General features: G+C 67.0%; 45 protein-coding genes (1 of these 45 cut by a window edge). 18 read left to right on the top strand and 27 right to left on the bottom strand.

Annotated elements, in window-relative coordinates; genetic code table 11:
* Positions 1-106: 106 nt before the first annotated feature.
* From AACH06_RS23675 to AACH06_RS23625, 11 genes are all read right to left on the bottom strand, one after another.
* A complete protein-coding gene (locus tag AACH06_RS23675; RefSeq protein WP_341428256.1) occupies positions 107-748 on the bottom strand; it encodes a hypothetical protein in 642 nt (213 codons plus the stop codon).
* Between the two features lie 19 nt (positions 749-767).
* Positions 768-2,828 (bottom strand): eCIS core domain-containing protein, encoded by a 2,061-nt coding sequence (locus AACH06_RS23670; RefSeq protein ID WP_341428255.1) that lies wholly within the window; start codon positions 2,826-2,828, stop codon positions 768-770.
* Between the two features lie 52 nt (positions 2,829-2,880).
* Complete coding sequence (locus AACH06_RS23665) at positions 2,881-4,290, bottom strand: eCIS core domain-containing protein (protein WP_341428254.1); 1,410 nt, start codon at positions 4,288-4,290, stop codon at positions 2,881-2,883.
* The gene (locus AACH06_RS23660; protein WP_341428253.1) at positions 4,290-6,746 is read right to left on the bottom strand and encodes an eCIS core domain-containing protein; all 2,457 of its coding nucleotides are present in this window, start codon (positions 6,744-6,746) and stop codon (positions 4,290-4,292) included. Before AACH06_RS23660 ends, AACH06_RS23665 begins: the two co-directional genes overlap by 1 nt.
* Positions 6,743-7,084, bottom strand: coding sequence for a hypothetical protein (locus tag AACH06_RS23655; RefSeq protein WP_341428252.1), 342 nt, complete (start codon positions 7,082-7,084; stop codon positions 6,743-6,745). Before AACH06_RS23655 ends, AACH06_RS23660 begins: the two co-directional genes overlap by 4 nt.
* Positions 7,081-9,240, bottom strand: coding sequence for an ATP-binding protein (locus tag AACH06_RS23650; protein ID WP_341428251.1), 2,160 nt, complete (start codon positions 9,238-9,240; stop codon positions 7,081-7,083). The genes AACH06_RS23655 and AACH06_RS23650 overlap by 4 nt, the downstream gene beginning before the upstream one ends.
* 10 nt (positions 9,241-9,250) lie before the next feature.
* Positions 9,251-10,567, bottom strand: coding sequence for a Pvc16 family protein (locus AACH06_RS23645; RefSeq protein ID WP_341428250.1), 1,317 nt, complete (start codon positions 10,565-10,567; stop codon positions 9,251-9,253).
* Positions 10,564-11,454, bottom strand: coding sequence for a hypothetical protein (locus tag AACH06_RS23640; protein ID WP_341428249.1), 891 nt, complete (start codon positions 11,452-11,454; stop codon positions 10,564-10,566). The genes AACH06_RS23645 and AACH06_RS23640 overlap by 4 nt, the downstream gene beginning before the upstream one ends.
* Positions 11,455-11,521: 67 nt before the next feature.
* Positions 11,522-12,265, bottom strand: a complete 744-nt coding sequence (locus tag AACH06_RS23635) for a T4 family baseplate hub assembly chaperone (RefSeq protein ID WP_341428248.1) — start codon at positions 12,263-12,265, stop codon at positions 11,522-11,524.
* 31 nt (positions 12,266-12,296) lie between these two features.
* On the bottom strand, positions 12,297-12,821 hold the full coding sequence (locus AACH06_RS23630) for a phage tail protein (RefSeq protein ID WP_341428247.1): 525 nt from the start codon (positions 12,819-12,821) through the stop codon (positions 12,297-12,299).
* A gap of 35 nt (positions 12,822-12,856) precedes the next feature.
* The gene (locus tag AACH06_RS23625; RefSeq protein ID WP_341428246.1) at positions 12,857-14,446 is read right to left on the bottom strand and encodes a phage tail sheath family protein; all 1,590 of its coding nucleotides are present in this window, start codon (positions 14,444-14,446) and stop codon (positions 12,857-12,859) included.
* A 373-nt stretch (positions 14,447-14,819) separates the two neighbouring features.
* Here AACH06_RS23625 and AACH06_RS23620 point away from each other — a divergent pair, with 373 nt between their 5' ends.
* The 6 genes from AACH06_RS23620 to AACH06_RS23595 all read left to right on the top strand — a co-directional run bounded on the left by AACH06_RS23620 (position 14,820) and on the right by AACH06_RS23595 (position 21,834).
* Entirely contained in the window at positions 14,820-16,472 is a 1,653-nt protein-coding gene (locus AACH06_RS23620) for a 3-(methylthio)propionyl-CoA ligase (protein WP_341428245.1), read from the top strand.
* 144 nt (positions 16,473-16,616) lie between these two features.
* Entirely contained in the window at positions 16,617-17,846 is a 1,230-nt protein-coding gene (locus AACH06_RS23615) for a branched-chain amino acid ABC transporter substrate-binding protein (RefSeq protein WP_341428244.1), read from the top strand.
* 169 nt (positions 17,847-18,015) lie between these two features.
* Positions 18,016-18,969 (top strand): branched-chain amino acid ABC transporter permease, encoded by a 954-nt coding sequence (locus tag AACH06_RS23610; protein WP_341428243.1) that lies wholly within the window; start codon positions 18,016-18,018, stop codon positions 18,967-18,969.
* Between the two features lie 62 nt (positions 18,970-19,031).
* Positions 19,032-20,333, top strand: coding sequence for a branched-chain amino acid ABC transporter permease (locus AACH06_RS23605; protein ID WP_341428242.1), 1,302 nt, complete (start codon positions 19,032-19,034; stop codon positions 20,331-20,333).
* The gene (locus tag AACH06_RS23600) at positions 20,330-21,130 is read left to right on the top strand and encodes an ABC transporter ATP-binding protein (RefSeq protein ID WP_341428241.1); all 801 of its coding nucleotides are present in this window, start codon (positions 20,330-20,332) and stop codon (positions 21,128-21,130) included. Before AACH06_RS23605 ends, AACH06_RS23600 begins: the two co-directional genes overlap by 4 nt.
* The gene (locus tag AACH06_RS23595; RefSeq protein ID WP_423222077.1) at positions 21,130-21,834 is read left to right on the top strand and encodes an ABC transporter ATP-binding protein; all 705 of its coding nucleotides are present in this window, start codon (positions 21,130-21,132) and stop codon (positions 21,832-21,834) included. The genes AACH06_RS23600 and AACH06_RS23595 overlap by 1 nt, the downstream gene beginning before the upstream one ends.
* Before the next feature lie 26 nt (positions 21,835-21,860).
* Here AACH06_RS23595 and AACH06_RS23590 read toward each other — a convergent pair whose 3' ends face one another.
* The 4 genes from AACH06_RS23590 to AACH06_RS23575 are packed head-to-tail and all read right to left on the bottom strand — an operon-like array spanning position 21,861 to position 27,732.
* Positions 21,861-22,739: a M15 family metallopeptidase gene (locus tag AACH06_RS23590; RefSeq protein ID WP_341428240.1), complete on the bottom strand. Its 879-nt coding sequence runs from the start codon at positions 22,737-22,739 to the stop codon at positions 21,861-21,863.
* Complete coding sequence (locus tag AACH06_RS23585; RefSeq protein ID WP_341428239.1) at positions 22,723-24,525, bottom strand: peptidoglycan-binding domain-containing protein; 1,803 nt, start codon at positions 24,523-24,525, stop codon at positions 22,723-22,725. Before AACH06_RS23585 ends, AACH06_RS23590 begins: the two co-directional genes overlap by 17 nt.
* 7 nt (positions 24,526-24,532) lie before the next feature.
* Positions 24,533-25,996: a cell wall hydrolase gene (locus tag AACH06_RS23580; RefSeq protein WP_341428238.1), complete on the bottom strand. Its 1,464-nt coding sequence runs from the start codon at positions 25,994-25,996 to the stop codon at positions 24,533-24,535.
* Positions 25,996-27,732: a hypothetical protein gene (locus AACH06_RS23575; RefSeq protein WP_341428237.1), complete on the bottom strand. Its 1,737-nt coding sequence runs from the start codon at positions 27,730-27,732 to the stop codon at positions 25,996-25,998. The genes AACH06_RS23580 and AACH06_RS23575 overlap by 1 nt, the downstream gene beginning before the upstream one ends.
* Positions 27,733-27,872: 140 nt before the next feature.
* Here AACH06_RS23575 and AACH06_RS23570 point away from each other — a divergent pair, with 140 nt between their 5' ends.
* On the top strand, positions 27,873-28,028 hold the full coding sequence (locus AACH06_RS23570) for a hypothetical protein (RefSeq protein ID WP_341428236.1): 156 nt from the start codon (positions 27,873-27,875) through the stop codon (positions 28,026-28,028).
* 98 nt (positions 28,029-28,126) lie between these two features.
* On the opposite strand, the gene AACH06_RS23565 is transcribed toward AACH06_RS23570, so the two are convergent.
* The 4 genes from AACH06_RS23565 to AACH06_RS23550 all read right to left on the bottom strand — a co-directional run bounded on the left by AACH06_RS23565 (position 28,127) and on the right by AACH06_RS23550 (position 30,352).
* Positions 28,127-28,609, bottom strand: a complete 483-nt coding sequence (locus AACH06_RS23565; RefSeq protein ID WP_341428235.1) for a hypothetical protein — start codon at positions 28,607-28,609, stop codon at positions 28,127-28,129.
* Between the two features lie 74 nt (positions 28,610-28,683).
* Positions 28,684-29,208, bottom strand: a complete 525-nt coding sequence (locus AACH06_RS23560; protein WP_341428234.1) for a M23 family metallopeptidase — start codon at positions 29,206-29,208, stop codon at positions 28,684-28,686.
* Between the two features lie 60 nt (positions 29,209-29,268).
* Complete coding sequence (locus AACH06_RS23555; protein WP_341428233.1) at positions 29,269-29,886, bottom strand: DUF3885 domain-containing protein; 618 nt, start codon at positions 29,884-29,886, stop codon at positions 29,269-29,271.
* 103 nt (positions 29,887-29,989) lie between these two features.
* Complete coding sequence (locus tag AACH06_RS23550) at positions 29,990-30,352, bottom strand: hypothetical protein (protein ID WP_341428232.1); 363 nt, start codon at positions 30,350-30,352, stop codon at positions 29,990-29,992.
* A gap of 302 nt (positions 30,353-30,654) precedes the next feature.
* Between AACH06_RS23550 and AACH06_RS23545 the strand changes: the two genes are divergently transcribed.
* Positions 30,655-34,596, top strand: coding sequence for a DUF4365 domain-containing protein (locus tag AACH06_RS23545; protein ID WP_341428231.1), 3,942 nt, complete (start codon positions 30,655-30,657; stop codon positions 34,594-34,596).
* Positions 34,597-34,921: 325 nt separating this feature from the next.
* Here the strand turns inward: AACH06_RS23545 and AACH06_RS23540 are convergent, their stop codons facing one another.
* Positions 34,922-36,079: a choice-of-anchor tandem repeat GloVer-containing protein gene (locus tag AACH06_RS23540; protein WP_341428230.1), complete on the bottom strand. Its 1,158-nt coding sequence runs from the start codon at positions 36,077-36,079 to the stop codon at positions 34,922-34,924.
* Between the two features lie 153 nt (positions 36,080-36,232).
* Positions 36,233-37,057 (bottom strand): NYN domain-containing protein, encoded by an 825-nt coding sequence (locus AACH06_RS23535; protein ID WP_341428229.1) that lies wholly within the window; start codon positions 37,055-37,057, stop codon positions 36,233-36,235.
* Between the two features lie 385 nt (positions 37,058-37,442).
* On the opposite strand from AACH06_RS23535, the gene AACH06_RS23530 reads away from it, so the two are divergent.
* The gene (locus AACH06_RS23530; protein WP_341428228.1) at positions 37,443-38,618 is read left to right on the top strand and encodes a hypothetical protein; all 1,176 of its coding nucleotides are present in this window, start codon (positions 37,443-37,445) and stop codon (positions 38,616-38,618) included.
* Positions 38,619-38,692: 74 nt separating this feature from the next.
* Here the strand turns inward: AACH06_RS23530 and AACH06_RS23525 are convergent, their stop codons facing one another.
* Positions 38,693-39,907, bottom strand: coding sequence for a PIN domain-containing protein (locus AACH06_RS23525; protein WP_341428227.1), 1,215 nt, complete (start codon positions 39,905-39,907; stop codon positions 38,693-38,695).
* A gap of 66 nt (positions 39,908-39,973) precedes the next feature.
* Here AACH06_RS23525 and AACH06_RS23520 point away from each other — a divergent pair, with 66 nt between their 5' ends.
* The 5 genes from AACH06_RS23520 (at position 39,974) to AACH06_RS23500 (ending at position 42,938) form a co-directional block, all read left to right on the top strand.
* A complete protein-coding gene (locus AACH06_RS23520; RefSeq protein ID WP_341428226.1) occupies positions 39,974-40,237 on the top strand; it encodes a helix-turn-helix domain-containing protein in 264 nt (87 codons plus the stop codon).
* 203 nt (positions 40,238-40,440) lie between these two features.
* Positions 40,441-40,803 carry a nuclear transport factor 2 family protein gene (locus AACH06_RS23515; RefSeq protein WP_341428225.1) on the top strand — a complete coding sequence of 121 codons (363 nt, stop codon included), beginning with the start codon at positions 40,441-40,443 and terminating at the stop codon, positions 40,801-40,803.
* 79 nt (positions 40,804-40,882) lie between these two features.
* Entirely contained in the window at positions 40,883-41,803 is a 921-nt protein-coding gene (locus AACH06_RS23510) for a helix-turn-helix domain-containing protein (RefSeq protein WP_341428224.1), read from the top strand.
* Positions 41,791-42,354, top strand: coding sequence for a dihydrofolate reductase family protein (locus AACH06_RS23505; protein ID WP_341428223.1), 564 nt, complete (start codon positions 41,791-41,793; stop codon positions 42,352-42,354). Before AACH06_RS23510 ends, AACH06_RS23505 begins: the two co-directional genes overlap by 13 nt.
* A 74-nt stretch (positions 42,355-42,428) precedes the next feature.
* Positions 42,429-42,938 (top strand): YdeI/OmpD-associated family protein, encoded by a 510-nt coding sequence (locus AACH06_RS23500; protein WP_341428222.1) that lies wholly within the window; start codon positions 42,429-42,431, stop codon positions 42,936-42,938.
* On the opposite strand, the gene AACH06_RS23495 is transcribed toward AACH06_RS23500, so the two are convergent.
* The 4 genes from AACH06_RS23495 to AACH06_RS23480 all read right to left on the bottom strand — a co-directional run bounded on the left by AACH06_RS23495 (position 42,920) and on the right by AACH06_RS23480 (position 47,566).
* Positions 42,920-43,759, bottom strand: coding sequence for a PA4780 family RIO1-like protein kinase (locus AACH06_RS23495; RefSeq protein ID WP_341428221.1), 840 nt, complete (start codon positions 43,757-43,759; stop codon positions 42,920-42,922). The two genes, AACH06_RS23500 and AACH06_RS23495, sit on opposite strands and share 19 nt — an antisense overlap.
* A 10-nt stretch (positions 43,760-43,769) precedes the next feature.
* Positions 43,770-44,099: a hypothetical protein gene (locus tag AACH06_RS23490; protein ID WP_341428220.1), complete on the bottom strand. Its 330-nt coding sequence runs from the start codon at positions 44,097-44,099 to the stop codon at positions 43,770-43,772.
* Positions 44,100-44,239: 140 nt separating this feature from the next.
* Positions 44,240-46,564: an ankyrin repeat domain-containing protein gene (locus AACH06_RS23485; protein WP_341428219.1), complete on the bottom strand. Its 2,325-nt coding sequence runs from the start codon at positions 46,562-46,564 to the stop codon at positions 44,240-44,242.
* 120 nt (positions 46,565-46,684) lie between these two features.
* Positions 46,685-47,566, bottom strand: a complete 882-nt coding sequence (locus AACH06_RS23480; RefSeq protein ID WP_341428218.1) for an aldo/keto reductase family oxidoreductase — start codon at positions 47,564-47,566, stop codon at positions 46,685-46,687.
* 144 nt (positions 47,567-47,710) lie between these two features.
* Here AACH06_RS23480 and AACH06_RS23475 point away from each other — a divergent pair, with 144 nt between their 5' ends.
* Positions 47,711-48,619, top strand: coding sequence for a LysR family transcriptional regulator (locus tag AACH06_RS23475; protein ID WP_341428217.1), 909 nt, complete (start codon positions 47,711-47,713; stop codon positions 48,617-48,619).
* 108 nt (positions 48,620-48,727) lie between these two features.
* On the opposite strand, the gene arsA is transcribed toward AACH06_RS23475, so the two are convergent.
* Positions 48,728-50,743 carry an arsenical pump-driving ATPase gene (gene arsA, locus AACH06_RS23470; protein WP_341428216.1) on the bottom strand — a complete coding sequence of 672 codons (2,016 nt, stop codon included), beginning with the start codon at positions 50,741-50,743 and terminating at the stop codon, positions 48,728-48,730.
* A gap of 304 nt (positions 50,744-51,047) precedes the next feature.
* Between arsA and AACH06_RS23465 the strand changes: the two genes are divergently transcribed.
* The 3 genes in view from AACH06_RS23465 to AACH06_RS23455 are tightly spaced (at most 42 nt apart) and all read left to right on the top strand, a layout consistent with a single transcriptional unit that may run on beyond the window.
* Positions 51,048-52,325, top strand: a complete 1,278-nt coding sequence (locus tag AACH06_RS23465; RefSeq protein ID WP_341428215.1) for an efflux RND transporter periplasmic adaptor subunit — start codon at positions 51,048-51,050, stop codon at positions 52,323-52,325.
* Between the two features lie 42 nt (positions 52,326-52,367).
* Complete coding sequence (locus AACH06_RS23460) at positions 52,368-53,099, top strand: ABC transporter ATP-binding protein (RefSeq protein WP_341428260.1); 732 nt, start codon at positions 52,368-52,370, stop codon at positions 53,097-53,099.
* Between the two features lie 2 nt (positions 53,100-53,101).
* Positions 53,102-53,922, top strand: partial view of a TolC family outer membrane protein gene (locus tag AACH06_RS23455; RefSeq protein ID WP_341428214.1) — the 5' portion only. Its footprint extends 460 nt past the window's final position; the window shows 821 of its 1,281 coding nt (coding positions 1-821); the start codon lies at positions 53,102-53,104; its stop codon lies off the right edge, out of view.

The following is a 53,922-nucleotide window of genomic DNA, read 5'->3' as shown; positions in this document are numbered from 1 at the left end:
GGCGCGCCGCGGCGTTGCGACCCTTGCCCAGGCGTACAGCCTGGGCTGCGCGCCGCGCCTTGCTGCGCGCCCTGCCAAACACCGGCGAACATCCGATTTCTCCGTTTCACTGGACTAGGCTCGCGAAGCTGCCGCTCGGCGCGCGTGCGGCGAGCTGTTCCTTGCCTTGCAGGTAGGTCATGAAGAGGTTGCCGCCCTTCACATCGAAGCCCAGGTCGTCCACGCTGAGCACGCGCATGCCGAGGTTCACCTTGGCGCGCATCGGGTTCAGGTGGGCGTCGAAGGCCTCTTCGGTGATCGACAGCTCGGTGATGCGCACCGGCACGATGCGTTTGGCGCCGAACACGAACAGCGGCAGCGGCGAAGTCGCGGGCGCGATCTCCAGCGAGCCGGAGCGCGCTTCGCTGTTGACCGAGTTGAGATGGCCGCTGGTGGGGTAGACGATGGTTTCCAGCGCGGCCAGCTGGGGGTGCAACCCGGCATCGTTGGTCTGCCCGTCGTTGGCCTCCATCGCATCGGTGGCATCGATCTCGGCCTCGACCTTGATCGTCTCGACCGGCGGCCCCTTCAGCCGCAGTGCCTCGACATGGTCGCCACTCTCGGCCCCGGCCCCCTTGATCTGAAGGCTGCGGGTGAGGGTGTCGGGGTTGTACTGCAGGGCGATGATGCGCAACACCGCCCCGGTGCTCGGGTCGACCAGCACCAGGCCGCCACGGACCAGACGGGGGGAGCGGGGGAAGCTGGACATGGAGATCGCCTTCGATTCGTCAAGCGTTGGTGTAGATCGTCGAGCACTCGGTGTCGGTGAAAGTCTCGCCTTGGGGTGGGCCTCCTGCCGGCCCCATCGTTCGACGCAAGTCGCCAGGATGGTTGCCGCTGTTGAGCAGCACATGGCCGGCTTCGTGAGCCAGCGTTCTGCCGTTGGAGTTGTTGGTGATCTTCAGCATGTTGCGAATGACGGATGCGCCGCCGGTCGCGCAGTAGGGCGGGTAGGACTCGGCGCGCGCGTGGCTTCCGATGTCCTGCACATAGAAGGCGCGCAAGCGGCTTGCAAGGCCGAATCGAGCCGTCGCTCCGGTCATCAGTTGTCGCTCATCGGCGCTCGCGGAACCGCAGGTTCCAGTGGCCGCCACCCTGTCGGCGCCTATCCAGGCGGCCGTCTCGGCTGCCGTCGCCGTATGGTTGCCAGCATGGACGAGGCGCACGTTGCATTGCGCGTAGATTCCGTTCGCCACTGCGACATCCGACGAAGGGTCCCGGCTGGAACCGTCGAGCTTGACCGTGTCGATGGAGACGGTCTTCTCGGCGCGGCTTCTCATCGCGGTGGGCCCTGCCGATGCGGCAACGCCTGCCACTCGGGTCAGCATCAGGTTGGCCCGTGTGAGGCTGGCCTGCTGCGCAGCGCTCGGTGCTGCGGGCGCGGCAGCCAAGGCCGTGCGAATGATGGCCAGGATCCCGGCCCCGCTGGTCTGTGCCGCGAGAAGATCGATCTCGCGGTTCACCAAGTTGTCCATGAACGCCAGTGCGACGTCGAAGCCCGAAGCCGCCAGCTGACCGAAGACTTCCCGGATGAACGGCAGCTCGGCGGTGGCATTGGTCACCGCTCTGGCGCCGAGCGCAATGCCTCGACCGAGCGCGTCGGGGGTTGAACTGAGGAATGCGGTGGCATCTGCCGCCACCGTTGCGGCGCTCGGTACGCCGGTGGCCGTGGCGCGTTGGTCGAGCAGAGGTTCCCACGCCGCATCAAATGCAGATGCGAGGGCGCGAATGTTCAATGGATGGAGGATGCCCGTGTTGGTGGCCTCGTCGAGGCGAACCGGAAGTGGAAACCGCAAGCCGGCACGCCATCGTGTCATGGACGGTACGGGCAGGTATGTCTGGTTGTAGACGAGCAGACCTCTCGCCAGCTCGTCTGCGGTGATGATGTCCAGCGGCAACGGGGACGCTGCGCCCGGGGGGGTGAATGGGGTGGCCGTGATCCAGAGCGGCAGCAGTTCGACAGCCATGGTCCTGAGCGTCAGGTTCTCTCCGACGATCACCTTCAATTGCGGCCCCCCGGAACTCAGAAGACCCCCTCTGACTTCCGGCGGACCGACCGCGGTGTCTCGAACGGTGTCCGGTATGAACTGCAAGCCCGAGCGAGGAACGTGGCCCAGCTCTCGAGTCAGGTCTGCTGCGTCGGGCGCCCCTGCGCTGGCGCGAGACAAGCGAGGCTCACCCGCGCGATGGCGAACTGCGATGTCTGGCGTCGGTGATCTGGTGATCGCGGCGGCATTGCGATCAGCCTCGCGTTCGAGCGCGTCTTCTTGCGCGCCGAGTTCGAAGCGCTGGGTCTGGCGTCCCATCGATCGCTGCTGCACGACGTGAGTCAATTCGTGCGCGAGCAGACCGCGTCCGGATTCGGAGTGCGGCGCGTACCGACCACTGTCGAAGACCACATGGGTGCCGACGGTGTAGGCGAGCGCGTTGACGGCCCGGGCAGACTTCGAGGCGGCGGCGCCGGAGTGGATCCGTACACCGCTGAAGTCCTCTCCAAAGTGACGCTCCATGCGATGACGGGTCTGCTCGTCCAGAGGTCGACCGCCGTTGCCAAGCGTCTCCTCGATCAGGGATCTCGCGTCGTCGGTCAGTCGATTGCCGTGCGTGGCTTTGCGCTGTATTGCCCTCTTCTTGCAAGGTTCGCACTCGCCACCCGTGGCATGGTTGCCGCAGGCGCACTTGCACTGGAGCCTCATGGGGCCGCTGCTTGCGACGGTCGTATCCGCCGAGGCTGCGAGACGCTGATTCATGTCGGTTCCGTCGAGAATGATGTGCAGGCGACTCGCCATCGACGCTGCAGCCGCATCGACGCTGAGTGAGGGGCAGGGCGCCGCGCTGAGTTCATGGCCTTGGCTGCCCTTTTTCCTGGATGGCGGCCTCGGTCGCCTTTTCGATGGCGTCCAATGCAGCGGGGTCCTTGATACCTTGGGCCTCTGCGGCTGCTCTTGCGCCTTTGGCAATGCCGGACTTCACGCCACTGCGCGCTGCGTCCTTGATCTTGTCTCGGGCTTCCTTCGGCAGGAATCCGCCCACCGCATCGATCACGGGATCGATGATCTTCTTTCCGATCACGTCAAGAGGCGACGAAGGCTCACTGCCCTTGGGCACCGGCGGGATCGGCTTGAAGTAGTCCGGCTGCGGCGGCCGGAACGGCGGCCGTGGCCCGTTGTCGAAAATGTCGGGAATCCTTGGCGGGAACAGATTGATCGGCGGCTTCTCCGGCGGGCTGAATTCATCCTGCCGGCCCGATGCGCCGGGGGGCTTCAACGACGGCGGGTGCGACAGCAGCGGCGGCAGGCTGGACTTCTTCGGATGGAATCGCACCTCCACGCGCCGGTTCTTCGCGTTGGGCGTTTCGTCCTTGGTCTTCACGGCCTGCGGTGGCCCTTCGCCTTTGCTGTCCGTGGTGATGATGGCTTCGGAGAGCCCCAAGTCGATCAACGCCTGCTTGACCGCCGCGGCCCGTGCCTCGCCGATCGCGACGTTTTTGGGCTCGGCGTCCACGGTGTCGGCGTGGCCGGTGACCGTGATCGTGGACAGGGGGTACTGGTCGAGCAAGGTCCGGATGTTGGCGGCGGTCGATGCCAACTGCTTGAGGTGATCCGGCTTGAGCGCCGACTTCCCGGTATCGAAGCCATCCAGCGTCGTTGAGCCAACCGCCGCTGCAAGGAAGGGCGAGGCGTTGTCGAGCAGGCCTTGGCTGCCGGTCAGCGGTGGCATGGGTTTGAAGTCCAGCCCTTCCTCGCCCGAGGGCTGACGCTGCAGCGCTGCGCCTGGTGTGCGGATGGCGGGCACCTTCGCCCCGGCGGCGATCGCCTCTGCGGCGGAGTCTGCTTCTCGCTCGCTGGCATCTCCGGGTTGGCTGACGGAGGCGCCAGCCGCCTGAGGTTGCGCGACGTGCGCCAGCTCGTGTGCAAGCAGCTTGCGTCCCCGTGAGGTTTGGGGAGCATAGTGGCCCGCCGCGAAGACCACATCCTGTCCCGCCGTGAATGCGAGGGCGTCCAGGTCGCGCGCCGAGGCCGCTGCATGTCCGTCGGTGTGGACGCGAACGGCGCTGAAGTCCCGGCCAAAGCGCGGTTCCATGTCGGCCCGCGTTGCGGCGTCCAGGGGGCTTCCAGGCGAATTCAAGGTGTCCTTCACCAGAGGGGGCAGGCTTTGCGCATCGCTGCCCGCACTTCGCTGGACATTCGCCGGTCGAAGCGCGGTGGTCGGCGTGGTGTCGAAGCGCCGTGAAGCGTTGCGGTCCTTCATCAGATCCCCGGCAGTGCTGCCCGCAGTACCTTGCGGATGGTGTCGATCAGGCCGTTGCGCTTGCTGTCGCTCGCGCCCGGCGCCAGGCGTGGTGTGTGCAAGTGGATGGTGGGTACTTTCGATCCTGAGCTGCTGATGAGCAGGCTGTTGCGATAGAAGACCTCGTTGGAGAGGAAGCCGCCCCCGGAGCCTTCGACAGACTGGCCGGCATCCTTCGGCGGGCCGGAGTCGGTGGTTCGAGGTTGCGTGGCTCCGCTTGGCAGGTCATCCACGGTGGTCTCTTCTCGAATGGCCCCTTTTCGTCCGAGCGCGCCGCGCATGCCGGCCAGCGTTTTCGTCGGCACATTGGTGGGGAGAAACTCAGGCCCAGCAGCCAAACCGGGCGGTTCCACCGGTTTCGTGGGCGACCCGCCGCTCACCTGCCCGAGGTTGTCCTGGAACACATCGGTGGAACGTCGGCGGCCTGCGAACTCCTCCAGTTCGAACTTCGAGCTGCCCTGGCTGATGCTCATCACCAGGTGCGGTGGCTGTGCACCGCTCAGATGGGGTCGCAGGACGTTCTCCACCACGCCGTCGTTGAAGTCCGCGTAGCGAACGGGATAGACCACGCTTTGCACCTGCCCGCTCACGCTGCCTTCCGTGAGCGTTTCACCATCGAGGGCCAAGGCGGCGGCACCCGACAGATTGCTTTGCTTGATGTCGCCGCCGCTGGTGAAGCCGAAGGGATCGAAGCCGCTGACCAGGATGCGCTTTTGGTCGGCGGCGGAGGTGAAGGTCGCGTCCGTCATCCCGCGCGAGGTTTGCTCGAGCAGTTGCAGCAGCGTCGCTTGCAGGCGCCGCAGGGCATCGGCGTCGGTGGCCCAGAAGGGGTTCCAGTCCCGCAGCGTTGAACTCAACATCAGCCGCGTCCAATAGATCTGCCGGTCGTCGCTGCCCGCGCCGCCGGATCGCGCGGCCGCGGTGGCGTCTTTCCAGAGCTTGTCGCCGAACTTCTTCACCACCTTCTCGGCGGCCTTGGCGTTGTAGGCGCCCTTCAACGCCTTGCCGAATTCGGCGGCGGTCGTTGCTGCCGTGGCGTCGAGGAAGCCGTCGGCTTGGGCCTCCGGCAGCTTCGCTTCTTCTTTCGTGCGCGCCGGCACGCAACGGGGAATCTTGTCGACCACCGGCGTGCCCTTGGCAATGTCGGCGATGTCGGTGTCGAGACCCGCGTCGTTCACGCCGCGGGCAGACTTGAGCGCATCGCGCTCCTCGCGGATCTGGCGCCGTGCTTCGTCCTGCTTGGCCTTGATCTCCTGCTTGTTCAGCTTGCGCTTCGACCGAGCCTGGATGGCTTCACCGTCGGGGGGCTTGCTGCCGGCAGTCTCGAAGTCGCCCGCCCATTCGGCCTGGAGCGTCTTGTCCGAACACTTGGGTTTCGCCAGACCTTCCACCACGACTTGGGTGACGCCGGCGACCGCCCCATTGAAGATCTTCTCGGCGGTGGCACTGTGAAGCCGCACGCAGCCGTGCGACAGTGGCTCTCCGGTCACCGGGGAGTACTCGTGCAGCGCCACCGATTTGGCGTCGTGAAACTGCGTCCAGAAGGGGATCGGGCCACTTCCAATCTTCTTGGTCACCGTGAACGTGCCCACGGGCGTGCAGTTGTTGCCCACCTGGGTTGAACGTGCGGCCGAACACGTGCCGCCGGAGGCAGCGCCGGCGGTGTCGTCGAAGCAGCAATGGCCCTTGCCGGTAGAGCACTTGTCTTCGAAGGTGCTCCCGTCGGTGCGTGTCGCGATCACGCGCTGAGGTGACTCTTGCTTGACGCGCACCTCCTTGATGCGGGCCGTGCTGCCGGCGCCACCGGCGGGCTGGCGTCGCAAGGTGGAGGCCTGGCCACCACCCTGCTGCAGCACGTGGCTCAGTTCGTGGGCCAGCAGCCGCTGCCCGGTGGGCGAATCCGGCTGCAAGCGGCCCGCACCGAACACGATGTGAGAACCGACGGTGTAGGCCGCTGCGTTGACCGCGCGCGCCGAAGCGTGGGCGTGGGCATCGTCGTGCACGCGGACATGGCTGAAATCGCTGCCGAAGCGCGGCTCCATGAACCGCCGGGTGGCCGCGTCCAGTGCCCGCCCGGGGCCAGCCAGCACATCGTCGACGATGGCCGGTGCAGTGTCGGCGTCTTTGGCGTTCGAGCCGGCCGACGGCAATGCCGCACGGCTCAACCGAAGCGGTGTGGCGGTGGCCGGATCAGCGCCTCGGCCGCGCCGCATCACTTCATCGGCCGCATGGTCGGCTTCGGCTTCCAGCGGGTCGTTGACGCTCCCGATCGACAGGGCCTGTCGCTGCAGCCGCTTGCGCTTGCACGACTCGCAATCGCCGCCCCCGCTGTGCGTGCCACAGGCGCATTGACGCTGCAAGAAGGCGCCTGGCTTCGCGCCGCGTGCTGCCGGCTGCTGAGCCGTCTGGAGCTTCACGGCTTCAGGCCTCCCCACAAGGCGGCGGCCAGTCGATGGCCCAGTTGCTCCGGCGTCACGCCCGCTTCGAGCCGCAGCTCCGGCAACTGCAACCGGTCGATCGCTTGCGGCTGCAGCTGTTGAAGGTCTACGTTGCCATCTGTGATCAAGCGGTGCAGCGCCTGGCTGAGGGCCCGCTCGACGCGCGCCCCGTCGGCCGGAGCAAGCGGGACCCCTTGCAGCACGACGCGATCAATCTGCATCGACAGCGGCCGCCCGCTGGCCGCTGCCGGTGCTGCCGTCGGCGCAGCCAGGGCTGGGGACATGGCCGGGGCGGGATGGTCGGCAGCGCGGTTCATCTGAATTCCGCCTCATTGACCGGCTTGTCGAGCTTGCGCAGCTCGGCCCGCAGGCTGGACAGCAGCACGGGCATCGTCAGCGGTACGTTGCGTTGCGCGGCGGTGAAGGCGGCGTTCAGTGCCACGCTGGTCACGTTGCCGCCGGAGAGGTTGAAGCGCGCGAGGCGGTCGAAGTCGAGCTCGTCGTGGGGCACGTCGGGCAGCACGGCATGGCGCCACAGTTGGCGGCGTTCGTTCACGCCGGGGTACTGGAAGTTGACGACGAAGCGCAGGCGGCGCAGGAAGGCGGTGTCGAGTGCGCTGCGCATGTTGGTGGCGAGGATGGCCAGGCCCGAAAACGACTCCATGCGCTGCAGCAGGTAGTTGATCTCGATGTTGGCGTAGCGGTCGTGGCTGTCTTTGACCTCGCTGCGCTTGCCGAAGAGCGCATCGGCTTCGTCGAAGAAGAGGATGGCGCCGCCGGTCTCGGCCGCGTCGAAGAGGCGCCGCAGGTTCTTTTCGGTCTCGCCGATGTACTTGCTGACCACCGCAGACAGATCGATGCGGTACAGCGCCAGATCCAGTTCATTGGCGATCACCTCGGCGGCCATCGTCTTGCCGGTGCCGCTTTCGCCGCAGAACAGCGCGCTGATGCCGAGGCCGCGGTTCATCTTTCGGCCGTAGCCCCAGTCCTGGTAGACGCGGTAGCGGTGGCGAACCTGCGCGGCGATCTGTCGCAGCAGCTGGGTGGCCTCGTCGCCAAGCACGATGTCGTCCCAGGTGGCGCGCGCATCGATGCGCTGGGCCAGCAGGTTCAGCCGTGGCAGGGCCGCCTGCTTGCAGGCCTTCCACACCCGTTCGGGCAGGGCTGCCTGGGTGGTGTCGGCCGGGCCCTCTTCATCGATGGGCGTGCGGGCGTTTGCCAGCGCAAGGGCCTGGGCGATTTCGCGGGTGTTGAGCTGGTACTGGCTCGCCAGCCGGTCGGCCGTGTCGCGCGCTTCGCTGGGCGCCAAGGCGGGTTGCAGTGCCCGCATCCACGCTTCGTGCTGCTCGGAGGGCGTGGGCTTGTCGACTTCAACCATCAGCGTCTCGGGGGCGCGCAGGGCGGCGGGTTCGCGCAGCGCGAGGAACACCAGCCCCAGATCGCGCGATACGAACGAGCGCAGCAGGCTGCCCGCTTCGCCGTGCGAGGGGTCGAGATCCTCGGCCTCGAGGTAGAGCGCCAACGGCAGCATGGCCCGCTCGCGCTGCCACAGGCGGGCCAGTTGCTCGATCTCGGCGCGCGTGCCGGGCAGCGATTCGGCGGGCAGCCGGTAGAGGTAGCAGCCCAGCTCGGCGCAGACGGCACGCGCCGTCTCGGTCTTGCTGTGCCCGTCCAGGCCCAGCAGCATGACCAGCGCAGGGGCCTGCGTGCCGAGGGCGCGCAGCTGCTGCAACAGGTCGTGCACGACCGCCTGCTGTGAGGCGGACAGTTGCGGCGCCGCGCCGACGTCGACCGCGTTCATCAGCGAGGCCAGCCGCTCGTCGATGTCGTTCAGGCCCTTGATGAAGTGGACGATGCGCTCGTCGGCGCGCAGCGCGGCCACGGTGAGGGGCGTGGCGCCGGGCTGGTTGATGTCGAGCAGGCGGGCGTAGCGCAGCGGCCGGTGCGGCGACAAGGCGTCCCAACTGGGCTCGTCGAACAGGCGCAGCGCGAGCGAGAAGTTGGGCAGGCCGTGGCCACCGCCAGCGCCGGCCTGGGCCCGGGTGATCAGCGACCCCACATCGGGGTCGAGCTCGCAGGCCGCGCACAGCAGCAGGATGTCGGCTTCAAAGTCGCTCAGCCCCATGCGGCGGGCGAGCAGCACAAGCGCCGGGGGTGGCTCGCAACTGGCCGCGTCCGCCCGCTCGGCGGCCGCGGCGGCCAACTCGGCGGGGCTGACGGCCGGCGCGATCGGCTCGGCCGGCACCGGCGTGGGCGCGAACGATGGCAGCGCTGCAGGCGCGTCGTTGCGGCTGAACCAGGCGCGGGTGGGGGGCGGGGCCTTCACCGCAGGTGCCGGGGCGACCGCGGGCAGCGGCACCGCATCGGCGGCGGGGCGGGCCGGCTCGGCGGCCGCCATCAGCTTCAGCCTCAACCAGCGCAGCGAGGCTGCCAGGTAGCGGTTGTTGTCGTCGAGCCAGGTTTGAATGCTCATGGCCAGGCCCTCACGACAGTTGCACGCTTTGTGCGGCGTCGAAGGAGAACACGGGCGGCGAACCCGCGGCCAGCACCGGCAGGCTGTCGACACCATCCACACGCAACCGCAGCAGGTAGTTGCCCGCTGGCAGGGCAGGCACCTCGAACTCGATCGTGCTCGGCAGCGTGGTGTCGGCCGGGGTATCGATGCTGCTCGGCACCAGCTCGGTGTCGCCGAAGATCAGCCGCACGCCGGCTTCCTGTCGCGGCTGCAGCCGGGGTGCACAGGTGATCGTCAGCGTGAACGCGGCGCCCGCGTCTGAAGCCAGCGGCGAAGCGGTGATGCGTGGGGCGATCACGGCGGCCACGCTGTTGCTGCGCCAGATCGGGCGGCCTGGCTCGTCGGCCTGGATCGAGACGCTGTACAGGCCTACACCCCAGGCTGCCACGGCCCCGGGCGCCGAATCGGCGGGCAGGCTGGCGCTGCGCTCGGTGCCCGATCCGCCCGCATCCAGGGCCAAGGTCTGGGTGAGCCCCAGGCGATCGTTGGTGAAGACCGCGCTCAGGGTGCCTGCACGGGCCAGGCCGGTGCCGATGAAGCGCAGATCGTCGCCCAGGCGCAAGGCCGGCAGCAGCGGCAGGCTGGCGTGGCGCACGGCCTGAAGCAGGGTGGGCGGTGCCGCCATCGCTTCGGGGCCCCGATCGCCCGCGCCGCGTTGCAACACCGGCGGGGCCGCGCGGGCGCCGCCTTCGGCCTGGATCAACACCACCGACACCAGGTAGGCCATCGACGGGCGGTAGCGCGATTGCATCGCCGTCCACAGCTTCGAGAGTTCGTCGGCGCTGGGGTAGACGGGGGTGATCTTGATGAGCTCGACCTGGTCGGCCAGGTCTTCTGCCGACAAGGTGCCGAAGCGTCCCGGGACGATGGTGCCATCCACCGGCGACGGCGTGCCAAGCACGGTGCGCAGCTGCTCGCGCGAGATCACGGGGGTTTCGTGCAGCAGCTGCATCGCGTAGCCCAGCAGCACCTCGGCGTTCAGATCCTGGCTGCCGTAGGCGCTGATGAGGTAGTGCAGGTCCAGCGCGAGCGGCGGGTTCGTCAGCCGCTGGCCCCGTCCGTCCCGCGAGGGCAGGGCCACGTTGCGCCAGCCCAGGTTGGGCGTCATCTGGTACAGAAAGACGTTGAGCTGGTTCGCTTCGGTGTTGCCGGTCGTGATGCGGTCGGGCGGCTGCGCAGTGACCGAGAAGCTGCCGATCGACGACAGGTCGTGGTTCAGCAGGCCCTCGTTCAGCAGGTCTTTGAGGGTGGCGGTCACGGCGGCGATGGCCAGGGCGGTGCTCATCCTCGGCCTCCGTGCCGTTCACGCAGGTATTGATCCAGGCTCAGCCGCGGCGCGGCGCGGCGGCTCGGGGCCGGTGGGGCGGGCGCGGTCACGGCGCGCACTTCGATGCGGCCGATCGTCACCTGCACCGGCGCGGGCGCCTCGCGCGGTGTGGCAGCCTGGGCCGCCGTGGACGGCGACTGCCGCGCAGCGCGGGCCATGGCACGGGCTGGCTGCGCGGGCTCGGGCCGGCGGAGGGGCGGCATCGGCGGGGCTTGCAGCAAGGGCGTGCGCGGGGCGCGCACGCTGGACGTGGGCTGCCCCTGGGGCGCCGGTGCCGCATCTCGTTGGGGCCGCGGCGCAAACGCGTGATCGGCGTTCCCGCCTTGCCGGGCAGGGACAGCCGCGGCGGCGGGAGCGGCGCTCTCGGCCTGCGCCCTCGCCAGCGGCGGTGGCGATAGTGGTGGCGAGGCCAGCATGGGGGCCGATGCATTCCCGTGCCGGCTGTCGTGTACCGGGCGCGCAGGCGGGGCGTGCGGCGTGGCGGGCGTGGCTGGAGTCGATCGTGCCAGCGTGGCATCCACCCTCAGCGTTTCGCGCGGCGAAGGTGGCTCTGGTCGAGCGTGCCGATCTGGGCCCTGCGGGGGCCGCTGGCCCTGGTGGCCGAGTGAATGGCGGGCTTCTCGGGCCGCAGGCTGATCAGCGATGGGGGCGAACGTGGTGGGCCCCGATTCGGAGGGGGCCGCCCAGGTTCGCGGAGCCGCCGGCATCGTGGAGGAATCGATCTCGTCCATGGCTGGGCCCGGCGCTGGACGCGGCGACTCGAAGCGCGACGGTTGGCGGCGCTGCAGCACGTCGTCGCCTGGGCGCGCACGCTCGATCAGCCGGGCCAGGTGGTGGGCTCTCATACAGCCCCCTTGGCGCTGCGCGCCGTCCCCCCGAGGGGGAGTTCGTCCTTGAGGCGGCTCTGCGGGCTCATGACTGCACCAGCGCGATGTAGTGCCCGCGGCGCGCCGCGCTCAGGCCGAGGATCTGAGACTCGCTCCAGCCGTAGGCCGAGGCCAGCAGGTGCACTTCGCCCAGCGTGCGTTGGGCCCAGTCGTCCAGCTCGTCCCACAGGTAGGCGCCGATGTCGAAACGGCGCTCGAAGCCGTGGCCGCAGGCGGGGCAGGTGAGGGCGATGGTCGTGTCGGCGCCGGGGTCAAGCTGCGCCATCTCCAGCTGCAACCGGTCGACCACGGCAGGGGGCAACTCGCTCGCGGCTGTCGGCGAGCCGTGGTGCCGCGCCTGCAGCACGCAGCGCTCCAGCAGCTGCCGGGTGGCAGCCTCGACCGTGTCGAGTTCGGCGACCGCGATCAGGTCGTCGCTCGCGGGCAGTCGAAAGTCCAGCTCAAAGCCATCGAGCTGCAGCGAAGCGCCGCCGTGGCCCGCCTCGCCGGCGGGCGTCTGGAGGTCGGCGGTCGCGAACTGCGTCTGCAGGGTCTCCTGGCAAGCCGGGCAGGCGGCGATCGTGTCCAGCTCCTGTCCAAACAGCATCTCCTGCAACCGGAAGAGCCAGGCATCGCGCGTTCCGAGGGGCAACTGCCCCCAGTCGGCGCCATGGCCCTCGTCGGCTTCGGGCCACGCCATGCGCAGCAGCGCCAGCGAGCGGCGAAGCGGGTGCTCGGCCCGGGCGTGTTCCCAGGTCTGCAGCACGGCGTGTGCAGTGAGCGTGCTCATCTGGACTCATCGGCGCGGCACTGCTCGGCCATCAGGCCGGGTCGGTGAAGCTGATCTCCGACGGCTCGGGCGTCTCGACATCGCGCACCCAGCCTTCGTTCTCCAGCTTCAGGTGCTGGATGGCGATGGCGTTCGCGTTGGCGTCGAGATCCGGCAACGCCTGGAACTCGGAGACCCAGGCGCGGAACACCTTGTAGGCGATCGCGAGCTGGCCGGTCTCGTTGTAGACCTCGATGATCACGTCCTTGCGGAAGTCCTTCAGCGAGCTTTCTGCGCCCAGGCCGGCACCGAAGTTCCAGACCTTGTTCGCCCACTGCTCGAACTCCTTGTCGTGTGTCACGCCGCGTTCGAGCGTGATGGCCTCGAATTCGGTGCGGCCGGGCGACTTGCGGCTGCTGCTCGGGTCGCCGCCGTCGCGGTGCTTGACGACTTCGGTGGTGCGCCTGAGCGCGCTCACCTTGCTGATGCCGGCGACGTACTTGCCATCCCACTTCACCCTGAACTTGAAGTTCTTGTAGGGGTCGAAGCGCTGGGCGTTGACGGTGAACTGGGCCATGGTCGGCTCTCCTGGAGGATGGGTGGGTCGAGGCCTTAGACGTCGATCTGGCCGGCCATCTGCTGCAGCTTGATGATCACGAACTCGGCCGGCTTCAGCGGCGCGAAGCCGACGACGACGTTGACGATGCCGAGGTTGATGTCGTTCTGCGTCGTCGTCTCCTTGTCGCACTTGACGAAGTAGGCGTCGCGCGGTGATGCGCCCTGGAAGGCGCCCTGGCGGAACAGGTTGTGCATGAACGCGCCGGCGTTCAGCCGGATCTGCGCCCACAGCGGCTCGTCGTTGGGCTCGAACACCACCCACTGCAGCCCGCGGTACAGGCTCTCTTCGATGTACAGGGCGGTGCGCCGGACGGGGATGTACTTGTATTCATCGGCCAGCAGGTCGGCGCCGCGCATCGTGCGCGAGCCCCAGGCCACGGTGCCGATGATCGGGAAGGTGCGCAGGCAGTTGACGCCGATCGGGTTCAGCTGCCCGTTTTCTTCGTTGGTGAGGCTCACCGCCAGGCCTTGCGCGCCCGAGACGGCCGCATCCACGCCGGCTGGCGCCTTCCAGATGCCGCGGTTGGTGTCGGTACGGGCGATCAGGCCGGCGATGGCGCCGCTCGGCGCGAAGGTGTCGAGCTGGCCGTCGCGGCGGGGATCAGGCTGGCGCACTCGTGGGAAGAACAGCGCGGCATTGCGGGCGCGCTCGCCGCTGAGCCCCAGTTCATCCAGCTTGCTGGTGACGACATTCGCCGAGTTCCATGCGGCCGGCGGATCGACGATGAGCATCGCGCGGCGCTGCACGCAGAAGTCCAGCGCGCTGCTGTACACCGCCGATGCGGTGTCGCCTTCGCGGGTGTCCGGCGGGATGCACATCAGGTTGAACAGGTCGGTCTTCTTCAGCGCATACAGGCCGGTCTTGTTCGCTTCGCTGCCCTGGTAGGCGGCGGTGTCCAGCGGCTCGCTGTCGCTGGCCTTGCCCGCATCGGCCACGGGTGCGGAGGCCGCGTCGTCCGTCCAGATGGTCTTGCCCGCGCCCGGCTCGGCGTGCTTGGGCGGCACCGAGGTGCCCGGCAGCGTGGTGCTGTCGGCCACGCGCAGCAGCGCCGATTCGTTCAGCAGCACCCGGTCTACCCGGCGTGGGCTTTCCTTGACCGTCAGGTTGACGAAGGTCTCGGTGGCGCCATCGGAGCCGCGGCGCACGGTGAGGTTAAAGAGGTCTGTATTGGCCAGGCCGTAGCGGGTGGCCACGTCTTCCGAGACCTTGTCGTCGATGCGCACCCGCAGCGCATTGCCCCAGCTGCCGCGCGATGCGGCCACCAGATCGAGGTTGGTCAGCGATATCTTCGCCGCCTCGTTGACGCCTTCGCCCGTCTTCTTCTTGTAGATCCGCACGATCACCGCCTTGGCGCCGCCGTTCTGGAAGAAGTCGCGTATCGCGTAGCTCAGTGGGTAGTTCGGGTCGAGGCCGCCGAACTGGCGCTCAAAGTCGCCGAAGGTGTTGATCAGGGTGGGTTCGTCGGTGCCCATCGCGGTGCGACCGACGAACGCGGTGATCGAGGTCGCGACACCGGTGATGGTTCGCACGCCACTGGGCAACTCCTCGACATAGACCCCGGGGAACGAGACTGCGACTGGCATGTTGGGCTCCTCGCGCTGGTACGCCGTGCCGATGAACAGCCGCGCCTGGAAGCGCCTCGGGTCGAGTCCGCATGGCCCTTCTCGCGACACGAGAATGGGGCCGAGTCACGTCCGTCGTCCCTCGAGGGGGTGGTACAGCTCAGGCCACCAGCGCGGGTTGATTTCGAGTCGCCACTGTCTGCGCCCCGCGAGCGCTCCGGCATCCCCAAGGCTGAGGATGTGGGCGCGCCAAGCTAGGGGTGGGGTTGGGGGGGGCAGGGTGGCCGAGCCGATGCCCCTGGCGGCGGGTAAAGAATGGCGATCAGGGCTTCACCCGTCCGGAAAGCCCCTTGCGCCTGCCTATGATCGAGGTCACCCCACAGGAGACATATCCATGCCCGCTCTCGCCGGCCAGATGATGGCCATGCCGCTGTTGATCTCATCCCTGATCCGCCACGCCGCGCGTCACTCAGGCGACACCGAGATCGTCTCGAAGCGGGTCGAAGGCGATGTGCACCGCACCAACTGGGGCGAGGTCGAGGCCCGCTCGCGGCGGGTGGCGCAGGCGCTGGCCCGCCTGGGCTGCCAACCGGGCGACCGGGTGGCCACGCTGGCCTGGAACGGCTATCGCCACCTCGAGCTGTACTACGGCGCCTCGGGCTCGGGGCTGGTGCTGCACACCATCAACCCGCGCCTGTTCCCCGAGCAGATCGCCTGGATCGCCAACGACGCGGCCGACAGCGTGCTGTGCTTTGATCTCACCTTCCTGCCCTTGGTCGAGAAGCTGGCCGCCGAGTTGAAAACCGTCAAGCATCTGGTGCTGATGACCGATCGGGCCCACATGCCGGCCAGCAGCGCCTTGCCGCAGCTGCTGTGCTACGAAGAGCTGGTGGGCGCCGAGAACGGCGAATACGCCTGGCCGCCGCTCGATGAGAACAGCGCCTCCAGCATCTGCTACACCTCGGGCACCACCGGGCACCCCAAAGGGGCGGTGTACAGCCATCGCTCCACGGTGCTGCACGCTTTCGGCTCGGCCCTGCCCGACGCGATGGACTGCTGCGCCCGCGACGTGATCCTGCCGGTGGTGCCGATGTTCCACGTCAATGCCTGGGGCTTGCCGTATTCGGGCGCGCTGGTCGGCGCCAAGCTGGTCTTCCCGGGCCCGCACCTGGATGGCAAGTCGCTCTTCGAGCTGTTCGAGGCCGAAAAGGTCACTTTCTCGGCGGGCGTCCCCACCGTCTGGCTCGGCCTGCTCACCTACATGAAGACCAACGGGCTGAAGTTCAGCACCTTCAAGCGCACCGTGATCGGCGGCTCGGCCTGCCCGCCGGCGATGATGAAGACGCTGCAGGACGACTTCGGTGTCGAGGTCATCCACGCCTGGGGCATGACCGAGCTGAGCCCGCTGGGCACGCTCTCCAAGCTCACGTCGAAGCAGGAAGCCCTGCCCAAAGAGGCGCAGCAGCGCCTGCTGGAGAAGCAAGGCCGGGTCATCTTCGGCATCGACATGGCCATCATCGACGACGACGGCCGCTCGTTGCCGTGGGACGGCCAGTCGGCCGGCAACCTGGTGGTGCGCGGCGGCTGGGTGATCGACAGCTATTTCGGCCATGCAGGCGAATCGCCGCTGGTCACGGTTGACGGTGATCCGGGCTGGTTCCCGACCGGCGATGTCGCCACGATCGACGCCGATGGCTTCATGCAGATCACCGATCGCAGCAAGGATGTCATCAAGTCGGGCGGCGAGTGGATCAGCTCGATCGACCTGGAGAACATCGCCATGGCCCACCCGGCGGTGCACGAAGCCGCGGCGATCGCCTGCAAGCACCCCAAGTGGGACGAGCGGCCACTGCTGGTGGTGGTGGCCAAGCCGGGCGCCACCGTCAGCCGTGACGAGCTGCTGGGCTTCTTCGAAGGCAAGATCGCCAAGTGGCAGATCCCGGACGGCGTGGCCTTCGTCGCCGAGATCCCGCACACCGCCACCGGCAAGGTGCAGAAGCTCAAGCTGCGCGATCAATTCAAGGGCTATCAGCTGCCTGGCACCTGATCGTCGGCGCCTCGCGCCTGGTGGCCGCCGCACCATGCGCACTGCAATGTCTCCGGTGCGACAGCGCGTTCGGGGAACTCCGGAATCTTTTTCCGACTTTCGCCGCTACCGTGCGGCATGCAGGACATCAACTCGGAGGCAACGATGGTGAATCGGCGTTCTTGGTCTCTGGCGGTGGGAGCGGCCTTGCTGTGGCAAGCCGGCTTGGCGTGTGCACAGGCGGGCGAGACGGTGAAGATCGCCTTCATCGACCCCCAGTCCGGCCCGTTTGCCAACATCGGTCAGAACATCCTGCGCACCTTCCAGCTGGCGGCTGAACGCACCAGCGCGAAATCCGGCGTGAAGTTCGAGGTGGTGGCCTTCGACAACAAGGCCTCGCCGCAGGAAAGCCTGAACGTGTTGAAGGCTGCGATCGACCAGGGCTTTCGCTACGTGGCGCAGGGCAACGGCTCGGGCGCGGCGGCGGCCATCCTCGATGCGGTGAACAAGCACAACGAGCGCAACCCGGGCAAGGAGGTGGTGTTCCTGAACTATGCCGCCGTCGACCCGGACCTGACCAACAGCAAGTGCAGCTTCTGGCACTTCCGCTTCGATGCAGACACCTCCATGAAGATGGAGGCGATGGTCACGGCGATGTCCGAAGACCCGACGGTGAAGAAGGTCTACATCATCGGGCAGAACTACGCGCATGGCCAGCAGGTGTCGCGTTATGCCAAAGAGATCATCGCGCGCAAGACGCCGGCCATCCAGGTGGTGGGCGACGAACTTCACCCGCTGGGCCAGGTGAAGGATTTCGCGCCCTACATCGCCAAGATCAAGCAAAGCGGCGCCGATACCGTGATCACCGGCAACTGGGGCCAGGATCTGGCGCTGCTGATCAAGGCCGCGAAGGACTCGGGGCTCGAAGCCAAGTGGTACACCTACTACGCTGGCGCTCAGGGCACGCCCACCGCCATCGGCAATGCGCTGACGGGCAAGATCACCACCATGTACGGCTCGTACTCGAACCTGCCCGGTGAATACAGCCAGTTCCGCGATGCCTTCCAGGCCAAGTACAAGCAGGACTTCTCCACCTCCACCGTGCTGCACCTGTTCGCAACGCTGCAGGGCGGCATCGCGAAGGCCAAATCGACCGACCCGGTCAAGGTGGCCCAGGCGATGGAGGGGCTCACGGTCCGCTCTTACGCCGGTGATGTGACGATGCGCGCGTCTGACCACCAATTGCAGCAATCGCTGTTCTTCGCCACCTGGCAGAAGGTGGATGCGAAGCAGAACTACAACGTCGAGGAGACGGGCAACACCTTCGCGTTGACGAAGATGTACCCCGCCTATGTCTCGGCCACGCCCACGTCCTGCCAGATGAAGAGGCCCTGAATGGGCCGCCCGGTGGCGCATGGCCGCCACCGCCCGCTGCGCGGGTGCACGGCCGCTTCCGGGTGGCCGTGCGCTGCCCATGCGGGGCCACCCTGGGTGCGCCGCCGCCACCCATCTTCATCACCCTTGTAGCAGCCGCCGCGGCCCGCAGCGGCGCAGTTCAAGCCCCATGACCCTCGAGGCGTTTGTCATTTCGCTGCTCAACGGCATCAGCTATGGGCTGCTGCTGTTCATGCTCAGCTCGGGCCTGACGCTGATCTTCAGCATGATGGGCGTGCTGAACTTCGCCCACGCCAGCTTCTACATGCTGGGTGCCTACCTGGGCTACACGATCTCGGGCTATGTCGGCTTCTGGCCGGCCCTGATCCTGGCGCCCTTGGCGGTGGGGGCGATGGGCGCCCTGTTCGAACGCTTTGCGCTGCGGCGCGTTCACAAGTTCGGCCACGTGCCCGAGTTGCTGATCACCTTCGGCCTGTCGTACGTGGTGCTTGAACTGGTGCAGCTGGTGTGGGGTCGCGCCGCCGTGCCCTACGCCCTTCCGCCAGGGCTGGATGGCCCTCTGTTCACCCTGTTCCAGACCCAGTTCCCACGCTCGCGCGGCTTCATCATGCTGGTGGCCCTGCTGATGCTGCTGGGCCTGTGGCTGGTGCTCACGCGCACCCGCGTCGGCCTGGTCATCCAGGCGGCGCTGACCCACCCGGACATGGTGGAGGCGCTGGGCCACAACGTGCCGCGTGTCTTCATGATGGTCTTCGGTGGCGGTGCCGCACTCGCAGGGCTGGCCGGCGTGATCGGCGGCAACACCTATGTGACCGAGCCGGGCATGGCGGCGGCCGTGGGCGCCATCGTCTTCGTGGTGGTGGTGGTCGGCGGCATGGGCTCGCTGGCGGGCGCCTTCCTCGCTTCGCTGCTGATCGGGGTGATGGTCAATTTCGCGGTGGCGCTCGACCACTCGGCGATGAGCCTGCTGGCCGCGCTGGGTGTGAAGATCAGCCCGCAGGCCTATGGCCAGTCGCTGCTTCAGCTGAAGATCTCTCAGGTGGCACCCATCCTGCCGTTCCTGCTGCTGGTGCTGATGCTCGTCTTCAGGCCACGGGGCCTGCTGGGAACGCGAGAGGACTGACCGTCGATGCACGTGGAACGACGAACCCATTTCACCCGGGTGGCCATTTGATGAGCGCCGTGATGTCACCTGCAGGCCGCCGCTACCACTGGAAGCCACTCAACGTGGGCCGCTGGGTCGTGTGGGGCGGCTTCGCGCTGATCTTGCTGGTGGCGCCGAAGATCTTCACCAGCGGCACGTCGCTGACGATGCTGTCCCAGATGGGCTATCTGGTGATCGTCTGCCTCAGCTACAACCTGTTGCTGGGCCAGGGGGGCATGCTCAGCTTCGGGCATGCGGTGTACACCGGTCTGGGCGCCTTCTTCGCCATCCATGCGATGAACCTGGCCTCGCAAGGGGCGCTGCCCATCCCGCTGCCGTTCATCCCGCTGGTGGGTGGGCTGGCGGGGCTGGCGGTGGCGGCCCTGCTGGGCTACCCCTCGACCAAAAAGGCCGGCACACCGTTCGCGATGATCACGCTGGGCGTGGGTGAGCTGGTGTTCGCCATGTCGCTGATGTTCCCTGAATTCTTCGGCGGCGAAGGCGGCGTCAGCACCAACCGGGTCTACGACACACGGCTTTTCGGCTGGAGCTTCGGCCCGGCGCTGCAGGTGTACTACCTGATCGCCTTCTATTGCTTCGTTTGCACCGCGGCGATGTACGCCTTCACCCGCACGCCACTGGGCCGCATGCTCAATGCGGTGCGCGACAACCCCGAACGCGTGGCCTTCATCGGGTATGACACCCAGCGCGTGCGCTACCTCGCCTTCATGATCGCCGGCTTCTTCGCCGGCATCGGCGGTGCCTTCAACGCGATCAACTTCGAGATCGTCACCGCTGAAACCGTGAGTGCGGTGCGCTCGGGTGGCTACCTGCTGTTCACCTTCCTCGGCGGCGCCACCTTCTTCTTCGGCCCCATCATCGGCGCGGTGCTGCTGGTGCTGTCATCGGTCTTGTTGTCGGAGATGACGCTGGCGTGGCAGCTCTACCTGGGCTTTGTCTTCCTGTTCATGGTGATGTACGCGCCGGGCGGCGTGGCCAGCCTGATCATGATGAACCTGCGGGTGGCGGCCTTCGGCAAGCTGGGCCGCCTGTGGACGGCGTATCTGGGCCTGGGCGGTGCCGGTGCGGTGGTGTTCCTCGCGGTGGCGTGCGTGGTAGAGATCGTCTACCACCTGCAGCTCGATTCTTCGGGCGAGAGTGGTGTGCGCTTCCTGGGGACGACCGTGGACGTGCACAGCGCTGACACCTGGGTGGGCCTCGCGCTGGTGGCTGGCACCGCGCTCGGCCTGTTCGAGCTGGCGCGCCGCCGGTTTCTGCGTGAGTGGGACGACACCCAGGCCGAGATCGAGAGAGAGATCAAGCGACGGGAGGCCCAGGCATGACGCCCCACGCCACGAACGCCACCAGCGCCGCGGCGGTAGAGCTGCGGGCGGTGACCAAGTCGTTCGGCCGCACCGAGATCATCCGCGGGGTCAGCCTGGCGGTGAAGGCCGGCGAGCGGGTGGCCATCATCGGCCCGAACGGCGCCGGCAAGTCGACGCTGTTCAACCTCATCAGCGGCCGCTTCGGCCCCACCAGCGGCGACATCCTGCTGCATGGGCGGCCGATCGGCGGCCTGAAGCCCTATGAGATCAACCGGGCGGGCCTGAGCCGCAGCTTCCAGGTGAGCAACCTCTTCGGCCGCCTGAGCGTGTTCGAGAACATCCGTTGCGCGCTGCTGTGGGCGATGGGCCACCGCTATGAATTCTGGAAGTTCCTGTCGAACCTGCGGGACGTGAACGATCGCACCGAGCAGGTGCTCGAACAGATCCACCTGCATCGCAAGCGCGACCACCTCGCGATGAACCTCACCTATGCCGAGCAGCGAGCGCTGGAGGTGGGCATCACCATCGCCGGCGGCAGCAGCGTGATCCTGCTGGACGAGCCCACCGCCGGCATGAGCAAGAGCGAAACCAGCCGCTTCGTGCAGCTCATCCGCGAGGTGACCGAGGGCAAGACGCTGCTGACGGTGGAGCACGACATGGGCGTGGTCTTCGGCCTGGCCGACCGCATCGCGGTGCTCGTCTACGGTGAGTTGCTGGCGTTCGACACCCCCGAGGCGGTGCGGGCCAACCCGCGCGTTCAAGAGGCGTATCTGGGCTCGGTGCTGGCCGATGCCCAGGCGGCGGAGGCGCACTGATGGCCGGGCTGCTTCAGCTGCAAGACCTGCACGCCTACTACGGCAAGAGCCATGTGCTGCACGGCGTGAGTTTGAGTGTCGGCGAGGGCGAGATCGTCAGCCTGCTGGGCCGCAACGGATCGGGCCGCTCGACCACCGTGAAGGCCATCATGGGCCTGGTGGATGCCACCGGCTCGGTGCGCTGGCGCGACCAAGAGCTCATCGGACGCGAGGCGTTCGAGATCGCCCACCTGGGCATCGGCTACGTGCCCGAGAACCGCGACATCTTCCCCAAGCTCACCGTGCACCAGAACCTGATGCTGGGCCAGAAGGGCGGCCGCAAGAACGCGCGCTGGGGCTTTGACGACATGTACGCGATGTTCCCGCGGCTCAAAGAGCGCCAGCACACCGAGGCCGGTGTGTTGAGCGGCGGCGAGCAGCAGATGCTCACGCTGTGCCGCACGCTGATGGGCGACCCTGATCTCATCATGATCGACGAGCCCACCGAAGGCCTGGCGCCGAAGATCGTCGAACTGGTGGCCGAGTACCTGCGCGAGCTGCAGCGGCGCGGCATCTCGGTGCTGCTGGTGGAGCAGAAGCTCACCATCGCGCTGGAGGTGTCGCAGCGCTGCCTGGTGATGGGGCATGGCCAGATCGTGTTCGAAGGCACGCCTTCGGCCCTGAAGGCCGATGCCTACATCCGCAAGGAGTGGCTGGAGGTATAGCCCCGGGCCACGCGCCCCTCCACCGTTCAGGGGTTGCGCCGCGCCAGCTCGAAGTGCATGCCGTCGGGGTTGCTGGTGAAGTGCCCACCCCAGGCGAAGCCCTGGCGATTGAACACCGGCACCAGCGGCCCCAAGTGGCCAGCCTGGCCTGGCAGCGCGGGCTGGTGGCCGGCGCCGTTCCAGCGGGCGTTCAAGTCGATCGCCACGCCCCAGGTGTGCGAGCTGAGGTCGGGGTGCGCCGGGTTCCAGTTCTTGCGGCGCGGCACGAAGGTGCCATCGCAGGTGAGCAGCAACTCGACGAGGCTCGCATCCTGCGCGATCTCGTCGAACACCGCCTTGAAGTGTGGAATGGCCAGGCGGTGCAGCGCCACCGAGGGATGCCTCAGTGCCGTGAGCACGGGGTGGGTGAACTGCTGGATGTTTTGCGCCACCCAGTTGGGCGTGGTGATGACCACCGAGCCTCGTTGAGCGCCGGGTTGCGTGTCGAAGGTGCCGAACACCGTGCCCAGCCCGAGCTGGCTCAAAGGCAGGATGGTGCCGTTGGCGCGGCGAGAGACGTCTGGCGGCACGCCACCCGCACCTGCACCTGCACCTGCGCCTGCACCTGCACCTGCCGGGGCCGCAGGCGGGGCGGCCGGCGCCGGCTCATCCAGCTCGACACCGCCTGCCCAGATGTAGGCCTCGCGATTGGCGAGGCCAAGCCAGGCATTGCGGCCCAAGAAGGGCTCGGCCTCCAGCACGCGATCCACCTGCAGTGTTTGGCCCGGCTCCAGCCGGCCCAGGCGCGTGGCGCTGACGCTGGGGCCGCTGCGCAGGTTCAGCCGGTGGGTGATGCGCGCGGTGCGCGGCGGCGAGAGTGGGGTGGTGGGCGGCATCGGTGCTGCGCCGCTAGCCGAGGTAGTCATCGTCGAGGCCTCCTGGCGCCAGGCCGAGAAGTTGCTGGATCTGCACCGCCGTCAACTCGGCGGTGGCTTCCATGCCGCCGGCTGACTGCCATTGCCGAATGGCCTGGCGGGTGGCCGCATCGAAGCTGCCACTCACCGCGGCTGGCGGCATCGGCAGGGCACGCTGCAGCCGTTCGATCTCGGCCACCGACAGCGCGCGCTCGGCGTCGTTGAGGGCGTCGCTCATTGGATCGGCCGGCGTCGATGCGACGGTGGGGCTGATCGGCGACCGGCTCAGCAGGCTCTTGGTCGGCTCACCTGCCGCACCACCGGTCGCAGATGCCACGCTTTCTGGTGCGGGCTTGCTGCCCGCGCCCCGCATCTTGACCAGCTTGCTCAACAGGTCGAACCAGAACGGCCCGCCGAGCGTGCAGGCGATGGCGGTGAGGCACCAGCCGGCCAGGGCCAGCAGCAGGTTGCCCCACCAGGCGGCAGCACCGTTCTTGAAGTAGGTGGGCCACGCGCCGTTGACCCAGCCGATTGGCAGGCCGATGCTCTGCAGCGCGTTCAGGTCGTTCAAGCGCGTGCAGAACTCGCGCTCGGCGGGCGACAGCGGCGCGCACTCCGTGGGTGTGGTGCGGCCCTTGGGGGTGCTCGCCGCGGTGGCGGCAGTGGCCAACGGCGGCGGCACGGTGGCCAGCGGCGGCGGCACCAGGAAGCTCGCGACCTCTTTTCGCACGTCGGCAGCGAGGCGCAGCGTCGGGCCGGCCCCGGCGTTGGAAGCCAAGGCCGCTTCGATCGATTGCACATGCGTCTGCACTTCCGACGCGCGAAGTGGCGTCACCTTGAGCGACTCGCGCAGCGCAATCGCCGCCATCAGCGCCCGCGAGAGCCCGTCACCCGCACCCGGATCGGCCGGCGGGGCCAGCTGCTGTTGAAGGGCCTGGCTGAGTTCGGCCAGGCGCGCCTGCAAGGCCTGCGGAACGGCACGGGTGGCCTCTCGCGCTGCCGGCAGGCTCGGTGGTGCCCCGCTGGTGCTGCCGTTGATCAAGGCGGGCAGGGCGATCGGGGCGGTCGCGTGGGAAGCGGCCGATTCCGGCGTGGACGCCGCGGCGCTCTGGCGACTCACTTCGTCGCCATACGCTGCGCTGGCCCGCTTGGCCGCTTCCACCGTGGCATTTCGCAGGGCTTCGTCTTGCCACAACCGCGCCGAGATCACGATGGGGTTGATGTTGGCGAAGCCGGCGATCAGCAAGCCGAACACGAACAGCGTGACCTGGGTGTGCCGCTTGAACCAACCGGTGGAGCGCTCGCACACCGCGTCGTACCACGCCGCCAGTCGCGTCTCGAAGGCAGGCCAATCGTGCTCCACGCCGGCCAGCACGCTGACAAGGCCCGCGGTGAAGTCGACGTTCGGCAGCCGCTCGCTCGAAGCGCCCTGGGCCTTGCCAACCGCCGCCTTCACCTCGCTCACCCACTCGGCAGGCGTCTGCGGCCGGATGCCGCCCAGCAAGGTGCCCGTCAGGTGGCCCACCAACGACGACACCACCACGTCAGAGGTCAGGTAAGAAGGCTTTCGGCTGTCTTGTTTCGTGCCGCTGGCCATCGACACCACGATGGGGTGTGCCAGCAGGCCTTCGGCGAACTTCGCGTCGTCGCCCACGAATGAAGCCACCGCCTTCTTGAGGTATTCGCCACGCAGCGAGCGCATCGACGCCCACAGCTCCTGCAAGGCCGTGGCCAGCAGGCTGGTGATCGCAAAGACGAGTGCGACCCCGATGACGACGTCGATGATGCGCGTGTCCATGCGGCCCTCAGGCGATGTCGTTGAAGAAAAGGTGATGCCCGATACGGGCGCTGGGCGCATGGCCGCGCGCCCACCGTGGCGGCGGGCTGAGCCGGGCGTCGTGGTAGTGGGTGGCGCCGCCGGTGGGGTCGTCGCGCTGGCGGCGCGCGGCGTCCGTGCGCTCCAGCGTGATGAGCTGGTCTGCCTGCTCCAGCGCCTGCGCGAAGCGGGCGTTGGTGGCATCCACCGCCATCAGCTGCGGCAGGTTGCGGTCGTTGCGGTTCCAGCAACTGAACTGCCAGGGCTTCTGGCAGACACCGGCGACCGTGCGGCCCCAATAGGTTTGCCGCTTCACCCGATTGAGCACCACATGGGCCACAGCGCACATGCCGTCGATGGCGCCGATCTCTCCGCGGGCTTCGCCCCACATCGTGCGGGCGAGTGTCACCACGTCGCTCGGTGCGCTGCCGGGTGCGACGGCCGGGGCCACCGCTTCCGGCATGGGGGCGTTGCGGGCCGCCGGCGCGCGTCGAAGGGGCTCGCCTCGCCGCACCAACGAAGCGCCGGCCCAGTTCAGCAGCCGGCCGATCGGCACCGCCACCGCATTGCGGGCGCTGCCTTGCGGCGCAGCCCCGGCGTGGATGCCGATGAGCTCATCGCTCTCGTTCCACACGGGTGCACCGCTGTCGCCTTCGTCGGTGGGGGCGTCGGTGCGCCAGCACAGCGCATCTTCAAGGAGGTAGCTTCGCGTGGTGTCTTCGCCCAGCGCGAGGCGCACGCTCACCAGCGCTGGCAGATCGCCGGTGATTTCGAACCCCCGCGTGCGCAGGCGCAGCCGCTCGCCGGCCAGGGGCGAGGCCGTGCCGATGGGCCACTCGTCAGCGTGGGCGGCCAGATCGGTCAGCGCCTCGGCGCTGACCTCGGCCAATGCGCCATCGATGGCGGTCACCGTCGGCAGCCGGGCGAAATTGGGCTGCCAGTCGATCAGCCGGCCGGTGATGGTGCCGCCGGCCCCGGTCTCGAAGAAGAATCCGGCCTGGTCATCACGCTGGGTCTGGGTGTCTGCGGCCATCACATGGCCTGCCGTCAGCGCGAGCAGGCGCGAGGCATCGGCCGGGTGGCGCAGCACCGCGCCCAGCGTGCCGCGCAGTGAAGGGTGCGACAAGTTCTGCGCCCGCATCCAGGCCTGGGCCACGCCGAAGCGTGTGCTTCGAACCGCACGAATGCTGATGCGGCCTCGCTCGCCGCCGAGCGTTGCCAAGTGCGTGGGCAGGTGATGGCTGGGGCAGCTGTCGTCAAAGCCGAGGGTGAACACCGGCCCGCCTGCGCCTGAGGCAGAAACCTCGTGCTGAACCCAGCACAGGGCCTGCGCGGCATCGTCGTGCAGGCCAAGCTGAGGTGCCAGCGATGGGCCCATGCCCTCTGCGCGCAGCACCGCATTGAGTGCCTGTCGCACTCGGCGTTCAGCGGCCAGGTGGGCGGTGCCAGCCATCACGCCGCCTTGCAGGCGCCACTCTTGAAGGCCTGCTGGGTGGCCGCATCCCAAAGGCCCGTCTTGGGCGCCTTGCCGCTGGCCTGGCAGCGGTCGATCGCCGCGTAGATCTGCGCATCGGTGGCACCCGCGGCCAGGCCCAGGCGGGCGAGGGTGTCGGGGTCCATGTCTTTTGCCAGCGAGGGTCGACTGCCACCGGCGGAGGCGGGCGCGGTCGAGGCTGCGGCAGCCGGTGCCTCGCCTACGGTGACCGTCACGGTGTGCTCGAAGGCCGTGCCATCGCGGAAGTGCAGCACCACCGTGTCACCGGCTTGCGCCGTGGCCGGCACCGTGTAGTCGAAGCGGAACTGGCCGCCTTCGAGCCGAACGGGCAGGGCGGTGCGCTCGCCATTGGCCTCGGCCTCGGCCACCGGCACCTGGCCACCGCTGGCCACGTAGAAGACGCGCGTTTCGCCTGCAGCCATGGTGGCGCTGTCGCCGGGCGGGAAGACGCGCAAGGTGGTCGATTTCACCTCGACGGCACATTGCGCGAGCGCCTTCTGCGCCTGCTCAGGGTGGGGGCCCAGGGCATCGGCAGCCAGGGTGTCGAGGCTGACCCGCGCGGTGCGCAGCGCGACGGTGGCGGCGCGTATCTCGGCCAATTGATCGGTCTCGCCAGCGGTGAGGGTGCGGTTCTTTTCGCGTGTCTTCATCGCCGTGAGATCCACCCGGGCACCCTCCAGCTTGCCCATCGGCTGGGCCGCTTCTGAGGCCGCCTTCTCGGGTGCCGTCAGGCGCGCCGCGATGCCCCCCTGCGCACGCGCGGCTTCGAAGATCGCCGCCAGGCTGGGCACGGTCTTGTCCACCTCTTCACTCACCTTCAGCTGGATGGCGACCGATCGATCCCACAGCAGCGGGCCGGCGCCCGCCAGCGCGCTGATGGTGCGTTGGGCCAGGGCCGTTGTGGCCTTCACCGCCTTCAACTCGGACTTTGCTTCCGAGATGGCGGCCAGCGCCGCCGGGTCTGCTTGCTCGACGTCGACCTCGCCCAGCTGCGCAGGCGTGCAGCCCTTGTCCCACGCCTTCTGGCGCGCCAGGCAACTGGCGGCGAGCGCCTGGGCTTCGCTGGCGGTGGCGCCGGCGGGTGCCGCGGCGCAGGTGGGCCGGGGTGAGGTCTGGCGGCAGACCTGGGGTTTGGCCTCGGCCACCACCTTGTTCACGGTGCGGGTCAGCCCCTCGGCCGCATCGACCTTGGCGGTGAGCGTGGCCTCGCGCAGCTTCACGCGTTGCCGCAGGCCATAGAGCGTTTCCTTCTCCAGCCCATCACCCGGCTGGCCGAGGGTGGCCTGCCCCTCTCTGAAGGGCTCTGCGGCCGTCAGCGCGCAAGCCAGTGCCGCGGCACCGGCGCGGTACACATCCAGCCGGGGCCGAGAGATCAGGCTGTTGCCATAGGTGTAGCCTGCCGCGCCCGCCACGCCGATGCCCGCCACATCCTTTGCGCTGGAGCCATTGATGGTGGCCAGCAGCGCCAACGCCGACAAGCCCACCAGACCGGCGCCGAGCTGCGGCGTGGCGTTGGATTGCTCGGCCACCGCGGCGATGTAGCGGCCCTGCACCTTTTGCACCTCGGTGACCACCTCGGCCAGCGCCCGCGGCGGGCTGCCTGCCGTGGCCTTGTAGGTGCCGTCGGCCGCGCGCTCGACCAGCAGCCGGTCTGAGAAGATCTGCGGCGACAGCGCCGAGCACCCCGCCAGCACGGCGATGAGAGGCCAGCTTACGGCTGCCGTGACGCGCCTGGTGCGCCGCCCATCGGGCCCTGCGCCACTCGCTGTCCGACCTGCAGCCCCCCCTGCACGCCCGCCTGCACGCCCGCCTACGCCGACGCGTGTGCCTGCGCATGCCCCGTCGCCTGACGGCTTCGAACGCGATGTCATGGCCGATCCCCCTTGTTGTCTACCGCCGCTGGCTGCCGGCAAGGCCGGAAGCGCTCGCCGAATTGCACGACGAACAGGTCGGCGGCCGCATCCTCAAGGTCGAGGATGGCCGGGGGTGAGGGCGCGTGGGGGGCTGCAGCAGGCAGCCCAGGGTGGATCGAGCGGCGGTGGAGCGCGGCGATGGCGCGTTGGCGCGTTGGCGCGCTGGGGGTGGGCGCTACCGAACGCGGCTGAACTGGTGGGTGCGCATGAAGGGGCGGCCATCGTCGCCCACATTGGCGGCTGTCTCCACCAACGATTGGTGATCGGGCGACAGCGTGTACACGCGGGTGGACCCCGGAACGCCACCCCTCACCAACTGCATCACCAGCACATTCGGCGCCGGCATGGACGCGGCCGCCATGTCGGCCTCGAGATCGCCCTTCACCGGCACCGCCGTGCCGTTGAGCTCGGCCACACTCTCCGCGAAAAGCACGTGGCCGGAAGCGTCCACCACCTCCACCCGCGTCGCGAGCCTGCCGCCTTCGGCATCGGCAAACGTGATCGTCACGCGCTTCGGCCGCATCGGCTCAGGGATGGGCAACCGCGACACATCCGCGGCCCACTGGCCGGCCAGCGCGCCGATGCGGCTGGGCTCAGCCTGCGCCAGGCCAGCGTGGACGAGCAGGGTGCAAAGCCAGAGGGCAGGCAGTCGTTTCATGGGGTGCGGTGATGTGGAAAATCGAGCGGCGCCGTTGCCGCCCCTGACGGTGGTGAGGCCGGGAATTCGAAGTGTCATGGGCGGCCCGCCAGCAACTGGCCAGGGTCGAGGAAGAACATCTTCTTCCAGCCCTGGGTGTCGGTGCTGATGCGCCAAGGCACTGGAACCAGCGACACCACCGCATAGTGCAAGTGGGGCGGCTTGCCCGCCGCGTTGCCACTGGTGCCCACCGCGCCAACGGGCTGCCCGGCCGAGACAAGCCACGAGGCTGGGGCCGCCTCATCGAGATGGGCGTAATAGTGGATGCGCCACTTGGGGCCCAACACGGCGACGACGCGGCCCCCAATGCCAAACTGCCCTTGGTAGACCACCACGCCGGGCACAGCCGACACCACCGGTTGCCCCTGCCTGGCGAAGATGTCGATGCCCTTGTGCACGCCCGACTGCCCCCAAGGCTCGAACCAGAACGACTTCGCGTTCCAGTCGGTGCGCGAGGCCCCCTGCACCGGGATGACGGGATGCTCGGGCCACGCAAAGCCGGCGGCCAAGACCGCGAGCAAGGCCATCAAGCCACAGGCGTAGCGGCGGCGCACTCTCATTTCAGCCCTGGCTCGAAGCGCTGGGGCAGCCCTGGTTTGTGGCGGTGTACCAGCGGGGAGTCAGACGGCATGGAAGGTGGCCTGCATTTGCTCTCGGTCGTATTCCAGGGTGAGGGGTTGAAACTCGCGGTACAGCGAAGCAAGTCGCTCATGATTCGGGCCTACCACGTCCATGCCTCGATCATCGTAGGGCAACACCAAGATCTGGGACGGCAGATCGGCGAGGTAGACGGTGATCCCCGGCGAAGGCTCGATGTTCAGATCGCAGGACAAGGCGCACCACAGCAGGTTGGGCAATCGGTGGATGGGGGCCTGAAAGGCAATACGAATCCAGACATCGGGCTCATCACCGATCATGACCGGCCCGTTCAAGGCCTCGGTCCACATGCTGCGATCACTCGGGATACGGATGCCCGCACGCCGCAGGTCGCGCAGCGCCACGCGCTGACTGAAAGGGCTTCCCCAGGCCCTCGCACACAAGACGATGGTCAAGGTTTCGGCGCCTGCAAACACCGAGTCGCAGATCATTTGGGCTTTGCGCATCGCGGTGAGGAATTGGTCAACCGTCGATCCGCCTTCGGACAGCTCGAATCTGATTCCGCCGGGGTACTGGTAGAACAAGGGGCGAGCGAAGGCCAGGGCGCCAAAAGCGCGCTCGAAGTCCATGCGCAATCTCATATCACCCTTCCTTGCTGGCACGGGTAGCGATCAACCGGCACCGACAGTGAGACTCGATGCCGACTGACGAGAGGCGAAGGTTCAAGGGTCATGTGTCCATCTTCTATCGGAGATAGCCGGCCGGCCAATCGGCCTCTAACGACACCTGAACCAGACGAACGGCCGCCAGATCTTGAAACTCGACGACGGCGCAGAGCGCGGCATGGCACCGCGTGCACTTGGCATAGCACGCCTCCCTGATCAGCGGCCTCTGAGATGGATCGCCGCCTTCTGGCCACGCGCCATGCTTGGCGTCCATCTCAGGCCACCAGGCCATGCGCTCTGAGAGGCGATAGGTTCTGCCGCTGAATCGGCCCGACTCGTCACCCAAAAAACTCGCAGCCACATGGGCCTGCGCGCTGATCACGGCCTCGGCCTGGCAGGCGGGGCAAATGCACGGAGCTTCGATGATGTTGAAAGCGCCCATCCTGGCGGCGTAGTTTCAGTGGATTCGATGGGCAGCATTGTCGCCATGAGTACCGGCGAGGCGGCGGTTGCGGTGCGACGGTTGTCCGGTACTCCAGGGCCCGACCGTTTCGAATGAGGCGGGTGACTGCTTTGCAGCGATAGCGGTCCTACGCCGTGATGAACATAAGCGTTCCATAGCGTTGGGCAGTTTCACGGCTTAAGCCGGGCGATCAGTTAGCGCAGAATGTGATCGGGGCGGCACGAGGGTGGGGTCAGTCGATGCCACTTCGCATGCCGAGCCCCCGCCCAACGAGGTGAGCCGTGGCTGAAAATTTTCCTATCGTCGACAAGAATCGGCTCATCAGCGAAGCGTCGAAGCTGCTGTTTGAATTGCAGCGCCCCTCGAGCTGGCATGTTGTAGAAATTTCCGGCGACGGCGATTTTGGCTTCGACATCTTTGTTCATTTGGAAGTCGCGGGTGGCATTCGCCATGTCTTCCTTATTCAGCTTAAGGGGACGGAGTCCCCTGACCTGATTGAAGCCGAACAGAAGATTAGCTTCACCCTCAAGCGCCGTACGTTGAATCTGTACGCGCAGGCCACCGTTGCAGTCATGTTGGCGGTAGCGGTGGTTTCACTCGACGAAACAGGAAAACTTGTAATCGACGAAAGCCATATCCACTGGCAGTGGATATCGGAAGAGCTATCGAGGGTACGTGGCTCACCTACAGCTCTAGATGAGTCGAATGCAGGGACAACAAATGTGCATGTCCCGATTGAGCAACGTTTACACGCGCGCCTGGACATCCGAGCGCATCTAGAGCGTCAGCTTGCGATTGCCCAATCGGCTGTCTCACTGGAAGACATCCTTAGTCAGGCTGCATCCGTAGGCACCGGGCAGCCCGTCATCGCGCAACTCGCGGAAGCAGCGCGGCGGCGGCCCGCCGCCCTGTTTGCATGGATTACGGCGGACAACCCCGAGCAAGATGAGGAGTTGCCGGCGGCAGCTCACGAGATACGAGCTTTGCTGCGTGCTGGCAATACAGCGCAAGCTGAGAGTGCGCTGAGAAAGCTGTTGCCGAACGGGTTCGGCGCCTCCCCTGCCCAGAAGAGTGCCTTCCTGGTCCTGCGAGCAAAGGCCCTCGTCCAGCATGGCGACCGGGCAGGTTCGCTCCCGCTGTTCGAGGAAGCCTACACAGTTCATGCATCGCTAGAGAATCTTCTCCCTCTCGCGGAGATTCGCCTTTTGCAGGCTGTCGATGCTCAGGACTCCGATGGCATTCGCGACGTGAGCACCACGCTTGCATCAGCAGAAACGGATGATGGATGGGCGTTGCGTCTACGCGTGCACATCGCCCTGCAAGAGTTCGATACGGCGGAAGCATGCCTGGCGCGTATCAGTCAGGAGAAGCGCCTGCTACCCCGGCTCCTGCTGCTGTCGTCAAGGGGGCAGTGGCAAGACGCAATCGCTGTGGCGAAGGCCGCAGAGAGGGACGCAAGAATTCCCGCGAATGACCTGACGAGCGTTCAGTTGATCGCCGCGAGGGCTGCGTGGTCCGCCGCAACGATGACCGCTCAAACGCGCGAAGGCTCTGAGGAGTTGCCGCTGTCGGGCGCTATCGGCACGCAGCTCGCACCGGCCAGCGAAGCATGGGAGATGGCACTCAAGGCGCTGGAAGGCCTCAAAGAGCAAAACTGGCCCCCCAACATCGAACTCATCACGCCGACCGTCTGCGGCGTGGCTGGCGTGCTCGGTCAGCAAGCGCGAGCCCTCGAATTGTTGATCGACGCCGCCGCGCATCGCCCGCAGTACAAAGGCCTACAGCACGATCTGGAGCTTCTTGCAATCGGCGCACATGAGCCGGAAGCGGCTCTGACGGCAAACCTTCGGCAGGACACAACCATTGATGTGCTCACCCGTCGGACATCGTTGTTGTTCGAGATGCGGCGATATGCCGACTGTCTCGATGCAGCTCTCGCAACCGCTCGATCCGGCGAAGCGCCCACGGAGCGATCACCGATGGCTGTGGCGACGGGATTCGCAGCTGCGCACAGGATTGGCCGGCATGTAGAAGCCGAGGAACTTCAGCGAGTCTTGCTTTCACGGCCTGAATGGGCCGAATACTTGTCCTTCAGCGAATTTGCCCGGCTTAGCCACGTAAATCCCGGTGGCGAAGAGCCCTTGAGCGCCTTGCGTGCCGGATTAAAGACACATCCGCAGTCTTGGCTGTTGCTGGCAAACCTCTTCTCAAATCTGGATGTGAACGAGCCCTCAGCGGCGGCTGAGGCTATCGAGCTGGCTCGCCAGCTCCGCAACAAAGCGCTGTTCAACATTCACGAAGCCACACGGTTGGTGGCAGCGCACACCACGCTAAGGAACTGGGCGGAAGCAGCAAATGAAGCGGTCCAAGCTTTGCTGCGTTTCAAGGACGATGAACGGCTGCTGTCCATGGGTGCCGTGGCGCAAGAAATGCTCGGACACACCGGAGCAGCATGGGCCATGCTCGACCGCGCCCTACAGGTTGGCACCAACCGGATATCGGTCGTGCACAACTACATGGGGTTGGCACTCAGGCTGGGCCGAATCGATGCCGTTCGCGCTTCTATCGACCGACTGTTGGCTCTGGTTTCTGATCGCACGGAACGGCTTGAACTCTTGCGGCTCAGCGCGTTGATCTATCTTCAACAAGAACGCTCGAATGAAGCGATTGCGGCCGCCAAGGCCGTAGGCGAACTGGTTGATCCTGCCAACGAGCAGGAGGAGGGCATTTACATCAACCTTGTCATGGCCATCACGGTAAACGCGCCGGCCATAGAAGACGCGTTCTTGCAGGCTTATCAACGACGCATTGATGCGTTTTGCGCGACCTGGCCAGAGTCTCGCCTCTTCCGACGGGTATCGCTTCCTGCGGAGGGCCTAGACGGCACGGAGGATTTGCATGACCTGCTCGACCCGTTGGTCGGCGACTCGCGAGCCAGGATGCGCGAATTCGAGAAGCGCGAGCAGCAGGCGCGCAGCGGCGAGCTTCCCGTGCCCTTCATCGTCCGTCCGGGATTCGTCCTGCACTACATCGGCGATGCCTTCCTGCTCTGGCATGTCGCCATGCGGTCAAAGCCCGACGATCACCAGTTCCATCTCAACATTGCAAGCTCAGACGATTTACCAACAAGCCAGGATGCATCTAGAGATACGCCATTACTTGATCTGACGTCGCTCCTCGTTCTGGATTCGCTAGATCTGTTCGACCTCGTGTTCTCGGCTTTCAGACGCGTTGCTATTCCCAGCCTCACTGTGGGCTTCATCAGTCAGCACGCCCAAGGTTTGCTGACGAACGGCGCGACCATGGAGAAGGCGCAATCCATCCTTGGACGAATCAACCATTGGATAGACAGGATTGAACAGCCAAGTACACAGCGATCGCGGACACGGGGGGGCATCTCAGCGAAATCCTTGCTGCGCGAGTATGCCGACTTAGCCAACGGACATACGTGGCTGAGCTACTGTGACGACGCCATCACAAGGGCAATGATCCACGAGGAGAGTAAAGCCGCTCGCTTCTTTTCAACGCTTGATCTTCTGAACGCGTTGTGTGACGAACGCTCAATCCAACCGCAGGAAGTTGCCGCCGCACTCGTCAAGCTGCACGAGTGGAACGTTGCCATCAACGTTGAAGACCGCTATTTGATCGCCTCGCTGGCTGGCGCTGTGCCGGAGGACTTTCGGGGAGGGGCTTCGCGGCGTTTTGATGCGTTTCAAGCGCACCAGCCGTTCACCACGCTGTCTAGGGCGATCTGGCACCCCGGGAAAACCGCAGGGGATCTTGTTGGACACATGGCGCACTTGCTGATGTCGATGCTGCATAAAGATGGCAGTGATCTCGACAGCGTTGCGGCAGTCTTGGCGAGTTGGTACTTCCGCAGCCGCTTCCTAGTGCCGATCGAGGGCGCGGCATGGAAGTTGATGTGCTACCCGGTAATGCTCGCCGTCGGCGCTCAGCACGCCAATCGTTGTGCGACGCTGGTGAGCGTGCTGAATCGAGCCGTCACCCTCAGCGTTGGCGACCAACACATGTCGGTCCAGACGGAAGCGGCAGTTGCATCCGCACTCGGAGGTATTGCAGGTTCGTTTGCAAAACGCGATCGGGCTATGGCAAATCAGCTCCTCGGCAAATTGATGTTGGCCATGCCACGCCGCACAGCCAACGGAGACAGCTGCATGGATGGATACACGGCAGCCGCAAAGACAGTCAAACAGGGCGACTAACCTTGCACACCGGCAGCCCTTGATCTATCGGGCCCATCGGCCGAGTAGTCGATGAACGCTGCATGTCGCCATAAGGGGGGAATGGATCGGGACTTCTACGACGCTATAGGCTTTGTTGCCGCTTCAAGCAGCCGAATGCACACAAGTGCGGCCGTTCGCCAACGTCCGCACTCAGTCTGATCTGAGCATTCGCCGTAGGCTACTGCTGGCAAGCGTAGGACTCGCCGCGGTCTGGGCAGCAGGTCTTGTGCTCCGAGCCGCGCAGTGATCAGGGCAGTACGGCGGGGTCACGGCCAGGGCCGTCGCTGCAGGCAGATCGAGCTTGTCACGGCGCCTGCGAATAGATGGACCCCGCGTTGTTGGCTCCCCCGATCTGCGTCGTTCCGTAGAGCAAGCCATCGGGGGCCAGGACCAGTCCGCCATAGGGGGCGAGGCCGTCCTGGCTGAACGAACCAAACGCCCATAGACGAGTGAACTCGCCCTTCGCGGAAATCTTGTAGACCGTGCCACGAGAGTGGGGGCCGCCCCACTGGGTAGTGCCGTAGAACATGTTGCCCACGCGCACCAGGCCGGATACCGGGCCCGAGCCTTCGTTCTCGCTGAACGAATGCAAGACCTTGAATCCTTTGCCGTTCAGGCGAATGCGAACCACCGTTCCCATGTAGCTCTGGCCCCCTCGGCTGCATGTGCCATAGAGCCAGCCTTCCCATTCGATCAGCTCTGCAGCGCACCCGCCGCCATCCGCCGCGTCGTCAAACGAATGCAGCACTTTCACTTTGCCCTTGCTCGACATGCGGTAGATCGTGCCGAAGCCGAAACCACCGCGCAGGTCGGACATGCCATAGAAGTTGCCGTCGGAGCCGATGATCAAGCCCGAGATCGGCCCACCGGCGTCCAGACCGACATCACTGAAGGTGTGGACGATCTCGTAGTCGCCTGTGGTGGAGATTCGAAAGACCGTGCCCAGCCCCTTTTTTCCTCCCGCCATGGTGACGCCATAGAGCTTGCCATCCGGGGCCTGCACCAGCGTGCCTCGCGGCCAGTAGCCGTCGTTGGGGACAGTTCCAAAATGATGCAGCGTGGTCACGACGCCCGCAGGTGTCATCTGGTAGAGGGTGCCCCGCTGCTGGGATCCGCCCTGCATCGTGATCCCATAGAAATTGCCGTCGCTGCCCTGGATCGGTCGGGCGCTCGCGTCGCTGCCGTCGGCGCCCGTGAACGCATGCCGTACCTGGAGGCTTCCAGCCGTTGAGACGCTGAACAAGGTGCCGGAATGCTGCGCGCCACCACCAGATGTGGATGAGTACAGCAGCCCATCGGAACCCAGGGTCAGCGCCGCCTGGGGCAACGCTCCGTCTGGTACCTCCGACATCGAATACACAGTGGCATGGTCCGCGGCGGCAGCAACCCGTGGCTGGCCGGCGCAAATAGCGACGGCAAGGGTCGTGGCGGTGAGGACGCGATGTGAGCGGAGCATCGACATGGGTTCTCCCTTCTCTTGACGACGCGATGGTTTGCCATGTGGGCAACGCGAATGAGGCTAGGGCAGCGTCTCGCGAATCGCAAGCGCCGTCGCCATTTGTTCTAGGGGCCCGGCTGCCGTGTGGGCCCCGCTGGAATAGCGCCCCAACTGCGATCAAGCGCCGTTGGATTTGACTATGTCGGCGAAGACAGCGGCAGCAGCGGCTTCGTGTGCCGGCGCCATCCGTACCGTCCAGTAGCCGCCGATCTCCTGCTGCACGGCCAGCAAGTCGTAGCTACGCAGCATGTCCAGCAGGCCAGAGTGGCCATAGGTCTGCGGCGAGAAGGCCGGATCCGTGCGCTTCAGGTACTGACCAAGTGGCCCGAGATGAACTTTGCCCTCCGCGGTGTCAGCCGCCATCAACTTGACGGCTTCCACCACCATGAGCGGCCGGCGCTTCTGCGAGGGCTTGGCAGGTTCTGCCTTGGTCGCTGCGGGTTTGGCGTCAACGGGCTTCTGGGCCGGTGCCAAGCCCCGCGGCGATGGCTCAGGGGTGCTCGCTGGCTTCACCCATTCAAAGAACTGATCGCTGGCGTTCCGCAGCGCATCGGGAGACTTCGCTTCGCCGACGATATTCACCGTGGCCCCTCGCTCGCGCAACTTGCGGCAAAGGTAGGCAAAGTCGGAGTCGCTGGTGACGAGGCAAAAGGTATCAGCACGGTTGTCGAACAACGCCTCCAGTGCGTCGAGTGCCAGCGCGATGTCCGAGGTGTTTTTGCCTGAGGCGTACTGGTACTGCAGGCAGGGAGTAAAGGCCAGTCGTACCAGCGCTTCCTGCCATTTGTTGGCCAATGTCCCGTGGTTCCCATAGCCACGACGAAGTACGACCCGCCCGAACTGAGCGACGACCTTCAGTGCATGCTCAAGGACCTCCGGAGAAGTGTTGTCGCAGTCCACCAGAACGGCGACGCGTGAATCCGCAGTTGTGTTCTGGTTCATGGCTCCGCTTGGCTGACTCCGGTTGGCTGGCTCCCCCGCGAAGCCGCTGCCCCGCTGGACACGCGCCCTACCAGGGAACGTCCGGCAGAGTCTGCGCGGACGCAGCCGGACGACCTTCTATTTGGAGGTTCAATCTTGCCACCACATTCACACTCTTCCGCCAGCGTCGGGCAAGTAGAGAGCTTCCCTCGCTGCGGATGGCAGGCGCCGAGCGCCGGCTCCGGATCGCGCAAAGACCGTTCTCCCCAGCCAGTTCAAGTTTCATCCATGTTGCGGATTGCGGCTTGTGCGTGTCGATTCACACTCGTTGCTGCCACGCGCAGGCACCAGTTGGGGATAAGCACGTCAGAAGGCCATTTCGACGGCAAACCGCCCGCCTCGTCATGTGCTCAATGCGCAGGCGCACACAGAGAGACGGGATCTGCCCACCATGCCCGAGTTCTACGATGGCACCTTTCCGCGGCTGCGCGTGCTTGCGCCGGCCGGCTGGTTGTTGTTCGTCTGGCTCTGCATGCTTCTAATGCTGGGGGCCGTGGGCTATCTCGATGCGGAGCTCGATGCATGCCTGTCTGACGCTTGGGTGGCGCTGAGAGAATCCGATATCGACTTCGCGGCCGGGAGTGCCGCGCGAGCCTTCAGCGGGGTGACGTTGGTGATCACGCTGACGTTGGCTGTGGCGAGCGTCATCTGGGCGGCGTCTGCCTTCTACGGCAAGGCCCCTGAATACCGATGTCGCACCATCCTGGTCGTCTCGATCTTCCTGGTGGTGGCCGGTAGTCTGGCGCTTTGGGTCAATTTCGGCGTCATGCCGTTCTCTACCCGCCTGGGCCAGGCGCTGCTGCAACGTGAGCAGTCGGTCCGCCCCTTCTTCGAGTACATATCCCCGCCGGCCCTGATGTTCGCTGCGGCCTGTATCGTCCCCGGCGTGCTGCTTGCAGGTGCCACTATCCTGTTGCAACCCATGGGCAGGCCCCAGGCCCACGGCCCCCTGCTGTTGCAACTGTCCGTCCTCTTCCAGCGTTTGAGAGAGCTGGATCACATGCTCTACCTCGGAGCATTGACATTGGTGTTCGGCACGCTGCAGTTGTCCGCCGGCCTGTCGATACCCCTCGCTGGTATGCCCAAGACGGCCGATATCAAGCTCGCAGCGGAGCTGTGCAAGACGATGGCGCCGGCCGGCGCCAGTGGCACCTTCTTCGCCGGCAGCAGCGCGGCCCCGGCGGGCGATGGCGCATTCGAGGCCCGCTGCAGGAAGTTGCCAGCGGCTTTGGCACGTGCAGACGGCGTTGAAAGCCTGCGTCAGCTGGTCCGCGGCCTGACGCTTTGCTTCGGCTTGGCCTTCAGCGCGATGCTCGCTGCCATCTACGTGCCCGCGCTGATCGGGCTGCGATTGATGCTGGAGGAGCGGCCGCTGTGGCTAGGCCCCAGCGCCGCAACCCAGTCTCAAGTAGAGAAGCTGGACATTGGCGAAGTCGATCCCGTGCGTCGGATTGCCGCCATCGTGGCAACGCTGAGCCCCTTGCTGGCAGGCCTGGTCGCCAACGCGTTCAGCTCGGTGTAGCGGCCGGGCGGTTGTTTGGCATGGCCGCGCCGATGGGCTGCACCCACGGTTGAAGCGGCCACCAAGGGCCGTGACTAAAACGCGTACTCCACCGCCCCCGAGGCGGTCACCTGCACTTTGCCGGTGCCCAGCAACTCGGCCAACACCGCCTCGACGACTTGCGCATCGTGGCCCGGCCCGATCAATGACTTGACCGAGGCGACAAGCCTCGATTGGCGCGCGGGCCGGTTCTTTGTCTTCTTCAGGCTCGCCAGCACATGGTCGAGCAGCTTGCTCACCGTGGTTGACGCGGCGGGGGGCGGCGGTGGGGCTGGGCGTGGTGCAGGCTGGGGCTTGGCTGCCTTTTTGGCCGCGGGGGCCTTCTTTGATGCAGATGCAGGTGCAGGTGCAGGTGCCGGTGTCGGTGCAGGTGCGGGTGCGGGTGCGGGCACACGTGCGGGTGCCGGCTTCGGCTGTGCCTTGGCCACTTTCCGGGCGGGTGCCGGGGGCGCCGTCTTCTTGTCGGTTGCTGGTGCGGCCTTCTTGGCCGGCGCATTCTTAGCGGCCGGCTTCTTGGGGCTCGTCTTCTTCGCCGCGGCTCTGCGGGCTGGCGGGGCCGGCTTGAATTCGAGATGCCGCGCTGCGAAACCAAGCTCCACCGCGTGCTCCAGCATGGGCCGGTAGCCCTTGTCGTTCGAGATCACGACGAAGCGCGCATCCGGGTGGCGCGCGGCGATGTAGCCCATGTAGAACGAGAGGTGAAAGTCCAATGCGTTCTTGCCGGTGCGCGCAATCTTCACCGGCGTCGCACGGTCGCCGAACGAAGCATGCCGCGCGCCGACATCCTTCTGCCCGGGCCCGTGAAAGAGCCACACGTCGGTCACCTCTGGCACCAGCGCACGCAGGTCGGCTTCGCCGGGCTGCACGTTCTCCCAATCGACCAGCACGTGTGTCTCCACCGTCTCGGGCCCGGAAGCGCCCGCCGGCAGCCCGGGCCGCAGTGGCGGGTACTTCTTCGAGTTCTTGACCAGCTTGCGCCCCACGGCGCGCTTCAGGTCGACGCCCGTGTGGTCGGCGATCTGCACCAGGTAAAGCAGCACATCGGCCACTTCGTCTGCCACGCGCTCTTGGGTGACGAGATCGCCACAGGCCGATTGCGATTGTTCGGGCGTCATCCACTGGAAAATCTCGGCCAACTCGGCCGCCTCCACCATCAAGGCGGTGGCCAGGTTCTTCGGTGTGTGGAAAGGCTGCCATTCGCGTTCGGCGGCGAATTGGCGCAGCGTGGCCTGCAATGCGGTGATGTCCAACGTAGGGCCTCCTTGATGCGGCATCGTCGCTCGGGCCGGTGACTCGCGTTGCTGTGACAATCCCTCATGGCCCAAGGTAAGCGAATTTCTGCCGAGATCGACGGCACGGCCCTCCAATCCATCAAAGACATGGGCGCGGCCGCGAAAGCTGCGCGCACGAAGGCGGGCGAGGGCCAGTCGGCGGCGGCCGCCCGGCTGGGTGTCCATGTGCAGACCATCGCCCGAATCGAATCGGGCGAGCCAGGCGTCGCCATCGGGCATGTGCTGGGCATGCTGGCGCTCTACGGCGTTTCCGTCGAATTGCGGCAGTCAGGCGACACCGCTTCGTAGGCCGGTGGTGTCACCGCCGGGCGAGTCAGGCTGGCGAGGGCAAGCCGCACCGTTGGACACGGCGGCCGCACTGCTGACTGGTCTGGCACGCTGATCGGCAAACGTGTTCGCCAAACGTGTTCGCTCAGCGGATTCGCACAAAAGATCAAAGGCGTTTCCCGCCGCCCCGATAAGGTCGCATCATGTCAACCATGGAGATGGGCATGAACGCCGCGAACGAAGTGTGGGAAACCTATGCGTCGGCCTGGAAGGCCGAAGGTGCCGAGGCCAAGCGCGCCGCTCTGACGCGCAGTGTCGAAGGCGGCGCGGTCTACCGTGACCCGCTGGCCGAGTGCGAGGGCCACGAGGCTTTGATCGCCTACATGCTCGACTTTCACCAGCAGGTGCCCGGGGGGCATTTCGAGACCACCTACTTCCTGGCCCACCACGGCCGCAGCGTTGCCAAGTGGAACATGCGAGATGGCCAGGGCCGCAAGATTGGCGACGGTGTGAGCTTCGGTGAGTACGCGGCCAGCGGCCAGCTTGTCGCGATGACGGGCTTCTTCGACGTGGCAGCGGGTTCATGAGCGCCCAGGCGAAGGCGGCCCAAGTTGGACCGGGCGCCCACAGGCCGCGGCGTCTGGGGCGGTGGGAGTGGGCGGTGCGATGAGCCACCTGAAGCAGATCCAGCGCGGCATCGACTTCATCGAAGCGCACCTGGATGAAGACTTCGAAACCGCCGAGGTGGCGCGCCGTGCGCTGGCCAGCCACTGGCACTTTCAGCGCACCTTCAAGGCGCTGACCAACGAGACGCTCAAGAGCTACATCCGCGCTCGCCGGCTTGCCAACGCGCTGGTGGCCCTCGACGAGGGGCGATCACCGATCCTGGAGATCGCGCTGGCCTCGGGCTTCGAGAGCCAGGCGGCCTTCACGCGGGCTTTCAAACGCGCGTTCGACATGACACCCGGCGCGTACCGGGGCCTGGGCAAGCGCACGCAGTTCGTGCGCAAGCTGCGCATCGATGACGAGTACCTGCGCCACCTTCGCGGTGGCGTGTCTTTGGTGCCGACGATGTTGCAGCGCCCGCGGATGACGCTGGTCGGCATGCGCACAGACTTCTACGGCATCGAATCCGACAAGAGCAACATGGGCGACAAGCTCCCGCCGCTGTGGGGCGCGTTCCTCGAGCGTGTGGGTGAACTCGCCGAGCGTCAACCGGGCGTGCAGACCGACATGCTCTATGGCGTGGTGATTCCCACCCCCGGGCAAGAGCAGGTGGGCTATTTGGCGGGCGCGTTGGTGCAGGGGCGGCCCAGAGTGCCCGAGGGCATGACGGCCATCACGATCCCGGCAGCAACCTATGCCGAGTTCACGCACCGTGGGCTGCCGAAAGAGCTGAACCTGACGGTGAACTACATCTACGCCAATTGGCTGCTCTCGTCAGGCCTGCGGCACACCTACGGGCCCGACTTGGAGAGCTATGGTGCCGACTACATTCCCGACTCGGCTGAATCGGTGATCCGATACGCGGTTCCCGTTCGGCCGGCTCGCGACTCCACTCTGAGGAAACCCGCATGGGACTCTTGACCTTCAGCCTCAACCTCACCCTGGACGGCTGCGTCGATCACCAAGAGGGGATCGCTGACGACGAGACGCACGCCTTCTTCACGCGCTTGATGGACCAGTGCGGGGCGATGCTGTGGGGCCGCACCACTTACGAGATGATGGAAAGCTACTGGCCCGCGGTCGCGCGGGGCGAGGTGGCTGCGCCGCCGGCCGTGCGCGAGTGGGCGACCAAGCTGGAAAGCAAGGCCAAGTACGTCGTGTCTTCGACGCGAGCCCACTTCCCATGGGCCCACAGCCACCATGTGACGGGGGATCTGCGCTCGGGCGTGCAACAACTCAAGGATGCGACGCCGGACGGCGTGCTGCTGGGCAGCGGCAAGCTCGCGACAGAGCTCGATCGGCTGGGCTTGATCGACGAGTACATGTTTCTCGTTCATCCCAGGATCGCCGGCCATGGCCCCACGCTGTACCAAGCTGGGCTCCCCCAGACGCGGTGTCTGGAGCTGGTCTCAGCCCACGCCCTGGGCAACGGTGCGGTGGCCCTGCACTACCGCCGCGAGGGCCGGCAATAGCGTGGCCCCTCTGGCGTTCGAGGCTTTTGGGGGGCTGTACGATCCTGCGATCACCGCATCAGGCAGCTACAGCCATGCAGAAAGCTCCCACCGCTGGGCAAAAGCTCTCGTTCGATGCCGATCTTGAGGATTGGGCGGAGGGCATGGATTACTGTGCCGTGCGCGTGCCCGCCGAGATCACGCAAGCGCTGGGCACCACGGGCCCGGTGTTGGTCTTGGCCCGGGTGAATGACTCAGAGCCTTTCCAGGTGAGCCTCTTTCCAGTGGGTGGGGGCCAGCACTACATCCGCATCAAGGCACAGGTTCGGCGCGAGACCCAAACCAAGACGGGCGACCGCATACGCGTTCGATTCACCGTGCTGGACCGCGCCGATGTGGTCCTCCCCGATGACTTGGTCGCCGCGCTGCGGGCCGAGGGGGTCGAGGCGGCCTTCGAGTCACTTCCGCCGGGCAAGCGGAATTTCATCGTTCGAAGAATCGACGAGGCCGCCAAGCCGGAGACCCGGGCGAAAAGGATTCAAGAAGGCGTGGAGGCCGCGCACGAGCGAAGAGAGAAGCAGCGCGATCAGCCCATGCGCTCTTGACGTGCGGCTTCTTCGAGCCGTGCATCCTCGATCTCGCGCAACACGCTGGACAGATCGACCGCGCCGGGCTGATGCTCGTAGCGGCCGCTCAACTGCATGCCGGGCACCAGGGCGCCGCTCGCGTAAAGCGCCCAGATTTCGGGGCCGTACTGCGTGGAGAGCAGCGCCGGCGCATGCTGGCCGAAGAAGCGGCGCAGGTTGTCTACGTCCCGAAGGAACATGCGCGGAGCGTGGTTGTTGCCCGCCGCGTCCACGGCCTGTGGCAGGTCGATGATCACCGGCCCGTCGGCGGCCAGCAAGATGTTGAACTCCGACAGGTCGCCGTGGATGACGCCGGCGCACAGCATGCGCACCACTTCATGGATCAGCGTGGCATGGTGCGCCTGCGCCTCGGCGTCGCTGAAGGTCAGATCGGTCAAACGCGGCGCGGCATCGCCTTGCTCGTCGGCGACCAGCTCCATCAGCAGCACGCCGTCGTGAAAGTTGCCGGGCCGGGGCACGCGCACCCCCGCGGCGGCCAGGCGGTACAACGCGTCGACCTCGGCGCTCTGCCATGCGGCTTCCTGTTGCTTGCGGCCAAAGCTGGTGCCTTTGGCCATGGCGCGCGCCTGTCGGCTGTTTCTGACCTTGCGGTTCTCGGTGTAGTCCACCGCCTGTCGAAAGCTGCGCTTGTGAGCCTCTTTGTAGACCTTGGCGGCGCAGGTCTCTTCGCCACAGCGAACGACGTAGACGTCGGCTTCTTTGCCGCTCTTGAGCTGGCGCACGACGCTGTCGATCAGGCCCTCGGACAACAGGGCCTGCAGACGGGCGGGGGCTTTCACGGCCCGGGCCTCAGGCCTGGAATGCGCGTTGACGCCAGTCTGAAAGCACCTGAGTCCAGGATTCGCTCACGCCGTCTTCCGTCTGCAGCTCAGCGGTGACGGGCGCGTCGTCGTCCGTCCAGGCCCAGATCCAGCGCGCCCGTCCGTCTTCTTGCACCGCGGCTTCGAAGAACCCGGTCAAGGGGCTGGCGGCCTGACCATCGGCCACCTCTGCGCGGAAGTTGTCGGCGTCGTAGGTGACGACTTTGCAGCCACTTTCGAGGCAGTAGCTGGCCAGGCCGAACCAGCGGGCTGACAAAGGTTGTTGACGGTGGGCTGCGAGCAAATCGTTTTCATTCATCGGCGCATTGTCGGCCCTCGCGCGAATGTCCCGGAAAATGAATGTGTGGTAGCAGTGCCCGCGATCGCTGCGGTGATGGGGCAGCCCGGGTGGGGTGGCCGCGCGTGCGCGCACGGGCCCACCTGCGCGGTGCGGCCGGTTCAGTCCAGCTTCAGCCCGCCGCCGCACAGAAAGCCCTGCGCGCGGTCAATCTCGCACGCCACATCTTCCGGTACGGCCTCGCGCAGCGGGTATGCCCACTCGTACCAGTCGCCGGGCGATTGGCGGATGAGGCGCAGCACTGGGCCCCAATCGGCACGAGGCAGCCAGGCCAGCGATTTCGCGGCCTCGAAGCCTGTCTCGACCAGCGCCAGCTGCAACTGCTCGGCGTTGGCGAACAGCAGGGCGATGCGGCGGCGCTTCTCGGGCAATGGCAGCTCGCTGCGGGCCAACGAAGCGATCTCGGCGGCTGTCCAAGCCGGCGGGATGCCACGCGCCATCAGGCTGCGCAGCTTGGCGTGGTCGTGTGCGGCCAGCGCGGCGGCGTATGCGGCGCGGCGCTCTCGCCCCAGGCTCTCCAGCAGCGCGGGCAATAGCACGGTGGCGCCCTGGCGCAGTTGGTCGATCACCGGCAGTTGCTCAGGCGGTGTGGGCAGTTCCAGGTCCGGGCAGTGCACGTTGTCGTCGTCCACCGTCGGCGCGCACTGGCGGCGCAGCAGGCGCTCCAGTTCGCGATCGTCTGCGCTGTGGACGAGTTGGGGCAAGCCATTGGAAATCTTCCATTCGTAGGTGCGCGGCAGCAGGTTGCGTTGCGCGCACAGCGGGCCGTCCATCCCGGCATCGACCCAGTAGCGTTTGCCCGTCTGCACATCGCGCACGGCGTGCAGGCTGGCCATCCCGAGGCCACGCGTTTCGATGTCGAGGGCCAGCCTCTTCACGCCGTCGGCCTCGTTCAGCCAGATTTCCACATCGTCAGGGGAGTCCGCGCAGTTTGGAGTGGGCGGGTCGCGGAACGGGCCCTCGGCAAAAGAGTCGACCACGAGTGATCGGTCGGGGAAGGTCTCGCCGCTGACGATGAGGCCGCAGTTGCGGCGGCCTGGGATCTCGACGATGCCCACGCTCTGCGCCGGCGTGCCCCAGCCCACCAGGCGTGTACGCGCCAGTGCGTCGAGCACCGCGTCTGCAAGCTCCAGTTGGCAGGTGGGGGCCACGGCCACCAGCCTTGGCGGCGTGGGCGCGGGTGGCGTGAAGGCGGCGATCATCGCGGCCAGCGCCGGCTCGCGCTGGTTGGTGGGTGTTTCGGGGATCAGGCCATGCACCGGCTTCGTGGCACCTTGCGCCCGCAGGAAGGCAAGCTTGGCCGCCGTGTCCGCCGGCGTGCTGCCGTAGGTGCACGGCGAGCGCTCGCGCGATACGCGGTACGCCGCCAGCACCAGCCCCGGCGCTTCGTCCAGCGCGTCGGCGAACAGTCGCCGGAAGTCGGGCCACAGCGCTCTCAAGCCAGGCAGATCGACCGCCGCCAGCGCGCAACCGGTGGCGGCGGCATCGCGCGGCACGTAGCCGCTGGCGAAGAGGGCTGGCCACTGCGCGGGCGGGATGCGGGCGGCGAGGTCGGGCCAGCGCTCGTAGTGCAGCGGGCGGTCGATGCGTTTCCACAGTGCCGGCCAACTGCGCGCCGAGCCGGTGTAGGCGATGCGTGGCTCGCGATCGGCATAGGTCACGTAGCTTGAGTCGGCCAGCACATCCGCCATGCCCTGGGCGTTCGCACGCACCCGTTCGACAGGCAGGCGCGCCAAGGCTTCCTCCAGCCCGCCATCCTGGTTGCGGGTCAGGATGACGAGCAGTTCCAGTTCGGCAGGGCCCTCGACGATCGCCTGGAACTCGTTGGTGCTCAGCTCGGCGGCATAGCGGCGCCATTGGCGCTGGGCCTCGTCGCTGGGCTGCAGCACGGGGCCGACGAGCTGCCGCATCAGGGCACGGGCCTGCTCGACGCGTGTGGGCGGGGCGCTGGACGATGACGTGGGCACGGCTGAGGCCGCGGCGGGGGGCATGGCGGGCTTGAAGCCGAAGTCCTGCTCCAGCACCTTCAACACGGCGTTGCGCTGGTATCGGCGCGCCAGGTCGTAGGCGGTGTCCGTGTCGCGCTGCAGGGGCTTGCGCGTGTCGGCGCCGTTGCGCAGCAGCCAGATGGCGGCGCGCTCCTTGCCGGCGCGCAGGGCATGCGCGAGCAGCGTGCCGCCGTGGCGCATGGCGTTGACATCGGCGCCGGCTTTCTTCAGACGCTGCCACTGAGCGACGAGGTCACTCTCGTTGCGCGCGGGGTCGTGGGGCACGATCCAGCCACCCTCCACCGGCTGTGCGCCGGGCATGGCCAGCAGCAGACCGAAAGCCTCGTCGGTGCGGTCGGCGGGGTCGGCGAAGGCAGCGCCGGCGGCCAGGCCGAGCAGCAGAGGAAGGATCAGGGTGAGACGGGTGGGGCGGCGCACGTGAACCTTGGGCGAGCGAACGAGCCTCAAGGATAGTGGTTGAGCGGCTGTGCCGGGCCCCATCCGGCTCGACGGCCAGTGGGGCCCCGGTCTGCGCATCGGCGAACGGCAGGCTGTCGCTCAGTGGGCTGAAGCGGTGGCGGCAACGGTGTCCAGCATTGCGATCGCCTCGGGCGGCAGATTCAAGCCGGCGGCGGCCAGGTTTTGGCGCAGGTGATCGACCGACGAGGTGCCGGGGATGAGCATCACATTCGGAGATTGCTGCAACAGCCAGGCCAGCGCCACCTGCATCGGCGTGGCGTGCAGCTCTGCCGCCATGTCGGACAACAAGGTGGACTGCAAGGGCGTGAAGCCGCCCAACGGAAAGAAGGGCACGTAGGCGATGCCTTGGCTGGCCAATGACGCGATCAGCGCATCGTCGTGGCGGTGAACGAGGTTGTAGTGGTTCTGCACGCAGGCGATCTCGCAGATGCGGCGCCCGTCTTCGACCTGCTGGGCCGTCACGTTGCTCAGCCCGATGTGGCGGATCAGCCCGCGCTGTTGCAGTTCGGCCAGGGCCGTCAGCGGCGCTTCGAGCGAACCTTCCGCGGGCCCGTGAACGCTCAGCATGCTGCGCAGGTTCACGACTTCCAGCACGTCGAGCCCGAGGTGCCGCAGGTTGTCGTGCACGGCTTGGCTCAGTTCTGCTGCGGATTGCGCAGGCAACCACGAAGCATCCGCCCCGCGCCGGGCGCCGACCTTGGTGACGATGACGAGGTCGTCACGGTACGGGTGCAGCGCTTCGCGAATGATCTGGTTGGTGACGTGCGGGCCGTAGAAGTCGCTCGTGTCAATGTGGTTGACGCCGCTTTCGACCGCGGCCCGCAGCACGGCCACCGCCGCGGCGCGATCCTTGGGCGGCCCGAAAACACCCGGCCCGGCCAGTTGCATCGCGCCGTAGCCCAGGCGGCGAACGTGACGGTGGCCGAGCCGGAAGGTGCCGGCTTGATCCAGTGCATTCATGAGGATGTCCTTTCGAGAAGGACGCACTGTAGGCAGCCGTACAGCGTACGATAAGTAGGCTCAGTCGGCACAGGCTGTGCGCCATGCCGAACAATCGCGGCTCAGTCGCCGACCATGGGCGACCCATCAAGCAAAGGGATTTCGATGGCTGAGCATCTCAACGACCTGGCCGCCTTCCTGGCGGTGGCGCGAGCAGGCGGCTTTCGCGAAGCCGCGCGCGTCGGCGGTGTCGGGGCCTCCAGCCTCAGCGAGGCCCTTCGGCGGCTGGAGGCGCGGCTGGGCGTGCGCCTGCTTCACCGCAGCACCCGCAGCGTGGTGCCCACCGAGGCTGGAGCGCGCCTGTTGGAACGGCTGGGGCCCGCCCTGAGCGAAGTCGAGGCGGCGCTCGACGTCGTCAATGGTTTTCGCGACCGACCGGTCGGCACGCTGCGCCTGAACGTACCGGCCAGCGCCGCGCGCCTCGTGCTGCCCAGCCTCGTGCCGCCCTTCCTGGCCGCCTACCCGGACATCCTGCTGGAACTGGTCGTCGATGAAAGCTTCGTCGACATCCTGGCGGCGGGCTGCGACGCCGGCATTCGCTACGAAGAGCGTCTTGAGCAGGACATGGTCGCCATTCCCATCGGCCCGCGGCGGCAGCGCATGGCCACGGCCGCGTCTCCCGCCTACCTGAAGGCTCATGGCCGCCCGTCGCATCCGCGCGACCTGCTCCGTCACGCCTGCTTGCGCGGTCGCTTCGCCAGTGGATCCATCCCCGCCTGGGAGTTTCAGCGCCGGGCCGAGGTGGTGATCGTTGAGCCCACCGGCCCGCTGATTGTGCGCATCAGCGGCGGCCTCGACCTGGCGGTGGACGCCGCGGTGGCAGGCTGCGGCGTGATCCACCTGTTCGAAGACTGGCTCAAGCCCCAACTCGACAGCGGCGCGCTGGAGCCAGTGCTCGAAGCCTGGTGGCGGCCCTTCACGGGACCCTTCCTCTACTACCCCGGCCGCCGCCACCTGCCTGCCCCGTTGCGCGCCTTCGTGGACTTCGTGCAGGCGCATCGGGCTGAATCCTGAAGGCCGAAGCCAACGGGGCGCCGCCAGGCCGTGCCCGATCTGAGGGCGCTCAGACACCAATCAGCGTCATCCGCCGCCAATGGTTTATCCGTGGTTCCGTGGATGAGTTCAGGCCGCCACGGCCGGTGCCGGCTTCGGTGCGCTGACCAGTTTTGACAGCTCGCCCAGGCCGACCGGTGGCACCAGCAGCCAGGGCAATGCGTACAGCCGCTGTGCGAGGCCTGCGGACATGCGGTCGATCTGCCTTTGCTCGCCGGCCAGCCGGGCCTGAAGCAAGGGATCGCTCGTTCCCGCCGCGAGCACGCTCTTGTTGAGCACCCAGGCGTGGGGCTCGATGTGGGCTCGGCGCAGGTCCTCCTGCAGTGCGGCCGCCTGTGACACGGGTATCACCTCGGGCAGCGTGACCAGGATGATCTTGGTGTACTGCGCATCCTGCAGTCGCATCAACGGCGTCACGACGCGCCCCGCGCCGCGGCCTTCGAATTCGCGTGTCATCTGCCGGTGGTAGGCACCGGTGGCGTCCATCAGCAGCATCGAGTGCCCGGTGGGGGCAGTGTCCAGCACCACGAAGGCACTTCTACCCTCGCTGACGATGCGCGAGAAGGCATGGAAGACGGCGACCTCTTCGGTGCAGGGTGACTGCAGGTCTTCCAGCAGCAGCGCCTGCTCCTGCGCATCGAGCTGGGGCGCCTTGGCGGCCATGATCTTGTCGATGTAGCGCTGCGTCTCGACCTTGGGATCGATGCGGCTCACCTTGAGGCCGGGCAGTTCGCCTTCCAGCGTGCCGGCCAGGTGCGCCGCCGGATCGGTGGTGCTCAGGTGCACAGTCTGGCCGCGCTGCACCAGACCCACGGCGAGCGCGGCGGCGATGGTGGTTTTGCCGACACCCCCCTTTCCCATCACCATGATCAGGCCATGGCCGCTTGCCGCCAACTCATCGGCCAGCGCCGCCAGGCCAGGAAGCGCGCAGGCTGCACGCGCTGGGGCAGCGGAGGGAACGGCGGCCGCGGTCTCCGGCGCCAGCAAGGCGCGCAGGGCGGGCAGGCCGACCGTGTCGAAGGCGCGCAGCGGCACCTGGTCCTGCGGCAGCTCTCGCAGCGACGCGGGCAGGGCATCGAGCGCCTGCTGGCCCAGCTGCTCGATGGCGCACGCCACCTCATCGCTGCGGTCACTGGCATGGAACACCCCATTGATCGCCAGACGCTGGTTGTTCAATCCCAACTCGCGCAGCTCGATCGATGTTCGTGCCGCCTCCGCGATCGCGCCATGGTCGGGCCGGGTGACCAGGACGACGGTGGTCTTCCCGGGGTCGCTCAGGGCGTCGAGGGCCGCCTTGAAACGGGCCTCCTGCATCTTCAAGCCCGAGTGAGGCCCGAGGCACGACGCGCCGCGGTCGTTGCCGTCGAGGAAGCCGGTCCAGGCCTTGGGCAGGCTGAGCAGCCGCAACGTGTGCCCGGTGGGTGCGGTGTCGAAGACGATGTGGTCCCAGGCCTGGGCGCCGTCGGCCAGCAGCGAAGAAAACTCGTCGAAAGAGGCGATCTCGGTGGTGCAGGCGCCCGAGAGCTGCTCACGGACGGTCGACAGCTCTTGTGCCGTCGCCACCGTGCCCATCTGAGCCAGCACGCGCTGCCGATACGACTCCGCCGCGTTGTCCGGGTCGATGTTGAGCACCGACAGTCGGGTGGCGCCGGGTACGGGGACTGGCGTGTTGCGCAGTTCGACGCCGAGCATCTCGTCCAGATTGGACGCGGCATCGGTGCTGACGAGCAGCACCCTCCTGCCAGCGTCCGCCAGCGCGAGCGCCGTGGCCGCGGACAGCGACGTCTTGCCCACACCACCCTTGCCCGTGAAGAAGAGGTGCCGTGTGGGGTGGCCAAGGATGCCGGCGAGGAGGGGCTTGAACCAGGTCATCACCTCGTCATGCGAGGGCACGCCGCCGCTGTGAACCACTTGCCCTTCGATGACGACGGCCGGCGTGGCGTGCACGCCGTGGGCCTTGATCTCGTCTGGCTGCTCGACCTTGATGATCTCCACCTCGATGCGGGCCTCTCGGGCGGCGCGTTCGATGAAGCCGACCGTGCTGTGGCACTTGCTGCAGCCCGGCCCCAGAACCTTGATTCTCATGTCTCCATCCTTTGCGGACAGTGTGCGCGACAGGTCGCGGTGCCGATTGACCTGGATCAGTCTGCAGGGGCCGCCACCCGGCGTCTGTTCCCCACCGCACCGCGGCCTGCAAGTCAGGTGCCCGGCATGGCTGTCCGGTCTGACTGTCCGCCCGGACTGTCCGACCCAGTGTCCGCGGACAGTCCCGTGCGCTGCCTGCGTTGGCATAAGTGGTTGATTTTCATGGCAAATCGACGTGGCGGCCGCTTGGTACGCCGCTTGCAAAGTAGAGGGCATCGAGAGAGTCGACAGCCTGCCGGACATCATGATTCGAGACACTTCAGTGCAAGACCGCGTTCTGACGCCAGATCCGTCGAGGCGCCGTCGCACGCTGGCCGCGGGCGCTGTCGGCGCGATGGGAGTGGCCGGCCTGTTGGTGTGGACATGGCCCGCGCTGTCGCGGAGCTTGTCGACCACCGATTCGATCAGCCTGGCCCGCCTGGCTGTCGCCACGGTGGAGCGGGGGGCCCTGGTGCGCGACGTGGCGGGTGAGGGCAAGGTGGTCGCCGCCGTGAGCCCCACGCTCTATGCCGGCAGTGCGGGCGCGGTGTCGGTGGCCGTCAAGGCCGGTGAACGGGTCAAGCGTGGCCAGCCCTTGGCGCGGATTGCCAGCCCCGAGCTTTCTGCGCGGTTGGCGCAAGAGCGCTCGAACGCCGATGCGCTGCAAAGCGAAGCGCTGCGCGCCGAAGCCGATGCGCGCCAGCAGCGCGCCCTCGCGCAGGGCCAGCTCGACATCTCGGCCATCGCCTACAAGACGGCGCAGAACGAGCTGGCGCGGCAGACCCAGGCCTTCGAGGCGGGCGCCACCGCCCGAGCTCAGGTGGATCAGGCGAAGGACGCGGTCGACCGCGCCGCCGTGTCGCTCAAGCAGGCCCAAGAGATGCTGAATCTGAAGGACGACGCCACGCGCTTCGAACTGCAGGCCAAGCGCCAGGCCTTTGAGCGCCAGCACCTGCTCGTGAAAGACATCGAGCGCCAGGCCGACGAACTCACCGTGCGCTCGCCGATCGACGGGCAGGTGGGCCAGCTCTTTGTCAGCGATCAGATGAGCGTGGCCAAAGATGCCAAGCTGCTGACGGTGGTCGACCTGTCGCAACTCGAAGTGCAGATGCAGGTGGCCGAGAGCTTTGCCCGCGAGTTGCAGCCGGGCATGCCCGGCGAGATCAGTGGCAACGGCCAGCGCTGGAAGGGCGTGGTCAGCTCGGTGTCGCCCGAGGTGGTGAACAGCGAGGTGGCTGCCCGCCTGCGGTTTGATGGCGCTCTGCCCGAGCAGCTGCGGCAGAACCAGCGCCTGTCGGTGCGGGTTCTTCTGGACCAGCGAGACAACGTGCTGAAGGTGGCTCGTGGCAGCTTTGTGGACGAGGGCGGCGGCCGTTGGGCCTACGTCATCCGCGACGGCGTGGCAGAGAAGCGACCGGTTCGCCTCGGTGCGCAGAGCCTCAGCCAGGTCGAGGTGCTCGAAGGCCTGCAGCCCGGCGACCGCGTCGTGACCTCCGGTGCCGACAACTTCCGCGGCGCCGAGCGCATCACCGTCAGTCCCTGACACCCCGCATTTCCGATACAGATGGAGAAACCCATGACCGCCATGCTGAAGATGCAGTCCTTGTCCAAGGTCTATCGCACCGAGATGGTCGAGACCTATGCGCTGCGCCATTTCGAGCTCGAAGTGCGCCAGGGCGAGTTCGTGGCCGTCACCGGCCCCTCCGGCTCGGGCAAGACCACGTTCCTCACCATCGCCGGCCTGCTCGAGGCGTTCTCGGGGGGCACCTACCTGCTCGATGGCGTGGATGTCAGCCACATGGCCGACGACGAGCGATCGCGCATCCGCAACCAGAAGATCGGCTTCATCTTCCAGGCCTTCAACCTGATCCCCGACCTGAATGTGCTGGACAACATCGAGGTGCCACTGCGCTACCGCGGGATGTCTGGCGCCGAGCGCCGACAGCGCGCTGCCGACGCGCTCGCCCGGGTGGGCCTGTCGGCACGCGGCCGGCACTACCCGAACGAACTTTCGGGTGGGCAGCAGCAGCGTGTGGCGATTGCCCGTGCGCTGGCTGGCAGCCCGAAGCTGCTGTTGGCCGACGAGCCTACGGGCAACCTCGACAGCCAGATGGCGCGTGGCGTGATGGACTTGCTCGAAGAGCTTCACCTCGAAGGAGCGACGATCGTGATGGTCACGCACGACCCGCAGCTGGCGGCGCGCGCGCAGCGCAATGTGCATGTGATCGACGGCCAGGTGGTCGACATCGCGGCCGAGCTGCATCTCGACCCCTCCTTGCTTCGGCAGCGCGCCACCACCGCCTCTTCGGCCACCTGACGATGCGCCTTCGCCTTGTCATCGCCACCCTGGCGCTGGGCCTGGGGTCTGCGACACGCGCTGAAGACCTGCTGCAGGTCTACGCGCAAGCCCGCGCGGCCGACCCGGTGCTGGCCGCTGCCGACGCGCAGCTCGGCATCCAGCGCGAGGCGGCAGCCCAGGCCCGTGCGGCCTTGCTGCCGCAATGGCAGTTGAGCGCCACCGAAACGCGCGACCAGCAGGATGGCAGCCGCAGCCGCACCCTCGGCAGCGGCATCAGCCAGACGCTGTTCGACCTGGGCCGCCTGCGCACCTGGGATGCCGAGCGCGCGCTCGAAAGCGCGCAAGACCTGCGTGTGCGCGCAGCCGAGCAGGCGCTGTGCGCCCGCGTGGCCACCGCCTACTTCGGCGTGCTGTCGGCGCAGGCCGCGCTGGCCACCACACAGGCCAACGAGGAGGCCTTCAGCGCCCAGGTCGCGCAGGCGCAAAAGCGCTTTGAAGCCGGCCTGTCGGCCCAGGTGGATGTGGACCAGGCCCGGGCCTATCACGCGCTGGCCCGCGGCGCCACCCAGCAAGCCCGGCAGCTGCTGGCCGATGCGCGCGAAGCGCTGGCCGAGCTCACCGGCCATCCGCCCGGGGAATTGAAGCCCTTGTCGGCCGCGCTGCCAGCCACGCTGCCGCAGCCCGCCCAGGCGCAGGATTGGGTGGACGCGGCCTTGAACACCAATCCGCAGCTGCTGGCACAGGCGCGCGTGGTCGATGCCAGTGAGCAGCGCATCGGCGCCGCCCGCGCTGCGCATTGGCCCACGTTCAGCGCTGGCGTGGAGAGCACCCGCCACAGCGG

This window comes from Ideonella lacteola, from assembly GCF_038066555.1.
Lineage (GTDB): Bacteria > Pseudomonadota > Gammaproteobacteria > Burkholderiales > Burkholderiaceae_C > Ideonella > Ideonella lacteola.
This window is presented reverse-complemented; position numbering and strand designations above follow the sequence as displayed.

Excerpts from the sequence above, each read along its gene's own strand:
- AACH06_RS23675 (WP_341428256.1), bottom strand. The coding sequence starts at position 748 with ATGTCCAGCTTCCCCCGCTCCCCCCGTCTGGTCCGTGGCGGCCTGGTG.
- AACH06_RS23670 (WP_341428255.1), bottom strand. The coding sequence starts at position 2,828 with ATGGCGAGTCGCCTGCACATCATTCTCGACGGAACCGACATGAATCAG.
- AACH06_RS23665 (WP_341428254.1), bottom strand. The coding sequence starts at position 4,290 with ATGAAGGACCGCAACGCTTCACGGCGCTTCGACACCACGCCGACCACC.
- AACH06_RS23655 (WP_341428252.1), bottom strand. The coding sequence starts at position 7,084 with ATGAACCGCGCTGCCGACCATCCCGCCCCGGCCATGTCCCCAGCCCTG.
- AACH06_RS23650 (WP_341428251.1), bottom strand. The coding sequence starts at position 9,240 with ATGAGCATTCAAACCTGGCTCGACGACAACAACCGCTACCTGGCAGCC.
- AACH06_RS23645 (WP_341428250.1), bottom strand. The coding sequence starts at position 10,567 with ATGAGCACCGCCCTGGCCATCGCCGCCGTGACCGCCACCCTCAAAGAC.
- AACH06_RS23640 (WP_341428249.1), bottom strand. The coding sequence starts at position 11,454 with ATGAGAGCCCACCACCTGGCCCGGCTGATCGAGCGTGCGCGCCCAGGC.
- AACH06_RS23635 (WP_341428248.1), bottom strand. The coding sequence starts at position 12,265 with ATGAGCACGCTCACTGCACACGCCGTGCTGCAGACCTGGGAACACGCC.
- AACH06_RS23630 (WP_341428247.1), bottom strand. The coding sequence starts at position 12,821 with ATGGCCCAGTTCACCGTCAACGCCCAGCGCTTCGACCCCTACAAGAAC.
- AACH06_RS23625 (WP_341428246.1), bottom strand. The coding sequence starts at position 14,446 with ATGCCAGTCGCAGTCTCGTTCCCCGGGGTCTATGTCGAGGAGTTGCCC.
- AACH06_RS23620 (WP_341428245.1), top strand. The coding sequence starts at position 14,820 with ATGCCCGCTCTCGCCGGCCAGATGATGGCCATGCCGCTGTTGATCTCA.
- AACH06_RS23615 (WP_341428244.1), top strand. The coding sequence starts at position 16,617 with ATGGTGAATCGGCGTTCTTGGTCTCTGGCGGTGGGAGCGGCCTTGCTG.
- AACH06_RS23610 (WP_341428243.1), top strand. The coding sequence starts at position 18,016 with ATGACCCTCGAGGCGTTTGTCATTTCGCTGCTCAACGGCATCAGCTAT.
- AACH06_RS23605 (WP_341428242.1), top strand. The coding sequence starts at position 19,032 with ATGTCACCTGCAGGCCGCCGCTACCACTGGAAGCCACTCAACGTGGGC.
- AACH06_RS23600 (WP_341428241.1), top strand. The coding sequence starts at position 20,330 with ATGACGCCCCACGCCACGAACGCCACCAGCGCCGCGGCGGTAGAGCTG.
- AACH06_RS23595 (WP_423222077.1), top strand. The coding sequence starts at position 21,130 with ATGGCCGGGCTGCTTCAGCTGCAAGACCTGCACGCCTACTACGGCAAG.
- AACH06_RS23590 (WP_341428240.1), bottom strand. The coding sequence starts at position 22,739 with ATGACTACCTCGGCTAGCGGCGCAGCACCGATGCCGCCCACCACCCCA.
- AACH06_RS23585 (WP_341428239.1), bottom strand. The coding sequence starts at position 24,525 with ATGGACACGCGCATCATCGACGTCGTCATCGGGGTCGCACTCGTCTTT.
- AACH06_RS23580 (WP_341428238.1), bottom strand. The coding sequence starts at position 25,996 with ATGGCTGGCACCGCCCACCTGGCCGCTGAACGCCGAGTGCGACAGGCA.
- AACH06_RS23570 (WP_341428236.1), top strand. The coding sequence starts at position 27,873 with ATGCCCCGTCGCCTGACGGCTTCGAACGCGATGTCATGGCCGATCCCC.
- AACH06_RS23565 (WP_341428235.1), bottom strand. The coding sequence starts at position 28,609 with ATGAAACGACTGCCTGCCCTCTGGCTTTGCACCCTGCTCGTCCACGCT.
- AACH06_RS23560 (WP_341428234.1), bottom strand. The coding sequence starts at position 29,208 with ATGAGAGTGCGCCGCCGCTACGCCTGTGGCTTGATGGCCTTGCTCGCG.
- AACH06_RS23555 (WP_341428233.1), bottom strand. The coding sequence starts at position 29,886 with ATGAGATTGCGCATGGACTTCGAGCGCGCTTTTGGCGCCCTGGCCTTC.
- AACH06_RS23550 (WP_341428232.1), bottom strand. The coding sequence starts at position 30,352 with ATGGGCGCTTTCAACATCATCGAAGCTCCGTGCATTTGCCCCGCCTGC.
- AACH06_RS23540 (WP_341428230.1), bottom strand. The coding sequence starts at position 36,079 with ATGTCGATGCTCCGCTCACATCGCGTCCTCACCGCCACGACCCTTGCC.
- AACH06_RS23535 (WP_341428229.1), bottom strand. The coding sequence starts at position 37,057 with ATGAACCAGAACACAACTGCGGATTCACGCGTCGCCGTTCTGGTGGAC.
- AACH06_RS23520 (WP_341428226.1), top strand. The coding sequence starts at position 39,974 with ATGGCCCAAGGTAAGCGAATTTCTGCCGAGATCGACGGCACGGCCCTC.
- AACH06_RS23515 (WP_341428225.1), top strand. The coding sequence starts at position 40,441 with ATGAACGCCGCGAACGAAGTGTGGGAAACCTATGCGTCGGCCTGGAAG.
- AACH06_RS23510 (WP_341428224.1), top strand. The coding sequence starts at position 40,883 with ATGAGCCACCTGAAGCAGATCCAGCGCGGCATCGACTTCATCGAAGCG.
- AACH06_RS23505 (WP_341428223.1), top strand. The coding sequence starts at position 41,791 with ATGGGACTCTTGACCTTCAGCCTCAACCTCACCCTGGACGGCTGCGTC.
- AACH06_RS23500 (WP_341428222.1), top strand. The coding sequence starts at position 42,429 with ATGCAGAAAGCTCCCACCGCTGGGCAAAAGCTCTCGTTCGATGCCGAT.
- AACH06_RS23490 (WP_341428220.1), bottom strand. The coding sequence starts at position 44,099 with ATGAATGAAAACGATTTGCTCGCAGCCCACCGTCAACAACCTTTGTCA.
- AACH06_RS23480 (WP_341428218.1), bottom strand. The coding sequence starts at position 47,566 with ATGAATGCACTGGATCAAGCCGGCACCTTCCGGCTCGGCCACCGTCAC.
- AACH06_RS23475 (WP_341428217.1), top strand. The coding sequence starts at position 47,711 with ATGGCTGAGCATCTCAACGACCTGGCCGCCTTCCTGGCGGTGGCGCGA.
- arsA (WP_341428216.1), bottom strand. The coding sequence starts at position 50,743 with ATGAGAATCAAGGTTCTGGGGCCGGGCTGCAGCAAGTGCCACAGCACG.
- AACH06_RS23465 (WP_341428215.1), top strand. The coding sequence starts at position 51,048 with ATGATTCGAGACACTTCAGTGCAAGACCGCGTTCTGACGCCAGATCCG.
- AACH06_RS23460 (WP_341428260.1), top strand. The coding sequence starts at position 52,368 with ATGCTGAAGATGCAGTCCTTGTCCAAGGTCTATCGCACCGAGATGGTC.